Here is a 55,100-nt window from a genome sequence, read left to right on the forward strand (position 1 = left end):
CGGACTGGATCAGCGACCTGATCCCGCACCTCGCCTACGGCGTCGTCACCCACGCGACGGCGGTCGCCGCCGACCGCTGACGCGCCGCGGACCTGCGGCATCCCCGCGAGTGCTGTCCGCACGGACAACTGCTGCCGCTGGAACACCGACAGATGTCCGCACGGACAGCAGACGCGAGTGTGCGCGGCGGTGTCGCCGCGCACGTCAGGCGCGGCTGACGCGGCCCCGGGCGATCAGCACGGCGGCGCCGAGCATGGCCGCGCCCCACACGAAGCCGAGCAGGTTCAGCCGGAACTCCATCGCGAAGAACGGCGGCGCGATCGCCAGCACCGCAGCGACCACGAGGAGCGGCACCGACGGCGCGGGCCCCACGCGAGCGGGGCCACGCTCGAACCGGGCGAGCCCGAACGACGCGAGCAGCAGCGCACCCAGCACGAGCGCGTCGCCCGGGATCCGTGCCCACCACCAGCCCGCGGTCCCCGTGGCCGGGATGGACCCGGGCGCGACGAGCACGAGCGCGGCGACGAGGATCACGAACAGCAGGTGCCACAGGTAGATCGTCATCAGGCGGGTGCCGAGGAAGAGGACGACGGCCTGCGCCGGCCGCGTGGCCATGAGGCGGTCGAGGGCGGGCTGCAGCAGCAGGAAGAGCGCGGTCTGCCCGACACCGATGAGCACGAGCGGCACCGTCGGCGGGTTGAGGTTCGTGAGCATGTCGGGCGAGTAGCGGCCGGTGAGCCCGAGCAGGCCGACGGCCGCGAACGCGACGACCGCGATCACCGGGAGCAACCGCCTCGGGATGCGGTGCAGCGAGCCGTCGGCGAAGAAGAAGCCGAGCTGCTGCACGAGCGCCCAGACGAAGACGAGGTTGAGCAGCCCGATCGCGGTCACACCGGACGCGTACCGGGCGAGGTCGACGACGACGCTCGCGGCCAGCAGCGCGCCGACCGTGCGCAGCGGCGCGCGGTCGTGCGCGAGCGCCAGCCCGGGTACGAGCGCCTGGGTGATGAGGTACGCGGCGAGGAACCAGAGGGGCATCCCGAGCCCGCCGGCCAGCAGGTCGCCGAGCGCGAACGGGAAGCCGAGTGCGACGGCCGCCCAGAGCAGGCCGCCGACGATCAGGTACCAGCCGAGCGCGGGCGAGGCGAGCCGCAGCAGGCGGGCGCGGTAGAAGTCGGCCGCGGATCCGCCGCGCCGCTGCACGGACCGCCAGCTCTTCAGGCTCGCGAAGCCGCCGAGCACGAAGAAGACGGGCATGATCTGCCCGAACCAGCTCGCGACCGGGAACCAGGGCTGCGCCTGCACCGGGTTGCCCTGGGAGACGTGCCCGGCCGCGTCGGTCCCGAGCCCGACCATGAGCGAGTGCAGCACCACGACGGTGAGCACGCAGCACACCCGGACGAGGTCGACGGAGAGCTCCCGGCCCGCGGGAACGGTCCGCGGGATCCGGGTGGCGGGGGTGATCGAGGTCACGGCTGCTCCTTCTTGGGCCGTCAGCATGGTGGAGCACGGCGGGATCCGCGCCCGATCGGTTGTGGCGATCCACAACCGCAGGCGCGGCCGGCCTGGGGAGGAGTCCCTTCCCCGACGAATCGCGCCCCCACTTCCCCCGCCCCCCGCACGGGCAGGCGGATGCGGTAGGTCAGGAGGCCTGCGCTGCCCCGGGCCGGAAGGAGCCGAGGCCGAGCCGCAGGGCGCGCGCGGCCTCGTTCGGCACGTAGCCGAGCTCGGCCACGGCGCGGCTCACCCGCCGCGCGGTGTCCGCCGAGACGGTCTCCGGTCGGTTCAGGAACCGCGAGACCGTCTGGTACGAGACCCCCGCGGCGTCGGCGACGTCCCGCAGGGTGGGCGTGCGGCCGTCCGGCCGGTCGAGACCGCCCACCGTCAGCCCTTGAGCCCGGACGCGGCGACGCTCTCGACGATCTGCCGCTGCGCGAGGCTGAAGAGGATGAGCACCGGCACCGAGGCGATGACCGCGCCGGCCATGACGATGGCGTAGTGCGTCGAGTAGGCGCCCTGGAGCACCGCGAGCCCGGGCTGCAGCGTCTGGTTCTCCGGGCTGAGCAGCACGTAGACCGGCCAGAGGAAGTCGTTCCAGTTGGCCAGGAAGCTCAGCACCGCGAGCGTCGCGATCGCCGGCCGCGACAGCGGCAGCACGATCTGCCAGAAGATGCGGATGTCACCTGCGCCGTCGAGCCGCGCGGCCTCCTCGATCTCGCCCGGCAGGTTGATGAAGAACTGCCGGAGGAAGAAGATGCCGAACGCGCCGGCGGCGCCGGGGATCGTGATCGCCCAGATCGTGTCGAGCCAGCCGAAGTTCTGCACGATGAGGTAGTTCGGGATCAGGAAGATCACCGGCGGCACGAAGAGGGTCAGCACGATCGCGCCGAAGACGACCTTCTTGCCCGGGAAGTCGAGCCGGGCGAGCGCGTAGGCGCCCATCGAGGCGGTGACCAGGATGAGCACGGTCTGCAGCACGCCGGCGGCCAGGCTGTTGAGGAACCACCGGAGGATCGGCTGGTTGCTGGTGAACAGCGTCTGGTACGCGTCGAACGTGAACGGGTGCGGGATCGGGGATGCGGGGTTGGTGATCGCGTCCGAGTCGGTCTTGAACGACGTGAGGAAGATCCAGAGCAGCGGCAGCACGATCATCAGCGCCCCGATGATCAGGACCGCGTAGAGCACGAACTGGGTCCAGAAGCGGCGCCGGTTGCGGGGCCGCTTGCGGTCGGTCTGCTCGACTGCGGCCGCACGAGCCGGCGAGAGAGCGGTGGTCGTCGTCGTCATGTCGTCCTCAGTCGTTGGCCGAGCGGGCCTGGAGGCGGAAGTTGATGATGCTGATGACGGCGAGCACGAGGAAGAGGATGTAGCTCATCGCGGAAGCGGCGCCCATCTGGTTCTGCGACAGGCCCTCGTTCGCGATGTACATGATCGCCGTGCGCGTCGTCGTGCCGGGAGCACCCTTGGTCAGCAGGTACGACTGCCCGAACATGTTCGCCGAGCTGAGGATCGTGGTGGTGGTCACGAAGGCCATCACCGGCCGCAGCCCGGGCAGGGTGACGCTCCAGAACTTGCGCGTCGCGCCGGCGCCATCGATGGCGGCGGCCTCGTAGAGCTCGGCGTTGATGCCCTTGAGGCCGGCGAGCAGGATCACCATGTTGAAGCCCGCGACCCACCACACGGTGATGCCGGCCAGCGAGATCCACGCCCATGGGACGTCGACGGTCCACGGGATGTTCTGGGTGATGCCGACGAGGTCGAGCAGGTTGTTGACCACGCCGTTCTGCGGGTCGAGCAGGTAGCGCCAGGCCACGCCGATGACCGCGACGCCGAGCACGTAGGGCGCGAAGAAGATGCCGCGGAACAGGCCGCCGGCGCGGATCCGCTGGTTGAGCAGCACGGCGATGAACAGCGGCACGATGACGAGGAACGGCACGCTGAGGATCGTGAAGATCGCCGTCGCGCCCATGCTCTGCCAGAAGTCGCCGAAGGTGACGGAGCCGGGCGTGAAGAGGTCGGTGTAGTTCTGCAGGCCGATGAACCGGTGGAACGTCAGCAGCGGGTTCCACGAGTGGAGGCTGATCCAGACGCCCCAGACGGCGGGCGTCACCACGAAGACGAGGAAGAGGATCAGGAACGGCGCGAGGAAGAGGTAGGCCGTCAGGGTGCGACGGCGGCGCCCCGCCCGCCCGGACCTGGTGGAGGTCCGGGCGGACGGGACTGCTACGGCAGTGTCAGCCACCGTACTGCTGCTTGTTCTGCGCCAGGAGCTGGTCGGCCTTCGCCGCCTGCTGGTCCAGCGCATCCTTCGGCGACTGCTTGCCGAGGATCGCGTTGTTCACGGCGACCGTGATGGTGGCCTCCGCGTTCGGGATGCCGGGAGCCGTCGTCTCGAAGTGCGCGTAGTCGAGCTCGCTCAGGAACGGCTTCAGGTTCGGGTACTGCGCCGCGAGGCTGCTGCTGTTGCGGGTCTTGTTCGCCGCGGGCAGCTCACCGCCGCCGGCCCACACCGTCGAGTGGTTCTCCATCCACTCCACGAAGGCGGCCGCGGCCTGCGTCTTGTTCTTGTCCTGACCCTTGTTGTTGACGAAGGCCCAGTCGGTCGAGCTCGACCAGACGCCCTTCTGCGTGCCGATCTGGGGGACCGGAGCCGCGGTCCACTGGTCCTTCAGCAGGGCGGTGTTGCTGGTCTGCCAGATGCCGTTCCAGTTGAAGGCGGTCTTGCCGGCGATGAGGGCGTTGATGTTGCCGTCCTGCGCGACCTTGGCGGGGCTGTAGCCCTTCTTCACCAGGTCGACCATCCAGGTCAGCGCCTGGACGCCGGCCGGGGAGTTGAACGTGGCCTTCGAGACGTCCTTGTTGAACAGGTCGCCGCCGTACTGCCAGAGCAGCGACTCGAACTCGAACGTGCCGGTGAAGACGTAGCCGTCCACCCACTCGCCCTGGATGCCCTTGTCCTTCAGCTTCTGCAGGTCGTTCAGGTAGGTGGTCTTGTCGGCCGGGATGTCGGTGGGGCTGATGCCCGCCTTCTGCAGCACGGACTTGTTCACGTACAGGCCGAGGGGCGTGACGCTCCAGGGGATGCCGTACTGCGCGCCCTGGTAGACGCCGTGCTCGAAGAGGCCGGGCGGGAAGTCGCTCGCCTTGTAGCCGAGCTCCTTCACGATCGCGTCGCTCTTCACGAGCAGGCCCTGCGCGGCGTAGGTGGCGATGTCGTCACCGTGGGCGACCGTGAGGTCCGGGCCCTTGCCCGCCTTGATGGCGAGCGGCATCTTCGCGCTGATGTCCGCCCACTGCATCTCGACCGGCTTGATCACGATGTTCTTGTGGCTGCTGTTGAACTCCGAGACGAGCTTGGTGAGGATCGTCTGCTGGTCACCGCCGGTCCAGCCGTTCCAGAAGGTGACGGTGACCTTCGGGCCCTTGTACGTGCCCGACTGCACGGAGCTCCCGCTGCCGCCGCCGCTGCCGCCGCCGCTGCACGCGGCGAGGGTCATGCCCATCCCGAGCGCCACCGTTGCGGCGATCGCACGTCGGGCGAATCCCTTCTTCATCTGCTCCCCTTCGAGTGATTGCAGTGCGCCTCGCCGCACCCGAGCCATGGCCGACCCTGACGTCGGACGAGGACTGGCGCGAAGTTACAGCGCTGGTAAATCCCCGTCAACTTTCCGGGCGAGACTCGGAGAGCGTGTACGGTCCACGCTCAGGAAGCCGCTCGGTCGGAGGGCGTGGATCCGAGGGGGCCTGATGGCGAGGGTGCGACTCGAGGACGTGGCGAAGCACGCGGGCGTCTCGATGAAGACGGTCTCGAACGTCGTGCACGACTTCCCGCACGTGAGCGCGAAGATGCGCGAGCGGGTGCAGACGTCGATCGACCTGCTCGGCTACCGACCGAACGCGATGGGCCGCGGGCTCGCCACCGGCCGCACCGGGCTGATCGCGCTCGCGCTCGCGGACGTCACCATCCCGTACTTCGCCGAGCTGGCGCGGATGATCTCGACCCACTCCACGAAGCGCGGGTACCGGCTGCTGCTCGAGCAGACCGACAGCTCGATCGAGGAGGAGCGCGCGATCGTCTCAGCGAGCGAGGCGGGCCTCGTCGACGGCGTCATCTTCCAGCCGGCGGCGATGTCGTCCCTCGAGATCGCGAAGCACCGCTCCGACGTGCCGATCGTGCTGCTGGGCGAAGGACCCGCGCCGCTGGGCCTCGATCACGTGATGATCGACAACGTGGAGGCGGCGACGACCGTCACGCGGCACCTGGCCTCGCTCGGGCGACGGCGGATCGGCTTCCTCGGGCACGAGCAGGGCCGGCCGACCGAGACCTCGAAGATCCGGATCATGGGCTACCAGCGCGGCCTCGAGCTCGAGGACCTCCCGGTCGACCCTTCGCTGCTCGTGGCGAGCGCCGCGATCTCGGCCCAGGCCGCTGCGGTCGCGCTCGGCGCCGCGCTCGACGGCGGCCTGCGGATCGACGGGCTCGTCTGCCGGGACGACCTCGCCGCCATCGGCGCCCTCCGCGCTCTCGCGGAGCGCGGCATCGACGTGCCGGGCGAGGTGGCGGTCACCGGCTGGGACGACATCGCGATGGCGTCCTTCACCCATCCGACGCTCACGACCATCGCCGCGGACACGACCGCGCTGGCCGACACGGCGCTCGATCTGCTCGAGGAGCGGATCAGCGGCTTCGAGGGTCTCGGCCGGCACCTGATCGTTCCGCATCACCTGGTGATCCGGGAGAGCGCCCCGGAGAGCGCATGATCCGTCCAGGTTTACAGCGCTGAAAGTGGTGCACAATATGCGCCATGCCAGACGCCGCCGTCAACGCCGCTGAACTCCACCCTCGACCGCAACTCGTGCGGTCGGCCTGGAAGTCGCTGGACGGTTCCTGGGCATTCCGCCACGACGACGGGGACGAGGGCGCGACCGCCGGCTGGACGGCCGGGTTCGCCGCCGATCGCACGATCACGGTGCCGTTCCCGCCGGAGTCGCCGGCATCCGGGATCGGGGACACCGGGTACCACCCCGTCGTCTGGTACTCCCGGAAGCTGACCGCTGCCGACCTGACGGATGCCGGCCGCAGCGCCGACGCGCCCCGCGTGCTCCTGCACCTCGGTGCGGTGGACTACCGCGCGAGCGTGTGGCTCGACGGCGCGCTGCTCGGCACGCACGAGGGCGGCCACACCCCGTTCTCGTTCGACATCACCGAGCACGTGGCCGAGGGCGACGCCTGGACCCTCGTGGTGCGCGCCGAGGACGACCCGCTCGACGTCGGCCAGCCGCGCGGCAAGCAGGACTGGCTGCCCGATCCGCACGTCATCTGGTACCACCGCACCACCGGCATCTGGCAGCCGGTGTGGCTCGAGGCCGTTCCGGCCCTCGCGGTGCGCACCCTCCACTGGACCACCGATCTGCCCACCGCGACGGTGCGGCTCGAGGTCGCCCTCGACCACGTGCCCGCCGACGGCACCACCTGCCGGGTCGTCGTCACGCACGACGGACGTCACCTCGCGGAGTCGACGACCGCGGTCGCCCGCGATCGCTTCACCGTCGTGCTGGCGGTGCCCGAGCAGGCGAACGGGCAGGGCTACGAGCGCCTGCTCTGGTCGCCGGAGCACCCCGTGCTGCTCGACGCGCAGGTCACGGTCGCCGGCCCTGCCGGCACCGACGTGATCGACTCCTACCTCGGCCTCCGCAGCGCGGCGGTCGACCGCGGCGCCTTCCTGCTGAACGACCGGCCGGTCTACCTGCGCAGCGTGCTCGAGCAGGGCTACTGGCCGGAGTCGCACCTCGCGGCCCCGTCGGCGCAGGCGCTGCGCGACGAGGTGCAGCTGATCCGCGACCTCGGCTTCAACTCGGTGCGCATCCACCAGAAGTTCGAGGACCCACGGTTCCTCTACTGGACCGACCGGCTCGGCGTCCTCGTCTGGTCGGAGGCGCCAGGCGCCTACGAGTCCTCCCCCACGGCGATCACCCGCACGGTGCGCGAGTGGCTCGAGGTGCTCGACCGCGACCGGTCGCATCCGTCGATCGTCACGTGGGTGCCGCTGAACGAGAGCTGGGGCGTGCAGCACATCGCCGCGACGCCGGCGCTCCGGTCGTACGCGCGGGGACTCGCGGAGCTGACGCGGGCCATCGACCCCACCCGCCCCGTCATCTCGAACGACGGGTGGGAGCACGTGGACTCCGACCTGCTCACCGTCCACGACTACGAGTGGCGTCCCGACGTCGTGCGCGAGCGCTACGGCAGCGCCGGGGCGTTCCAGCGCGAGCTCGACGGCATCGGTCCCGCCGGGCGACGCATCCTGCTCGACGGATCCGCGGACGGGCTGCCGATCGTGCTCAGCGAGTTCGGGGGCATCCGCTTCTCCCCCGGAGGCGCAGGTACTGAGGACTGGGGCTACTCCACCGCGGCCGACGCGGACGACCTCCGCGAGCGGCTCAGCGGCCTGCTCGAGGCCGTGCACGCCAGCCCCCTGCTCGCCGGGTTCTGCTACACCCAGCTCACGGACACGCTGCAGGAGGCGAACGGCCTGCTCACCGCGGACCGCGAGCCCAAGCTGCCGATGGAGCAGCTGCGCGCGATCATCACCGGCGGCGACGGCGCGTGAGCCGTCGGATCCGGCGGTCGGCCCTGCCGATCATGCTGGCGCTCGTGGCGCTCCCCCTTGCAGGCTGCAGCGCCGCCGGTGGCGCCGGCTCGACGCCGATGCCCACCGGGCGGACGTTCTCGAATCCCATCACCTCCCAGGGCCAGGACCCGTGGGTGATCAAGGACGGCGACCGCTACCTGCTGGCCGAGAGCCGTGACGGCGGCATCTGGCTCACCGTCTCGCCGAAGAACGACCTCACGGGGATCGACAGCGGCACGGCCCATCGCATCTGGACCCAACCCGTCGACGGCCCGGACAGCCAGGACGTCTGGGCGCCCGAGCTGCACCACATCGACGGGCACTGGTACGTCTACTTCGCGGCGACGACCGCCGACAAGGACAACGCGAACCACCGGATGTTCGTGCTCGAGTCGGCCACCGACGATCCGCTGAGCACGTACACCGACAAGGGCAGGATCGCGGACGCCGCAGGCCGCTGGGCGATCGACGGCACCCGCTTCAGCTGGAAGGGCCAGGACTACTTCGTGTGGTCCGGCTGGCCCGGCGGCACCGACGGGCAGCAGAACCTCTACATCGCGCGCATGACGTCGCCGACGAGGCTCGCCGGCACCGGCGTGCTGCTCTCCGAGCCGACGCTGCCGTGGGAGCGAACGGGCAACCCGATCGAGGAGGGCCCGGAGGCGCTCGAGCACGACGGAAGGCTGTTCCTCGTGTTCTCGGCGAGCGGCAGCTGGACGGACGGCTACTGCCTCGGGATGCTGCACCTCACGGGCGCGGACCCGCTCGATCCGAAGGCCTGGACGAAGTCGCCGAAGCCGGTCTTCGCCGGGAACGCGGACGTGGTCAGCCCGGGGCACGCGTCGTTCACGACGTCACCCGACGGGACGCAGGACTGGATCGTCTACCACTCGGCCCGCGAGGCGGGTGCCGGCTGGGATCGCGTGGTCGACACGCAGCGGTTCACCTGGAACGCCGACGGCAGCCCGCGCTTCGGACAGCCGGTGGCGCCGGGAGCGCCGCAGGCCCTGCCGAGCGGCCAGCCGGCCGACTGAGGGCCCCTGCGCGGGCTCGATCAGCGGGCGAGCGTCCACATCGACGGCTTGCACTGCTCGCAGCGCCACTGCATCCGGCCGAGGAACCCCGGCTGACGGATCATCGTGGACCGGCAGCGGCGGCAGAAGCGTGCACTGTAGGAGAGGGACTCGGAATCGGGCATGTACGCGGACATGTCGCCTGCTCACCCGAGGCGGATCGCACCTCGAATCGGCGTTCCGCAAGACTCGATGGGCGCCGCGTGCTGCGGTTCATCCTCAGGGTGCGTTGTGACACCGGAACTGACAGCAGTCTACAGGACGTCTCGGAAAACAAGGGAAAGTCTCTGACCCCCTTGCGCGCGAAGCCCGAGCACGCTACAGCCGAACCGCTCGGCGGTCGGCCGTCCACGCCTCGAGACGGCGCGCGAGGACGGCCAGCAGCCCCAGCACACCATCCGTCCGTCGCCCACGGTTCACCCCTCGCTCGAGGACGGCGTCACCGGGGCGCCCGAGACGGCCGCACCGTCCCACCGGGCACGGCGGGCGGCAAGCGACGCGCCCGAGCAGGGACGGCCGCGGGACGGATGACGAAGAGGGGTGCTAGCGATAGGTGGAGCGGGGGCCGGTGCCGGCGCGGTAGGCGCTGACGACGGCGCCGTCGGCATCGATCTGGGTGAAGCGGCTGAGCTCGTACTCCTCGCCGAGCACGCTGAGCGATGCGGGCAGCGGCCCGCGGATCGCACCACGAGCAACCACCCCGCCGGCGCCTCGCAGGAGCACGAGCCGCACCTCGTCGCCGGGCCGCCCGGAGTCGGCGAGGAACCCGACTAGGGACCCCTGTGCCGAGCGCGCATGCCCCGGATCCGCATGCCCCGGATCGACGCTCGGGCGAGTGGGCCGCCCAAGCACGGTGGGACGCTCGGAGCGATCCGCCCCCCGAGCAGCGCGTTCCGGTTCGTGGCGTCGCTGGACACCGTCAGAGGAACGGACCGGATGCGCATCCGGACGGATCGAGGTCATGATGCCTGCTCACTCGAGGTGGTCGCCTCGAAGCCGGTGTCCCTGGTGCGCCACCCGCCGCGAGCCGCGGTTCGTCCGCAGCGCCGTGCTGTCCTCGGACGTCTTCGACGCTACGCCCGGATGGCTCGGAAGACGAGGGATAGCGGTGGTGGGCGAAACGAAGTAGGGCCTCGAGCCCAGGGCTCTCCGCGTGAGTTGCCGCTTTCAGCCCTCGAAGAGCCGCTCCAAGGGCCAGAAGTGGCAACTCACGAAGGTGCGCCGACCCTCGGCGCGCGGACCCGCCCCTCAGTGCGCGAACCGGTGACCGCTCGCCGTGCATTCGACTCGGTGCACCAGGTGCAGTGGTATCCGATCACCCGCATGGGATCAACGACGGGGCCGGCCAGCAGCCGCTACCGCGCGGCCGTCTCGTCCGGATCCATTCCGGCACCGCAACCCGGTCCGCATGAGCCGGTACTCACCATCCGCCGAGGACGACGTGGGTGGCACCCGGTACATCACCCTTGGCGGCGTGGATCCGGTTGCCCGGTGGCCGGCCGCCCGACGTCGGATCCTCGCTCAGCACCCCGTTGGTCTGATCGAAGACGTGAATCGGCTCGTCTCGTTCCGTCCCCGAATCCTCCGCCGACTTCTTCGTCATAGCGGGACGGTACGCCGATCCGCCCGGCACGGCGCGGCCTGCTCCGCGATCGATACGTGTCGGCCTACCCGGTCGCAGCGAAGGATCGTCGACGCCTGGGGCACACAGAAGGCAGCCAGTTCGGGGGCTGGCAAGAAGGGCCGAGGCCCTCGTACGTTCGAGATGTGACCACGGTTCCGATTTCGACGACCGTGTCGTCGGAGTTCCCGCTCGTGGCCAGGTTCGCGCCGATCATCTTCTGGTGCGTCGGGGCGACGGGATTGGTCGGCACCGTCAACCTCATGCGGATCGGCGTGGGACTGGACGCGCACGCGTACTGGGTCGCCGGCCGCGCACTCTCCTACGACCGCCCGCCGGGTGTGGTGGATGCGTTCCTCTACTCGCCGCTGTTCGCCGACGCGATCCGCCCTCTTGCTCTGCTGCCGTGGCCCCTCTTCCTGGCGCTCTGGGCGGTGCTCCAGGCGCTGGCGCTGTACTGGCTGCTGCGGCCGCTCTCGTTCCGGTGGGCGTTCCCCGCGGTCTGCGTGAGCCTGCCCGAGATCGTGAACGGCAACATCCATGTGCTGCTCGCCGCAGCGCTCGTCCTCGGGATGCGCGGGTCGCGAGCGGCGTGGTTGCTGCCGGTGCTGACGAAGGTCTCGACGGGCGTCGGCCTGCTCTGGTACCTGGCGCGGGGGGAGTGGCGTCGTCTCGCGGAGGTCGGCGCGCTGCTGATCCTTGTCGTCGGCTGCGCCTATCTGGTGCAGCCCCACGACTGGAACGCCTGGGTCGAGATGCTCATCCGGAACCGATCAGCCGGTCAGGACGGCCCCGCGTTGCTCGTGATCCGGCTGGTGGCGGCAGTCACGCTCACCGTGCTCGCCGCCCGGGCGGACGCACCGTGGATGCTGGCGTTCGCCCTGGTCCTCGCGAACCCGGTCTCCTGGGCGACGGGCCTCACGATGCTGGCTGCGATCCCGCGGCTGCGCACGGCCACCGTTCCGCTTCAGGCCCACCGCATGTTCGTCGTGCCGGAGCCGACCGGCGTGGCAGCGCGAGCCGTGTGACACCCGGCGCGACGGGCACGTCTCCTTCGCGGACGCCGGACCTCACCATCGGTGCGGTGCGGCGGCGCCCTCGCCTTCCTTCGACCCATTCCCTTCGGGATCTCCCGCGGCGACCGAGCGCATTCGTTCCGTGCGATCGAGCTCCGCCAACGGGCTAGACCACCGGTCTAGACTGGTGGTCTAATCCTCGCAGGAGGTATCCGATGCGGATCTTGATCGTGGGGGCCGGGATCGCCGGCCCGACCCTCGCCTACTGGCTGGCGCGCGCCGGGCACCAGCCGACGCTCGTCGAGCGAGCGCCGGAGCTGCGGAGCGGCGGCTACCTGGTCGACTTCTGGGGCGCGGGCTTCGACGTGGCCGACCGGATGGGGATCGTCCCCGAGCTGCAGCGACGCGGGTACGTGATCCCCGAAGCGCGGGCGGTCGACCGGACCGGACGGCGGCTGGCTTCGATCCGGTCGAGCTCGATCATGGGTGCGGCCGGACACTATGTCAGCGTCGCTCGCGCCGACCTGGCCGCGACCATCTACGCGGCGATCGGCGGCGCGGCCGAGTTGATCCTCGATGACACCGTCATCGGGATCGACGATCACGGCGAGGGTGTTCACGTGGCGTTCGAGCGCGGTCCGTCACGCGACTTCGACCTCGTCGTCGGCGCGGATGGTCTGCACTCTCGGGTGCGGCAGCTCGTGTTCGGGTCGGACGAGCAGTTCGAACGTTCTCAGCACATCGTCGTCGCGGTCTTCGACCTCCCCGGCTACCAGCCGCGCGACGAGCTCGTCGCCGTGATGTACGCCGAGGTCGGCTTTCAAGTGGTGCGGGTCTCGCTGCGTGACGACGTCACGATGGTGGTGATCACCGCGCGTCACGACGGCGCTCTGCCGCTCCACGACCGGGCCGCCCAGCAGGGGCTGCTCCGGGCGCGCTTGGCGGGCGCCGGGTGGGAGACGGCGGCGATGCTCGAGGCGATGCCCCGGTCGGTGACCTTCTACTTCGACGCCGCGAGCCAGATCCGCATGCCCGCGTGGACACGCGGTCGCGTGGCGCTCGTCGGGGATGCCGCAGCGTGTCCCTCCCTGCTGGCCGGCCAGGGATCCGCCCTCGCGATGGTCGAGTCCTACGTCCTCGCCGCCGAGCTGATGGCCGCGGACGGCGATCACGCGACGGCGTTCGCCCGGTACCAGAGCAGGCTCGGACCGTTCGTGAAGTCGAAGCAGGATGGCGCCAGGCGGCTCGGAGTCGCCTTCGCGCCCCGGAATAGGCTCGACGTCGTGACGCGCAACACGGCGATGCGGCTGATGGGGCTGCCGAAGGTGGCGGACCTGGTGATGGGGCGGAGCTTCCACGACGCCATCGACCTCCCCGCGTTCAGCCCCGCCTGAGACGCCCGACGCAGCGCATGGTCCGGTCGGGATTCGCGAAGGTTCCTGTCGCTCAGCGACGCGCGATCGTCTCCGCCGCCACGGAGGAGTTCGCGGCGCACGGCTTCCACAACGCGTCCCTGAACCGGATCCTCGAAGCCACCGGCACGTCCAAGGGCTCGATGTATCACTACTTCGACGGCAAATCGGACCTGTTCGCGTACGTGGTCCGAGTCGAGCTCGAGCAGCTCATGCGCGGCGTGGAACCGCTCGACCTCACGACGACCGTCACTGCTGACGCCTTCTGGTCAGCCCTGGCCACCTACTACCTCGACCTCATGTCGGCACTTCGTGCGGCACCCCAGCTGGCGGCCATGATCCGCGCATGGATCGCGGCATCGGGAACCTCCGAGATGCAGCACGTCCAGAAGGAGCTGGAGACGATGATCGGCCCGTGGATGCAGCAGGTGCTCGCCACCGGCCAAGGGATCGGGGCAGTCCGCGACGACCTCCCTCCAGGCCTGCTCATCGCCGTCGCCGGCGCGATGGGCCAAGCGATCGACACCTGGCTCATGACGCAGGCACCCGAAGCCGGGGACCTCCCCCGGTTGACGAGCGCGTCCATCGGCATGATCCGTCGGGCGCTTGAAGCGCGGCCCTGACCGTCGATCCGACTGGCGTCGATATCAGCGCAGGCCACGCTGCCGGAACGCACAGGCGCCCTCCCCGGCTGCGGGGAGGGCGTCTGGATCGGGCTGAAGCCCGGAATCATGCGGCGTGGCGGGTGAGGGATTCGAACCCCCGAAGTCGAAGACGGCTGATTTACCGGATGCCCGGAGGCGATTTGGGGGGTCCCGATCGGTTATTGAGCAGCCAAGTTCCGCATGTTTCCGGGGTTTTCGAGTCATCCGGGTGACCCGATGATCCGGCAGCCCTGCAAGATTGTGCACACCGGCTACACACCACAACGCGCTGCAGCGCGCGCTCGAGGGATATCCCGGCCGGGTGGATCTCGGTCCGCAGCCGCCGCTCCGCCTCCCGCTGCTGCCGGACAGCCAACGCCGCCCACCGCTGCTCGAGCCGCTGCAGCCGGACGGTGAACCGGGCAGCGCGAGCACGCGACCGTTCCGCGTCACGACGCCGCCGCACCTGCTCGGCAGCAGTCGCGACCCCGTCCAGGTCATCGTCGAACAGGTCCGAACAGATGTCGAGCGTCATGGCAGCCGAGGCGTGTCCGAGCATGTGCTGCACGGCCTTGAGGTTCGCTTGCGCCGCCACGGCGAGCGAGGCAGCGGTGTGACGGAGGTCGTGAACAGTCATCGGCGCCAGGCCGGGGGGCTGCTCACCAGGAGCGACTGCGGACCTCCGGTCGCGGATTCGGGCGACACCGCCCCACGTCGAATCGAGCCGCCAGCAAAGGAACCGAGCCGCCCGGCCGAACATTTCACGGTGCGAGCACAAAGCTCCGGATTGATCAGCCCGGAGGGAACGAGCGCCACGCGATCACTGCTTCACCACCGTCTGATTGGTGTACCAGCGTCAGGCTCGATCCCGCGGCGCGCGGTAGGGAGAGCGAGCTGCCGACAGGAATCGATGCGACCAGCCGGTGCGAAGCCGGCTCGAGTACGGCAACGGACTCGTCCGAGGCCACGAATGCGTATCGATTGGTGACGTATTCTGCGTCGATCGCGTCTGAACCTCGCGCTTGAGTAGCGGAGGCCGTGGCGGCGGTTGCGTCCGCGGTAGGGCGAAGATGAGCGACTTGCCAAGCACTGTCACTGTCGGCGTGGTATGGCAAGTAGGTGATGACTCCGTCGTGGATGGCTGCGGGAAGCCGACCGTTGTAGGCGCCGTTGTCGCTCGGATTCGGCCCTACCGCCTGTACCCTCCATTCCTGGTTCGGGCCGGAGTGCTGCGGCGCAGACAGGAGAAGCGTGCCATCGTCCGAGCTCACCTGCGCAAACGACGTGGTGTGCATGAGTTGAAGTGGCGCCCGGCTACCCGGGGTCCAGGAGTCAAGGTCGAAGCCCGGCCGCCCTGCTGAGCTCTGCAACCAGACGATGCGATTACCGGCGAGGTGAGGAATCGGGCTCCCTTCTTGACTGCCGGGTTTCCTGGACGAGGCAAGAAGGTGTTCAGAGTCGTTTCCGATGCGCGCGGCGTAGAGCCGCCACGAGAAGCAGTCATCGGCGGCTCCCCCAGCGCACTTCGAGGCATCGAGTTGCTGCCGCTCCTCATGGACAAGCCACCCTCGTGCGGCGATCGCGTTACCCGAATACCAATCGGCGTTCACCTGCGGGTAGAAGACCGCCCTCCCCGTCCGCCGGTCGATCGCTACGGACTCATTGCCGCCCGCACCGATACCCGGGGATCGTCGTACCGTGACCGCGAGCAAGCCGGCGTCGCCCGCGGCGCCGTAGCCGCTGACGTACCACCCGGCGGGGACGAAGAACCCGCCCTGGAAGCCAGCCCCCTGAAGCTCCCGCGGGAGGTCCTTGCTCCCGGCCGACCTGAGCGTCAGCGTTGTGAGCCCGCGGGCCGGTCCGCCGTGCTCGCTCCCCGAGGCGCATCCGACGAGCAGCAGCACCACCGCCGTCACCAGTGCGGCGAAGAGGCCAACCCGCGTTCGACCTATGGGAGACCTCAGAGGACGATCCCGCCCTGAGTACCTAAGTCCTTGGTGCCCTGGTAGATATGCGACACGTTCGTCGAGTGCTTGCCGTACATGGCGGACTGATCGATGGGGTCGGCATACTGGATGCTGGAGTTGTCGCTGCCGTAGCCATAGAGGGCGATGGCATGGTTCCCCGTGTACCCATACTCCTGCCACAGCGGCAGGTCGCCAGCTTGCATAGCGGGAATGATGGGCGATCTGTAGGACTTCACATTCGCGCGCAGGAGACCGAAGAGGTCCTTCGCGCTCTGCGTCCCCTTGTACCACGTATACACGTTCTTGGATTGATAGGCGTTCAGTACAGGCGGGATCAGGCTCACATACGTACCCCTTGTGTCACTCGTCCCCTCAGCTTTGGCCAGAGACGTTTGCGAGGGCGGAGCCGAGAGAAACGCGGACAACGTCGCTCGACTGCTCGCAGGCACGCACCACTCGCTCTTCTGCTGCATCTGCAAGGTGATCGACAGCGACGTGTAACTGACCGTGGCCGGCATGACCGAACTAGCGGTTGCCGCATCCTCCGCCGCTATCGCTTTCTCCTCAGTGGCAACCGACTGCGCTTTTGCACCCGAGAGCTGGCCGCCGCTGGTGTCGTCCAATAACACGCCGCTGAGGTCGGTCGCTCCCGAAGCGGATGCGTTCGCTCCAGTCGGACTACCGGCCGCCTGAGCGGCGAGCGGAACTGAAACCAGCCCAGCTGTGAGGCTGACTGCGAGGAACGTTCTGCGCAGTCGAAGAACCATCATGCTCCCTTGCCTGATGTGCGGACCCAAGGCGGTCATTGCTCGGGTTCTCAGCGGACGGTAGCGGGTACAGAGGGGGGATGGAAGAGAACGTGGAGTGCCCACCCCTGGTTTCAGAGCGCTCCTCTTGCTTCCTCGTCGATGCCCGGCTCTTGCCAACGGGCTCAGGCGAAGGGCGCGCCCCCTGCTGTCACCTTTCGCAGGGCCCGTCGACCTCACCCGCGACGCGCACATCCGCCGCGGCCGTCGCCTCCACAGCACCCTCGACGCGGCCGACGATCCCGGCACGTCCTCCGTCGGCCACATGCACCCTGCCCTGGGCCTCCCCCGTCAGGATCAGGGTCGCGCCGACGATCAGCCCCGATGCAAGCAGATGTGCGCCGGACTCGACGGTCACCGCCCCCTCATGCGTTCCCCGGAGGGTCGCGTCGCGACGCGACTCGGAGCGACGCACCGGCTATGGCCGACCTTCCTGGCAACCGGGCATCGCAGCCCAACTGCTTCAACCGGTGCGCGGGACCAGGCTCTCGACGCTGGCGTCCTCCGCCGGCACGGGCGGCCAGGCTGCGCCAGTTGCCGCACGATGCTGAACCACTCGAGCATCTGCTCATCCCAGCTCATCACCCAGACACTGGAATCGTCCCCACGCACCATCCGCATCAGCCGCACATCTTCCTGCCGCCAACGCTTCGATTCCCTGCTGGTACTCCCCGCATCCCCTGCATACGAGCTCGCCGTGTTCACCGGACTGCGGCGGGGCGAGCTCGCCGGGCTTCGATGGACCGACGTGGACCTTCCGAGGCGACTGCTCCGCGTCCGGGAGCAGCGCGTGCAGTTCGGCTCGTCGGTCATCGAAGGACCCGTGAAGACGGACGCCGGGCAGGATCGCGTCGTCGCCCTCGGGGGCGAAGCCTTTGCCGCGCTGATCGCGTGGCGCGCTCGGCAGGACGACGAGCGCCGGCTCTGGGAGAAGCAGTACAAGGACAGCGGGTACGTGTTCACGATGGAGGACGGCCGCGCACTGAAGCCCAACGACATCTCGCGGATGTTCGAGATCCTCGTACAGCGGGCTGGGGTGCCGAAGATGAGCGTGCACGGACTCCGCCATCAGCACGCGTCCCTGATGCTCGCGGGAGGCGTTGACCTGGCCATCGTGAGCAAGCGGTTGGGCCACTCGACACTCGCCATCACCAGCGACCTCTACTCGCACCTGCTCGGCGCCGCCAACCTCAACGCGGCCGAGGCCGGCGAAGCTGTCCTGCCGCCGCGCTCGCGAACTGTACACACCGCGTACACACCAACGCCCTCCCCGTCTCCGAGGAGGGCGTCTGGATCGGGCTGAAGCCCGGGATCATGCGGCGTGGCGGGTGAGGGATTCGAACCCCCGAAGTCGAAGACGGCTGATTTACAGTCAGATCCCTTTGGCCGCTTGGGTAACCCGCCTGGCTGCTCCGGCCAGCCTGTTGCAGGCTGGCCGGAGGCGCGGATCAAGAGTACCGGGGCGGACGGGCCCCGCGAAATCACGATGAAGTCTCGGTGTCGCGCCGGCGGCGAGCGCCCTACGGACCGGCGAGCACGCCGCAGGCTGCTCGCCGGTCGCTGCGGTGCTCGGGACGATCGGCGGAGGCCGACCTACACTGCTGCGCATGGCCGATTCCTCCTTCGACGTGGTCAGCAAGGTCGACACCATGGAGGCCGAGAACGCCCTCAACCAGGCGCGCAAAGAGGTCGACCAGCGGTACGACTTCAAGGGCGTCGGCGCGCAGATCGACTTCAAGGGCGAGACGATCACGCTGAAGGCCTCGAGCGAGGAGCGCGTCCGCGCGGTGCTCGACGTGGTGCAGTCGAAGCTGATCAAGCGCGGCATCTCGCTGAAGAGCCTCGACGCCGGCGAGCCGTTCGCGAGCGGCAAGGAGTACCGCATCGAGGCGAAGCTGAAGAACGGGATCGACAGCGAGCACGCGAAGAAGATCAGCAAGCTCATCCGCGACGAGGCGCCGAAGACGGTGAAGAGCCAGATCCAGGGCGACGAGCTGCGGGTGCAGTCGAAGAGCCGCGACGACCTCCAGGCCACAATCGCGCTGCTCAAGAACGCCGACCTGGACCTCGACCTGCAGTTCATCAACTTCCGCTGACGCATCCGGGTTCGCGTCGAGCACCGCGGTCGCCAGCCCCGTTCTAGGGCGAGAGGCGGCCAGGTGCCGATCCGTAGACTCCGGCCATGCCCGCCAGCCTCTCCCTGGCGATCACGATCGGCCTGTTCGTCCTGGATCTCACGATCCGCGTGCTGGCGGTCGTCTTCGTGCCGAAGAACCGGCGTCCCGCGACCGCGATGGCGTGGCTGCTCACGATCTTCTTCGTGCCGTACCTGGGCGTGCTCGTGTTCCTGCTGTTCGGCAGCACGAAGCTGCCGAAGCGGCGCCGCGAGAAGCAGCTGACGATCAACCGCTACATCATGAACGCGACCGAGGGCATCGACCAGGCGACCCCGGACCACCTGTGGCCGGCCTGGTTCGCCTCGCTCGCGGAGCTGAACCGCAGCCTCGGCGCCATGCCGCTGCTCGGCGGGAACACGGCCCGGCTGTTCGGCGAGTACGACCGCTCGATCGCCGAGATGACCGCGGCCGTCGACACCGCGGAGCACTTCGTGCACCTCGAGTTCTACATCCTGTCCGAGGACGCGACGACGGCCCCGTTCTTCGCGGCGCTCGATCGCGCCGTGCAGCGCGGCGTCACCGTGCGGGTGCTGATGGACCACATCGCCTCGCTTCGGGTGCGCGGCTATCGGGCCACGAAGCGGCGGCTCACACGGATGGGCGCCCAGTGGCACCTGATGCTGCCGGTGCAGCCGTTCCGCGGCCGCTACCAGCGGCCCGACCTCCGCAACCACCGCAAGGTGCTCGTCGTCGACGGCCGCATCGGCTTCATGGGCTCGCAGAACATGATCGACCGCAGCTACGACCGGTGGACGAACCGGCGCCGGGGCCTCAAGTGGAAGGACCTGATGGTCCGCCTCGAGGGACCGACCGTCGCCGCCCTGAACGCCATCTTCCTGAGCGACTGGTACGCGGAGACGGATGAGCTGCTCGCTCGCGAGGGCCGCCAGTCGGTCGAGGCCGTGGGCGAGGAGCACCTCGACTGCCAGCTCGTGCCGAGCGGTCCCGGCTTCGAGGGCGAGAACAACCTCCGGCTGTTCAACGCACTCATCTACGCCGCCCAGCACCGCATCGTGCTGACCAGCCCGTACTTCGTCCCGGACGACTCGATGCTCTACGCCGTCACCACCGCGGCCCAGCGCGGCGTGGAGATCGAGCTGTTCGTCTCCGAGATCGGCGACCAGGCGATGGTCTTCCACGCGCAGCGCTCCTACTACGAGGAGCTGCTGAAGGCCGGCGTCGTCGTCTGGCTCTACGCGAAGCCGACGATCCTGCACGCGAAGCACTTCACGATCGACGACGACGTGGCGGTGGTCGGTTCGAGCAACCTCGACATGCGCTCGTTCTCGCTGAACCTCGAGGTGTCGATGATGGTCCGGGGCAGGCAGTTCGTGAACGACCTGCGCCAGATCCAGGAGGGGTACCGCAGGGCGAGTCGCCGCCTCACGCTCGAGGAGTGGCAGCAGCGCCCGGTCCGCTCGGCCGTGCTCGACAACGTCGCGCGGCTCACCGCCGGCCTCCAGTAACGGATGCGGCAGGCTGGGAGCCCGCCTGCCGAAGGAGTGCCGATGGTCGCCGTCGCCCGTGCGCCCGAGCCCCGGTTCGTCGTCGCCCCCGACGGCGTGCGGCTCGCGACCTACGACAGCGGCGACCCCGAGGGGCGCACGGTGCTCGCGGTGCACGGCTTCGCGTCGTCCGCATCCGCGAACTGGTACGCGACCGGCTGGGTGCGCGAGCTCGAGCGCGCGGGGCGCCGGGTGCTCTCCTTCGACCAGCGCGGCCACGGCTCGAGCGGCAAGCCGCACGAGCCCGACGCCTACTCGATGGCGATCCTCGTCGCGGACGCGCAGGCCGTGCTCGACACCTACCTCGCCGACGACGTCGCCTTCGTCGGCTACTCCCTGGGCGCCCGCGTCGGCTGGCACACGGCCCTCGAGGCGCCGCACCTCGTCGAGCGGGCGGTGCTCGGCGGCATCCCCGACGGCGACCCGCTCACCCGCTTCCGCGTCGATGCGGCCCGCGCCTTCGTCGCCGACGGCACCCCCATCGGCGACCGGCTCACCGAGGCGTACCTCACGATGGCGGCCGGCGTCCCGGGCAACGACCTGTCGGCGCTGATCTCGCTCGTCGAGGGGATGCGCGGAGGCGTGCAGCCCGACCCGGCGAACCCGCCGCGGGTGCCCGTGCTCTTCGCGACCGGCACCGAGGATCGCATCCTCGTGGCGTCGAAGCGGCTCGCGGAGGCGACGCCGGGCAGCGCGTTCTTCCCGATCCCCGGCCGGGACCACTTCAACGCGCCGACCTCCCGCGAGTTCCGGGAGCGGGCGATCGCCTTCCTCGAGGAGGGGGAATGACCGGCGAGCGGCTGGTGCGCGAGGCGGCGCGGGTGCTGCTCGTCGACGAGGCGGACCGCGTGCTGCTCATCGAGGGCTTCGACCCCGCCGCCACCGAGCTCGGCACCTGGTGGATCACCCCCGGCGGCGGGCGCGACGCGGGCGAGGACCCCGAGCAGGCCGCGATCCGGGAGGTGTGGGAGGAGACGGGCCTCGTGCTCGAGGGCGTCACCGGCCCGCTGTGGCATCGGACGACGGTCTTCCCCTTCGACGGCGACGTCGTCGAGCAGACCGAGGACTTCTTCTGCGCCCGCACGCCGAACTTCGAGCCGGCGGGAGCGGCGCTGACGGACCTCGAGCACCGGTCGACGGTCCGGATGCGCTGGTGGACGCTCCCCGAGATCGAGGCGACCGACGCGCGCGTCTTCCCGGAGACGCTGGCGGACCTGCTCCGCCACGCGCTCCGTCGGCTGCCCGCGGGCTGAGGCGATCTGAGCACGGGCTGTGCATCCGCTCCGCGGCGGCGCGGTCGCTTGTACGGTCCGACCATGGCATCACGCAGCATCCGCGTCGCGTTCCACACCGACACGCTGAACGACGAGCTCGAGGTCCACGACATCGATGTCGCGGAGGGCATTCAGGACGCGCCCCGGATCCTCGAGAACCCCCACGTCGACTTCCCGGGCCGCTGGGTCCTCACCGGCGGCGACGCGACCACCGGCTGGATCTACGACCGCGACCGCGAGGTGGCGGACACGAACGACACCGTCGCGATCTGAGCGCCTGTCGCGTCCGAGGCGCTCAGTCCCGCTCCTGAGTTGCCACTTCTCGCCCGTCTGAAACGGTTCAGAGGGGCGGAAAGTGGCAACTCACAAGGAACACGCGCTCCCGGCGGGCGATATCGGCCCATCCGGGCGGGCACGCGCGGCCGGATCGGGCGAAAGCGCCCGGATCGCGGGTCGTCAGCGAGCAGAGCGCGTCAGCGGGCGGATGCGCCCAGTGACGCGGCGAGCATCTCGTCGCGCGCCACGACCTTGACGCGAGCGCGGCCCTCCGGCACGCCGAGGGACTGCTCGTGCGCGTCCAGCAGGTGCCAGCCCTCGATCGTCGTGTAGCGGACCCCACGCGACTCGAGCAGCTCGACGACGGACGCCTCGTCGGGGTGCTCCGGCGACCACCACATGCTGCCGTCGCGGAGCACGTGGTCGACGGTCTCCATCGCGTCCGACTTGGTGTGCCCGATCAGGCCGACCGGGCCGCGCTTGATCCAGCCGGTGGCGTAGACGCCCGGCACGAGCGCGCCGTCGTCGCCGAGCACCTGGCCCTCGTGGTTCGGGATGACGCCGTGCCGCTCGTCGAACGGCAGGCCGGCCAGCGGCGAGCCGAAGTAGCCGACCGCGCGGTAGACCGCCTGCACCTCCTGCGTGCGGAACTCGCCGGTGCCGCGCGCGCCGCCCATCCCGTCGGGCTCGGTGCGCTCCCACCGGATGCCGGTCACGTGGTCGGTGCCGAGGATCTCGACCGGCCGCGCCCACCAGTGGAAGTGCAGCCGCCGGCTCGCGGTGCCGGGCTCGCGCTTGCGCCAGCCCTGCAGGATGCGGTCCATGACGAGCACCTGCTTGTTCGTCGCGATCGCGCGCTTCGCGGCCTCGTCGTAGTCGAAGTCCTCGTCGTGCAGGACCATGTCGACGTCGGGCACCTCACCGAGCTCGCGGAGCTCGAGCGGCGTGAACTTCACGTTCGCCGGCCCGCGCCGGCCGAGCACGTGCACATCCGTCACCGGGGATGCGGCGAGCCCCGCGACGACGTTCGGCGGCACCTCGGTGGGCATCAGGTCCGCGACGTGCTTCGCGAGCATCCGCGCGACGTCGAGCGCCACGTTGCCGTTGCCGATCACCGCGACCTCGCGGGCGTCGAGCGGCCACTCGCGCGGCACGTCGGGGTGCCCGTCGTACCAGCTGACGAAGTCCGCGGCCCCGTAGGAGCCGGGCAGGTCGATGCCGGGGATGGCGAGGTCGGCGTCGCGGATGGCGCCGGTCGAGAAGATCACCGCGTGGTAGTGCTTGCGGAGGTCGTCGAGCGTGATGTCCGTGCCGAAGTCGACGTTGCCGAACAGCCGCACCGCGCCACCGTCGAGCACCTCGCGCAGCGCGCCGATGATGCCCTTGATGCGCGGATGGTCGGGCGCGACGCCGTAGCGGACCAGGCCGTACGGCGCAGGCAGCCGCTCGAAGAGGTCGATCGACACGTCGAAGCCCCGGTCGGCCTTCTTGGCGATGTCGGCGGCGTAGATGCCGGCCGGTCCCGCTCCGACGATGGCGAGGCGCAGCGTGGTCACAGGAGTCCTTTCGAAACGGCGGCGGGAGCGGATGGGGTGCGGCCGCGGCCCTCAGCTGGAGCGGTCGACGAGCAGGTCGGCGAAGCGCACGAGCGCCCGCTTGACCGCCCCCTCGGGCAGGGCGTCGAGCGCACCGACGGCGTCGGCCGCCCAGCGGTGCGCCTCGGCGGTGGTCTCGGCCGTCACGTCGTGCGTTCGCAGGTCGGCGATCGCCGACTCGAGCACGCGGTCGTCGGCGCCGTCGACGCCCTGGTCGATGCGCAGCAGGAGCGCCTCGTCAGCGGGCTCGGTGAGGGCGCGGCGGCGCAGGTAGAGCAGCGGCAGGGTCGGGACGCCCGCGCGCAGGTCGGTCCCCGCGATCTTGCCGGTGTGCGCCTCCTGCGGCGCGAGGTCGATCACGTCGTCGACGAGCTGGAAGGCCACCCCGATCCGCTCGCCGAACTGCGCGAGCGGCTGCCGGTACTCCTCGGGCGCGTGCGAGAACATCGCACCCCACTCGGCCGCGGCGGCGATCAGGGACCCGGTCTTGTCGCGGAGCACCTGCAGGTAGTGCTCGACGGGGTCCTCGCCGCGCTGGGGGCCGATGGTCTCGTGCAGCTGGCCGAGCACGAGCCGCTCGAACGTCTCCGTCTGCGACACCGCGGACGATCCGTCGATCGAGGCGATGAGCTTGCTCGCCCGGGCGAAGAGCAGGTCACCCGTGAGGATGGCCACCGAGTTGCCCCACACGGTCTGCGCGCTCGGCACCCCGCGCCGCTGCTCCGCCTCGTCCATGACGTCGTCGTGGTACAGGGAGGCGAGATGGGTGATCTCCACCGCCTCCGCGGCGAGCAGCACCTCGGTCGTGATCCCCTCGCCGAGCTGCGCGGTGAGCAGCGTGAGCAGCGGGCGCACCCGCTTGCCGCCGGCCGCGAGCAGGTAGCGCGAGGTGACGTCGGCGAACGAGTCGTCGAAGCTGACGCGCTGCAGCAGCCCCTGCTCGACCTCCTCGAGGCCGTCCTCGATGCGCGCGGCGAGAGCGCGCTCCCCGGCGGACACGAAGAGGCGCTCGGTGAGCCCGATCTGGGCGGAGAGGGACTTGCTCCGGCGGGCGACCGGGGTGCGGGAGCTCACTCGCTCGCCCAGACTCCGGCCGCGGGCTTCACCCCGCGATGCAGGGCCACGATGCCGCCGGTGAGGTTGCGGTAGCGCACCTGCTTGAAGCCGGCCTCGCGCATCCAGGCCGCGAGCGTGGTCTGGTCGGCCCAGGCCTTGATCGAGTCCCCGAGGTAGTCGTAGGCGGGCGCGTTCGAGCTCGCGATCTTGGAGATCGTCGGCATCGCGTGCTCGAGGTAGGCGAAGTACGCGGCCCGCAGCGGCGCGAGCGGCGGCTTCGAGAACTCGCAGATCACGATGCGGGCGCCCGGCTTCGCGACCCGGTAGAGCTCCGCGAGCGCGCGATGCGGATCCGCGACGTTGCGCAGGCCGAAGGAGATCGTGACGGCGTCGAACTCGTCGTCGCCGAAGGGCAGCGCGAGGGCGTCCGCGAACACGAACTCGACGCGCGACTCGTCCTGGTGACGCGCGCGCCCGACCGCGAGCATGCCCTTGGAGAAGTCGGCGGCGACCACCCGGGCACCGGAGCGCGCGAGAGCCTCGCTGGAGGTGCCCGTGCCGGCCGCGAGGTCGAGGATGCGCTCACCCGGCCGCGGCGCGACGGCGCGCACCGTGGCGATCCGCCACAGCGCGGCGTTGCCGCCCGACAGCACGGCGTTCGTTCTGTCGTACCGGCGGGACACCCGGTCGAACATCGCCGCCACGTCGGCTGGCTTCTTGGTGAGGTCGGCCGAGGACACCCTGCGAGTCTACTTCGAGGGGGCGCGCGTACTCTGTGCAGGTGAAGGATCGGGCCGCGGGCGGATTCTCCGTCGCGACCAGGGCGATCGCCGATCTCGGCCGCGCCGACGACGAAGCCGGCGCCGAGCTCGGCGCCCCCGTCGCCGTCTGGGCGAGGGGCGACGACCGCCTGCTCGCGTTCGGTCTCGCCTCCCGGATCACGACCTCCGGCCCCCGGCGGATCGGTGCGGCCGCGGATGCCTGGCGGTCGCTGGTGCAGGCGAGCGTCGTCGACGATCCGATCGCGCTCCCCGGCACGGGGCTGATCGCCCTCGGCGCCTTCGCGTTCGCCGACGCGTCCGAGGTGCCGAGCGGCCTGCTCGTCCCCCGCCGCATCGTGGGCCGGCGCGACGGGGTCGCGTTCCGCACCGACGTCGAGGGCGGCGACGCGGATCCCGTGCCGCTCATGCTGCCGCCGTCGGCCCCCGGCGACCGGTTCCCGACCGGGGCGTACGAGGCGGCGGTGTCCGCGGCAGTTGCGCGCATCCGGGCGGGCGGCCTCGAGAAGGTGGTGCTCGCCCGCGACCTCGCGCTCGAGGTGGGCGACGGCTTCGACGTCGCGGCCGCGCTCCGGGTGCTGCGGGAGCGCTACCGCGACGCCTGGACGTTCTCCGTCGACGGCTTCTTCGGCGCGAGCCCCGAGACGCTCGCCACCGTGCACGGCAGCCGTGTGACCGCGCGCGTGCTCGCCGGCACCGCGCAGCGGAACGACGATCCGGTCGCCGACGCCGCGGCGCGCGCCGACCTCCTCGGGTCGCCGAAGAACCGGTTCGAGCACGCGCTCGCCGTGGACAGCCTGCTGCTCACGCTCGGCGGCGAGGTCACCGAGCTGACCCTCGGCCGCCCGTTCGCGCTCGGCCTGCCGAACGTCTGGCATCTCGCGACGGATGCGACGGCCCGCCTCGCGCCGGGCGGCACCGCGCTCGACCTCGTCGCCGCACTGCATCCGACGGCCGCGGTCGCCGGGGCGCCGCGGGAGTCGGCTCTCGCGGTGATCGACGAGCTGGAGCCCTTCGACCGGGGCCGCTACGCCGGGCCTGTCGGCTGGATCGGCGCGACCGGCGACGGCGAATGGGCCATCGGCCTGCGCTCCGCCCAGGTGGAGGCACCGACGCGGGTCCGGGCGTATGCCGGAGCGGGCATCGTCGCCGGATCGGACGCGAAGAGCGAGCTCGCCGAGACCGGCTGGAAGTTCTCCCCCGTGCTCGAGGCGCTCGGGCTGCCGCCGCTCACCGGGGCAGGGGCACCTCGAGCAGGCTCGGACCCGGTGGCGGTGCCGTGAGCGCCTTCTCCAGGTCGCCGCGGGTCGTCACGCGCTCGTAGGCCCAGCCGTAGGCGGCGGCGAGCGCGCCGAGGTCGACCGGGCGCGGCGTGAGCAGCACGCGGTCGAACGCGGCGGGATCCGCGGTGCCCGCGACCTCGAGGGAGTCGAAGAGGGTGCCCCCGCCGTCGTTGCCGACGATCACCTGCACCCGCGGCGCCGGCTCGTCGGGGGTGCGCAGCAGCGCGCCGGCGTCGTGCAGGAGGGCCAGGTCGCCGAGCAGCACCCGCACGACGCCGGCTCGCGCGGCGGGGTCGATGCCGGCGGCGATGCCGAGGGCCGTGCTCACCGTGCCGTCGATGCCCGCGAGGCCCCGGTTGGCGACCACGCGGATCCGCTTGCCCGGCACGGCGCCGTCCGCCACGCGGATGAGGCGGCTCGCGCCGAGCACGAGGCGGTCGTGCGGCCAGGTGGCACGCCAGACGGCGTCGACGAGCGACCGGCGGGTGATCGGGGCGCGGACCGCCGCGAGCTCCCCCTGCGCGTGCGCGCGGCGCTCCTTCGGGCCCGGCGCGCTCGGGTCGCCGGCGTAGGGCAGGTCGTCCGTCTGCTCGGTCAGCGCACGTGACGCCGCCACCCAGCGGCCGGTCCAGGACCGGTCGGGGTGCGTGCCCCCGGCGGCGACGGCAGCGGTCCGGGTCGCGCGGCCGCCGGTCGGGTCGAACCAGTCGCCCCCGGGCGGCCCGACGAGCACGACGTCGAGGTCGTCGCGGACGAGCAGGCGCGGGACCTGGCGGCTGAGGGTCGGGTGCCCGAACACGACGGCCCGCTCGATCCGCGCGCCGAGGTCCGGGTCGTCGAGCAGCTCCCGGTAGGCGACGACGAGGTTCGGCCCGAACCGTGCGCCGCTCGACACCTCGGCGAGCAGCGGGGCGCCGAGCGCGTGGGCGAACGCCTCGGCCCGCTCCCCCGCCCTGTCGCCGGCGATCACGACGGTGCGCGGCGCCGGGTCGAGCACGAGCGGCTCCTCGGGCCGTGTCTCCGAGAGCGGGGCGGCCGGGCCTGGCGTCGCGGATCCGCCGCCGGAGAGCGGCTCCCGGTAGGCGAGGTTCAGGTGCACCGGTCCACGGCCGTCGACCGCGGCCCGCCATGCCGCGTGCGCGATCCCGACGGCCGCCGTCACGTCGTCGTCCGTGGCGGGCGCGGGCACGTCCCACTCGGCCCGCACGGCCGCGGCGTACATCCCGGGTTGCACGGTCGTCTGGTTGGAGCCGGTGCCGCGCAGCTCGGCGGGGCGGTCGGCCGTGAGCAGCAGCAGGGGCACGCCGGCGTGGTGCGCCTCGAGCACGGCCGGATGCAGCTCGGCGACCGCCGTGCCCGAGGTGACCACCACGGCGGCGGGGCGGCCCGTCTCGATGCCGAGCCCGACCGCGGTGAAGGCGCCGACCCGCTCGTCGATGCGCACGTGCAGGCGAACGGCGCCGGAGGCCTCGAGCGCGGCGGCGGCCAGCGCGAGCGCCTGCGAGCGGGAGCCGGGGGACACGACGACGTCGGTGAGGCCGGACCCGACGAGGGCGCCCAGCAGCGCAGCGGCGGCGCGGGCCGCCGGACTCGGATCAGTCACGCGGCGCGACGCCGTCCTCGCCCGACTCGCGCTCGAGGCGGCGCAGGTCCTCCTCCATCCGCCGGATCCGCTCCTCCGACGTCATCGCCGAGTAGCCGGAGGGACCCACGGCCGGTTTCGCGGGGGCCGCGGCGCGCTGCGGCACGCCGCGGTCGCGGTCACGGCCGACGCCGAGCCAGAGCACGCTGCCGAGCAGCGGGATGAGCACGATCAGGAGCAGCCAGACGAGCTTCGGCACGCCCTTCACCTGCGCATCGGGCGTGAGGATGCAGGTGACGATCGAGTAGATCTCGAGCACCAGGACGACGAGCGCGACGACGAGCTCGATCCTGGCCACGAGGGTCAGCGTAGGCCGGGAACAGGGTTCCGGCCACGGGTTCAGCGGCTGCGGCCGTCCCCGTCGTCGTCCGCGTCGGAGTCGAGGTTCGCGAGCTCCTGCTCGAGCAGAGCCAGCTCGTCCACGGTGGGCGCGTGGCCGGAGGACGGCGAGTTCCGCCGACCGCCGCCGAGGAACGTCGGGTCGTCGTCCGGCGGCAGGAAGCGCCGCCGGGTCGGACCGCGCCCGATCAGGAACCAGAGCAGACCGCCGATCAGCGGCAGCACGACCACCACGAGGAGCCACAGCGCCTTGGGGAGGCCACGGACGCGGGAGCGCTCCGTCAGGGCGCAGTCGACGAACGCGTAGATCGTGAAGACGACGACCGCGATCACGACTCCCACGACCAGCCGCGCCATCCCGTCACTGTAGAACAGCGGCGGGTCGCGGCTGCGCCTGCGAACGCCCCATCCCATAGGGATTCCCTGAGTCCCGGGCCGCGCTGCCGGTAGGGGCGGTGCCTATCCTGGACGCGTGAGCGAACGGGAGGGCCGGCGGCGGGGCGCGCCCGCGTGGATCGTGTTCACGGTGCTGCGGATCCTCGCGTTCGCGGTGCCGCTCGTCGTGGCCGTCTGGCTCGGCGCGAGCCTCGTGCTCGCCGCCGTGATCGCCGCGATCGTCGGCTTCTGCATCTCGGTGATCTTCCTGTCCGGGCAGCGCCGCGCGTTCTCCGGCGAGCTGGCCGCGCTGCGGTCACGGCCCGACCCCGTCCGGGGCCCGGACACCGGCGAGGACGAGCTCGCCGAGGACGCCGCGATCGACGGGGCGGCGGATCAGAGCGGCAGCGCGAGCGCCGCGGCGAGACCCAAGCCGTAGACCAGCGCCGAGATCCCGGTGAGGCTCAGCGCGAGCACCAGCTCCCTGGACGTCTTCGCGGTCGCGGTGATCAGCACGGCGGGCCCGGCGAGCAGCACCGTGAGGAACACGAGCGACGCCGCGGGGTAGAAGAGCGTCAGGTAGCCGACCACCAGGTACGGCACCAGCATCAGGATCCCGAAGAGGATGCGGCTGCCGCGCGCGCCGATCCGCACGCTGAGGGTGCGCTTGCCGGCGGCGGCGTCCTGGTCGATGTCGCGGAGGTTGTTGACGACGAGGACCGCGCAGGCGATGCAGCCGATCGCGACGGAGCAGAACCAGGACTCGGCGGTCACGAAGCCGATGAGCACGAACGTGGTGCCGGCCGTCGCGGCGACCCCGAAGAAGAGGAACACGGCGATCTCGCCGAAGCCCGCGTAGCCGTAGGGCCGCTTGCCGCCCGTGTAGAACCAGGCGGCGAGGATCGCCGCGGCGCCCACGGCGAGCAGCCACCACACCTGGGTGACGACGACGATGACGATGCCGGCCGCCGCCGCGAGCCCGAAGCACGTGAGCGCGACCGTGAGCACCGCGCGCGGCGCCACCCGGCCGGATGCGGTCAGTCGCGGCGGCCCCACCCGGTAGCGGTCGGTGCCGCGGACGCCGTCGGAGTAGTCGTTTGCGAAGTTCACACCGATCTGCAGCAGCAGCGACACCGCGAGGCAGAGCAGGGCGAGCCACAGGTGCTTGCTGCCGCCGCCGGCGACGGCGGCGCCGGTGCCGAGCGCGATGGGCGCGATCGCCAGGGGCAGGGTGCGGGGCCGGGCGGCGGAGATCCAGCTCGCCTGGGGCAGGTGCTGCGCCGCAGCCGCTCTGGCCGCCGCCTTCGCGGGGCTGCGCCGCACCGGGGGTCGCCTCGCCGTCGCATTCCTCGCCACGGCGTCACATCCTAGGGACTCGTCCGAAGACGCCTGCGTCGCCCCGCCCGCAGCACGGTCCCCGCTCGCGTCGCGATTCGAGCCGCATCCGGCGCCGAGATGCGGCTGGAATCGCGACGCGAACGGGCCGGCTACTCCGCCGCGAGGGCCGTCAGGCGCACCCGGTCGGGCTTGCCGTTGCTGAGCAGCGGCAGCGGATCCACCACGACGATCCGCCGCGGCGCCGCCGCCCGGCCGAGCCGCTCCCCGACGACGGCCCGCAGCGTGGGAAGGTCGGTGCCGCCGGCGGTCGTGACGACCACGGGCACCTCCCCCCACTCGGGGTCGGGCGCGCGGACGACCACCGCATCCGTCATGCCGGGCAGCGTCTGCACGACCGCCTCGACGACCGCGAGCGACACCTTCTCGCCGCCGGAGACGATCACGTCGTCGAGCCGTCCCGTCACGGTGAGCCGCTGCCCGTCCCACTCCCCCGCGTCACCGGTGCGGTACCAGCGATGACCGGGCTCGGACACGAACATCCGCGCCGTGCGCTCCGGGTCACCGAGGTACCCGTCGGCGAGCACCGGCCCGGCGAGCTGCACCTCGCCGTCCACGACGCGCACCTCCACCCCGGCGAGCGGGACGCCGTCGTACACGCAGCCGCCCGACGTCTCCGACGCCCCGTACGTCCGCACGATCCGGATGCCGGCCTCCGCGGCTCGCTCCGCCTCGGCATCCGCGAGCCGGCCGCCGCCGATCAGCAGCGCGTCGAGGCTGCGGACCGCGCCCGCCACCTCACGGTCGGCCATCGCCTCGAGCACGCGATGCAGCTGGGTCGGCACGAGCGCGCTGTACCGACGCCGGTCGGCGGGCAGCGCGCGGATCGCCGATGCGAACGCGTCCGCCCGGAAGGGCCCCGACGGCACGGCGATCGGCTCGCTGCCGGCGGCGAGCGCACGCACGATCACCTGCACGCCCGCGATGTAGTGCCCGGGCAGCGCGAGCACCCACTCGCCCGGGCCGCCGAGCGCGCTCTCGGTAGCGGCGGCCGAGGTGAGCAGCGCGGCGGTCGGCAGCACCACGCGCTTCGGGGCGCCGCTGCTGCCGGACGTCGCGACGACCACGGCGGTCGCCACCGGCACCTCGTCGGGCAGGTCGTCCGGATGGGGGGTGCCCGGGGCGAGCGGGAGGATGGCGGGCCCGGATCCGTCGAGCGCGGCTCGGAGCGCCACGGTGAGGTCGGCGGGGTCCCCGGCGGAGACGGCGAGCAGCGGGCGCATCAGAACGCGTACGGGAAGCCGCCGAAGTCCGGCGGCCGCTTCTCGAGGAAGGCGTCGCGCCCCTCGGCGGCCTCGTCGCTCGCGTACGCGAGCCGGGTCGCCTCGCCCGCGAACAGCTGCTGACCGACCATCCCGTCGTCGACGGCGTTGAACGCGTACTTGAGCATCCGGATGGCGGTCGGCGACTTGCCGAGGATCGTCCGCGCCCACGCGATGCCGGTGGCTTCGAGCTCCGCGTGCGGCACGGCCGCGTTGATCGCGCCTGCCGCGAGCGCCCGCTCGGCGTCGTACTCCTGCGCGAGGAAGAACACTTCGCGGGCGAACTTCTGGCCGACCTGCCGGGCGAAGTAGGCGCTCCCGTACCCGCCGTCGAAGGACCCGACGTCCGCATCCGTCTGCTTGAACCGCCCGTGCTCCGCCGAGGCGATCGTGAGGTCGCAGACGATGTGCAGCGAGTGGCCGCCGCCTGCCGCCCAGCCGGGCACGAGCGCGATCACGACCTTCGGCATGAAGCGGATGAGCCGCTGCACCTCGAGGATGTGCAGCCGGCCGATGCCCTGCCCGCCGTCCTCGTACTGGTACCCGTCGCGGCCGCGGATGCGCTGGTCGCCGCCGGAGCAGAACGCCCAGCCGCAGTCCTTCGGGCTGGGGCCGTTGCCGGTGAGCAGCACGACGCCGACCTTCGTGTCCGTGCGGGCGTCCTCGAGGGCGCGGGCGAGCTCGTCGACCGTGTGCGGGCGGAACGCGTTGCGCACCTCGGGCCGATCGAACGCGATGCGGGCGATGCGGCCGTCGAGGCTGCGGTGATCGGTGATGTCCGTGTAGCCGCGGCCGGTGTCGCGCCAGACGGCGGGGTCGAAGAGCTCGGACACGGCCATGTCTGCAGCGTAGAGGCGCGAGGATGGGCGGATGCTCCCGGCCGTCGACGACCTGCTCGCCGGGCTCCGCGTCGTCGCCCTGCCGATGGTCACACGGTTCCGCGGCATCATCGTGCGCGAGGCCGCCCTCGTCGAGGGCCCCGCCGGCTGGACCGAGTTCGCGCCCTTCCCGGAGTACGGCGACGCGGAGGCATCGGCGTGGCTCGCGGCGGCGATCGACTTCGGCTGGTCCGCGGTGCCGACGCCGCTCCGGGACCGGATCCCGGTGAACGCGACCGTGCCGGCAGTCGAGGCCGACGGCGTCGCCGTGGTGCTCGCCCGGTTCCCCGGCTGCCGCACGGCCAAGGTGAAGGTCGCGGAGCGGGGCGGCCTGCTCGCCGCTGACGTGGCCCGCGTGCGGGCGGTCCGCCGGGTGCTGGGGCCGGAGGGCCGCATCCGCATCGACGCGAACGCCGCCTGGAACGTGGACGAGGCGGAGCATGCGCTGCGCGCCCTGTCGCCGTTCGACCTCGAGTACGCGGAGCAGCCGTGCTTGCGGCTCGACGAGCTCGCGGAGCTGCGGGAGCGCATCCAGGACCTGGCGATCCCGATCGCGGCGGACGAGTCGGTGCGGAAGGCCGAGGATCCGCTCGCGGTCGCCCGGGCCGGGGCGGCCGACGTGCTGGTGGTGAAGGCGGCGCCGCTCGGCGGGGTACGGAGGGCGGCGGCGCTCGTCGCGGAGGCGGGCCTTCCCGCGGTGGCGTCGAGCGCGATCGACACGTCGATCGGCCTGGCGATGGGCGCGCACCTCGCGGCGGCGCTGCCCGAGCTGCCCTATGACTGCGGGCTCGGCACCGCGGCCCTGCTCGCCGCGGACGTGACCGACGAGCCGCTCACGCCGGTCGACGGCGCGATCGACGTGCGGCGGGTGACGCCGTCACCGGCGCTGCTGGCGCGCTGGGCCGCGGACCGCGAGCGTGCCGCGTGGTGGGCGGACCGCATCCGCCGCTGCCACGCGCTCCTCCCCGCCTGAGGGTCCCCTCCCCCTCCGACGGTTGCCACTTTCTGCGACCTTGAGCGCTTCAAGGTCGCAGAAAGTGGCAACTCCCGAGGAGTGGTGGCCCCCTTAGGAGGAGAGGCCGCTGTAGGCGTGCAGGCCGTGGAAGAAGACGTTCACCACGCCGAAGTTGAACAGCACGGCGGCGTAGCCGATGAGGTTGAGCCAGCCGGAGCCGTTGCCTCGCCAGCCGCGCGTCGCCCGGGCGTGGAGGTAGCCGGCGTAGATCACCCAGATGATGAACGTCCACACCTCCTTGGTGTCCCAGCCCCAGTAGCGGCCCCAGGCGTGGTCCGCCCAGATCGCGCCTGCGATGAGGGTGAAGGTCCAGAGGATGAAGCCGACGATCGAGATGCGGTAGGCGAGGTTCTCGAGCCGGTTCGAGTTCGGGAACGTCGACAGCAGCCGCACGCGGTCCGCCCGGCCCCCTCCGGCGAGCACGCGCTCGCGCCGCGCCTGCACGAGCTGCACGGCCGACAGCGATCCGGCGATCGTGAAGAACGCGGTGCCGAGGATCGCCACGAACACGTGGATGACGAGCCAGTACGACTGCAGGGCCGGCGGCAGCGGCGAGACGGCGACGCGGAAGCCGATCGTCGCGATGCCGAGCAGCACGAGCACGAGGCCGGTGATGACCGAGCCGAGGAAGCGCAGGTCGACCCGCGTCAGCACGAGCAGGTAGATCCCGACGATGATCAGGGTGCCCGTCATCGAGAACTCGTACATGTTCGCCCACGGCACGCGGGCGGCCGCGATGCCGCGGAGCACGTCCGCGCCGAGGTGCAGCACCCAGCCGATCGTGAGCACCGCGAGGCCTACGCGAGCGGCGGTGCGACGCATCGGACGCACCGGCGCACCGGTGCTCGGCGGCGCGGCGACGAGGGTCGCGACACCGCTCCCACCGGACGCGGATGCGGACGGCGTCGCCGCGGACCGCAGCGCGGCCTCGTCGGCCATCGCCGACGCCTCGCTCGAGCGCCGGGCGAGGTCGAACGCGAAGGCGATGAAGGCGACCGCGTAGAGGCCCATCGCGGACAGCAGCAGGAGGACCGACAGCTGGTCGAGCGGAGTGGTCACGCCAGCAGCCTAAGCCGCGTCCGCCGAGCGCCTGCGCCGAGCATCAGACCCCGACCGGCGTGCGCGCGAGCGGCCCCGGATCCGCTTCGAGGGCACCGCGGTGCTCCTCCGCGAACTCGGTCACGGCCCGCTCGAGCGCCGGGTCGTCGCCGCGGGCGAGGCCCGCGTACTCGAGGCGCAGCTCGTCGTCCTCGTCGGTGACCTTCAGCCACATCCGGCGCCGCGGCACGAGCAGCGACGTGATCAGCCCGGCGACCGTGAACACCACGAAGCCGCCCACCCAGCCCTGCGACGGGTCGTGATGGATGTCGAGGGCCGCGAAGCGCGTGATCCCGTCGAGGTGCACGGTGCCCAGGCCGTTCGGCAGCGTCGCCGTCGGCGTCGCGGGCGTGAGCTCGATCCCCTTGACCTTGGTGGTCGGCCCGGCGACCTGCGTCATGTGCGTGGTGTCGAGCGTGTAGACGTTCTGCGCGCCGCTGCCGAGATCGCCCGTCCACACGTTGAAGGTGACGACCGGGTTCTCGAGGTCGGGGTAGATGGAGGTGAGCGCCCCCGTCGTCAGCTTCTGCGCCGTCGGGTAGAGGAACCCGATCAGCCCGATCTGCTTCGGGGTCGCGCTGCCCACCTTGACGACCCCGAGCGACGTCATGGTGTTCGACTGCGGCCGGAAGGGCACGGTCCCGCCGTAGATGAGCTTGCCCTTCGTGTCGCGGACGCTGATCCTCGCCGCGTACCCGTTGCCGAGCAGGTAGACCTGGCTCCCGCCGATCGTCAGGGGGTCGTTCACCTTGATGATCCGGTGCTGCGGCTGCTGACCTCGCACCTGCGTGGTGACCTTGGCGGTGTAGTCGATGGGCTCGCCGAGCGCCGCGAGGTTGTGCTGCTCGTACTTCACGCTGAGCGAGTCGAGCGTGATCGCGTAGGGCTGCAGCGACGAATCGCCGAAGAAGCGGCCGGTCGAGATGGAGTCGTAGGCCTGCTGCTCGTTGACGAAGGTCTGGCCCACCGGGAGCACACGCTGCCCCGTGTAGGTGAACCCGCCGCCGACGAAGACCGACACGAGGACGCCGACGAGGCCCGCGTGGAACACGAGGTTGCCGGTCTCCCGCAGGTAGCCGCGCTCGGCGGAGATGCTGGAGCCGTACCGCTGCACGCGGTAGCGGTGCCGGCGCAGCAGCCGCTCCCCGACGAGCAGCGCGTGCTCCGCGTCGCCCCTCATCTCCGCCGTCCGGTAGGCGGGCAGGCGGCCGAGGCGGGACGGCGTGCGCGGCGGCGCGGCCCGCATCGCCTTCACGTGGTGGGTGAGGCGCGGGACCACGCAGCCGACGAGCGAGAGGAACAGCAGCAGGTAGATCGCCGAGAACCACGCGGAGGTGTAGACGTCGAAGAGCTGCAGCGAGTTCGCGACGTCGACGAGACCGGGGTTGCTCTGCTTCCAGGCGACCACGCCGTTCGGATCCGCGGAGTTCTGCGGGATCAGCGAGCCCGGGACCGCGGCGATGGCGAGCGCGAGCAGCAGCAGCAGCGCCGTGCGCATGCTCGTGAGCTGCCGCCATGCCCAGCGCAGCCACTCGAGGGGACCGAGCCGGGGGCTCTCGGGGCCGGACGGATCCTCGAACCCGCGGTCGAACGCGTCAGAGGGCCTGCTCATACCCACCCCACCAGGCCTGCAGCCCGCTCAGCGCGCCGAGCCAGAGGCCCGACACCATCAGCACGCCGATCACGATGAGCAGGCCACCACCGGCCAGGTTCACCACGCGGATATGCCGCTTCAGGAATGCCACGCTGCGCGTCGCCCAGCCGAGCCCGACGGCGATGGCGACGAACGGGAGCCCGAGGCCGATCGAGTAGACGAAGGCGAGCAGCGCGCCGAGGCCCGCGGATCCGCCCTGCAGCGCGAGCGAGTAGATCGCCGTCAGGGTCGGGCCGAGGCAGGGCGTCCAGCCGATCGCGAAGACGGCGCCGAGCAGCGGCGCCCCGAGCAGGCCGGTCCGCGGCTGCCAGGAGGGCTTGACGGTGCGCTGCAGGGGGCCGAGGCCGCCGATGAAGACGATGCCGAGCAGCAGCACGACGACGCCCGAGATGCGGGTGAGCACGTCCCGCCACTGCACGAGGAAGAAGCCCGCGGAGCCGATCACCGTGCCGGCGAGCACGAAGACGATCGAGAAGCCGAGCACGAACAGCGCCGCGCCGAGGGCGAGGCGGCCGCTCGGGCGGTTCGTCCCGGTGGGGCGGTCCATGCCGCCGACGTAGCCGAGGTAGCCGGGCACGAGCGGGAGCACGCAGGGCGACGCGAAGGAGAGGGCGCCCGCGGCGAGCGCGACCGGCACCCCGAGCAGCAGCGCACCCTGGCCCACGAGGGCGCTCATGCGTCGCGGCCGCTCTTCGCCGAGTCGATCAGCGTGGCGAGGATCGACGGGTCCGCCTGGCCGAGCATCCGCGCCGTCACCCGGCCCTGCTTGTCGAGCACGAGCGTGGTGGGCGTGGCGTTCGGCTGGATGCTGCCGGCGAAGGCGAGCTCGACGGCGCCGTGGTTCGCCTGGTCGAGGATGCTCGGATAGGGCACGCCGTACTTCTGCTCGAACGGCTTCGCCTCGCCGGCCTCGTCCCGGACGTCGACGCCGACGAACTGGACGCCCTTGCCCTTGTACTTCGCCGCGAGCGACGTGAGTGTGGGCGACTCCGACTGGCAGGGGCCGCAGCCCGCGTACCAGAAGTTCACGACGAGCACCTGCCCCCGGTAGTCCTTCGAGTCGAAGGTGCTGCCGTCGACGGTGGGACCGGAGAACGCGATCGGGTCGGTCGTCGGATGCTGCCACTCCTCGACGCCCGTGCCACCGACCGTCGTGCCGCCGTCGCCCGGCGAGCTGAACCCCTGCTGGGTGCAGCCCGTGAGCAGCAGCGCGACCGCGAGCGCCGCGGCCGCCGGAAGCGACCGCCTCACGAGGCGCCCTGGTCCACGGCGGCCACGCCGGCGGCCGGGTCGGTGTAGGCGATCTCTGCCAGGCGCCCGTCGCGGCGCGCGACGCTGGTCACGCTGGAGAGCGCGCAGCGACGGTGCCGCGGATCGTGCGGCAGCGGCTCGCCGGCCATGCTGCGATGCACCATCCAGATCGGCAGCTGATGGGTGACGATCACGACGTCGCCGTCGTCGGTGCTCGCGAACACGTCGAAGATCGCCCGGCGCATCCGCTCGACGATCTCCGTGTACGGCTCCCCCCAGGAGGGCCGCAGCGGGTTGACGAAGAGCCGCCAGTCGCGCGGATCGCGGAAGAGGGCGGTCCCGGCGGAGACGCGGCCCTCGAGCGCGTTGCCGGACTCGATCACGCGCTCGTCGGATTCGACGGGCAGCCCGAAGATCTCGGCGATCGGCTGCGCGGACTGCTGGGTGCGCAGCAGCGGCGACGCGACGATGCGGGTGATCGGCAGATCCGCGAGCGATTCGGCCGTGCGCGCGGCCATCCGCTCGCCGCGATCGGACAGGCGGAACTCCGGGAGCCGTCCGTAGATGACGCCCGCCGGGTTGTGCACCTCGCCGTGACGGACGAGGTGGAGCGCTCGAGCGACCACCCGCACAGTGTACGAACGGCATATAAGAGGGCTGCACCGACCGTCGGATCGCGCCGTTCCGGAGTTCCTGCGCGACACGCCGTCCCCGGCGCTCCGGTCGCGGGGTGTCGCACGATTTTCTCCGGAACGGCGCGATGGAAGGGTGCGCCCGGATGCTGTTGAGCCTCGCTCGGTAGGCTTCCGGCCCGTGACCTCCCGCATCCGCATCGCCGATCTCGCGGCCCTCGACGACGGTCCCGTGTCCGTCGGTGGCTGGATCGAGACCGTCCGCGACCAGAAGAAGGTGCAGTTCCTCGTGCTGCGCGACGAGAGCGGCGCCGTGCAGCTCGTCCGGCCGCGACCCGCGGAGGACGACGAGATCGCGAGCGCGATCTCCGGGATGACGGTCGGCAGCTTCGTGCGCGTGGCCGGCGAGCTGAAGCACGACGAGCGCGTGAAGCTCGGCGGCATCGAGGTGCGCATCGAGACCCTCGACGTCGTCGCGGCGGCCGAGCCCGAGATGCCGATCGCCCCCGACTCGAGCGTCGACAAGCGCCTCGACTGGCGCTTCCTCGACCTGCGGCAGCCCGCGCAGCAGCTCGTCTTCCGCGTGCAGACCACCTTCGAGCACGCGCTGCGCACCTGGTGGGTGGAGCACGACTTCCTCGAGGTGCACACGCCGAAGCTGATGGCGTCGCCGTCGGAGTCGCGCGCGGAGCTGTTCCAGCTGAAGTACTTCGACACCGTCGCCTACCTCGCGCAGAGCCCGCAGCACTTCAAGCAGATGGCGCAGGCGGCCGGCTTCGGCGGCGTCTTCGAGATCGCCGACGCGTTCCGCGCGGACCCGTCCTTCACCGCGCGGCACGCCACCGAGTTCACGAGCGTGGACATGGAGGTCAGCTGGATCGACAGCCACGAGGACGTGATGGCGATCCACGAGGAGCTCATCGTCGCCGGCTTCGAGGCCGTCGAGGCGAAGCACGGCGAGGAGATCGAGCGCCTCCTCGGCATCGAGGTGACGGTGCCGACCCGCCCGTTCCCGCGCATCCCGCTGGCCGAGGCGAAGCGGATCGTCGCCGAGCGGGGCTACACCGTGCCCCGCGCCGACGAGGACATGGACCCCGAGGGCGAGCGGCGGATCGCGGCGTACGTGCGCGAGGAGCTCGGGCACGACTTCGTGTTCCTCACCGACTACGCCACCAGCATCCGACCCTTCTACCACATGCGTTCCGCGGAGGACCCGTCGCTCACGAGGAGCTACGACCTCATCTACCGGGGCACCGAGATCGCCACGGGCGCGCAGCGGGAGCACCGCGTCGACGTGCTCACCGCGCAGGCGGAGGACAAGGGGCTCGACCCGAAGGAGCTGACGACCTACCTCGACTTCTTCCGGTACGGCATCCCGCCGCACGGCGGGTTCGGGATGGGCCTGGCCCGCGTGCTGATGCTGCTGCTCGAGCGGCAGAGCATCCGCGAGACGACGTTCCTGTTCCGCGGTCCGAACCGCCTGCTGCCTTGAGCACGCCGCGGGACCACGGGGACGCGTCCGGCGTCCCCGGCTCCTCCCGCGTCGTCGAGGCATGGGCGGACGGCTTCGGCCGGTTCAGCATCCGCTGCCTCCAGATCCTGCTCGTCGCCGCGCTCGGCGGGGTCGCGATCTCCGTCGGCCGCCAGCTCTCGCTCGTGGTGATCCCGGTGGTCATCGCGGTCATCCTCGCGTCGGCCTTCAGCCCGATGGTGCGATGGCTGGAGAAGCGGCACGTGCCGGCCGCGCTCGCGGCGCTGATCACGCTGCTGCTCGCGATCGTGCTGCTCGGCGGGGTGCTGGCCGGGGTGACGCTCGCCGTCATCAATCAGTGGGGCAGGCTCGTGAGCTCCGCCTCCGACGGGGTCGGCAGCCTGCAGAAGCTGGTCTCGAGCAGCGGGTTCCCGATCGATCAGAAGCAGGTCACGGATGCACGGCAGTCGGTGGCGTCGTTCCTCACGAGCGGGACGTTCGCATCCGGTGCCCTCGCGGGGCTGTCGACGGCGACCTCGATCCTCACCGGCCTCGTCCTGGTGGTCTTCGTGCTGTTCTTCCTGCTGAAGGACGGCCGCACCATCTGGCGCTTCCTCGTGCAGCCGCTGCACGGCGACCGGCGCGAGCGGGCGCAGCGCATCGGCGACGAGTCCGTCGGGGTGCTCGGCGCCTACGTGCGGGGCACGGCGCTCGTCGCCCTCATCGACGCGGTCTTCATCGGCGCGGGCCTGTTCATCCTGCAGATCCCACTCGCCCTGCCGCTGACCGTCTTCGTGTTCGTGACCGCGTTCATCCCCGTGGTGGGCGCCACCGTCTCCGGGATCCTCGCGGCCCTCGTCGCGCTGGTCACCGGCGGCCCGGTCCAGGCCCTGATCGTCATCGCGATCGTGATCGCCGTGAACCAGATCGAGGGCAACGTGCTGCAGCCGCTGATCATGGGCAAGGCGCTCTCGCTGCATCCGCTCGCGATCCTGCTCGCGATCACGGCCGGCTCCGTGCTCGCGGGGATCATCGGCGCCGTGCTGGCGGTGCCCACGGCGAGCGTGATCTGGACCGCCGTGAAGGCCTGGCGGGAGTGACCTCGCGGGTGTTCCCCCGTAGGGGATGAGATCACCCCGCACCGCTGGACCGTGGCCACGGGGTGGATCAGGCTGCCCGCGTGAGCGAAACGACCGCCGCACCCCCTGAGCTGCCGGTCACGGACCGCGTGCTCCCCGACCCCGCGCCGGCCGTCACGGCCGTTCCGTCCGGGCGCCAGCACGGCCTCCACCTCGGGGTGCCGGCGGACCCCGACCTCCCGCCGCTCGAGCGGCCGCGGACGGCGCGGCGACTCGCCGCGACCTGGACCGACGGGTTCGGGACCCTCGCCATGCGCTGCCTCCAGGCGCTGATCGTGGCCGCGGCGGCAGCGGCCCTGATCGTCCTGGCGGCACGGCTCAACACGGTCGTGATCCCGCTCGTGATCTCGCTGATCCTCGCCTCGGCGCTCAGCCCGCTCACGCGGTGGCTCGAGGTGCACGGCTGGCCACGGGCCCTGGCGGCGCTCTCGACCCTCGTCCTCGGCCTCGTCCTGCTGGCCGGCGTCACCGCCGGCATCGTCATCGCCGTCATCGCGCAATGGGCCTCACTCGTCGCCGCAGCGAGCACCGGGGTCGACCGCCTCGTGCGCTCGCTGGCCTCGAGCGGCCTGCCGATCGATCAGGCCCAGTTCGAGAACGCGCGGCGGAACGCCGTGGCCTTCTTCACGAACGGATCGTTCGCGTCCACCGCACTCGCCGGGCTGAGCACGGTGACGTCGCTCGTGACCGGGCTCGTGCTCATGCTCTTCGTGCTGTTCTTCTTCCTGAAGGACGGCGCACTCATCTGGCGCTTCCTCCTGCAGCCGTTCCACGGCGAGGCGCGAGCGCGGGGCGACCGCATCGGCGACCGTGCGGTCACGGTCCTCGGCGGCTACGTCCGGGGGACGACGCTGGTGGCCCTGTTCGACGCGGTCTTCATCGGCCTCGGCCTGGTCATCCTCCGCGTGCCGCTCGCGATCCCGCTCGCCGTGCTCATGTTCGCCACCGCCTACATCCCCGTCATCGGGTCGATCCTGGCCGGCGCCGTCGCTGCGCTCGTGTCGTTCGTCACCGGCGGCCCGGTCCAGGCGGTCATCGTCATCGCGATCGTGATCGCCGTGAACCAGTTCGAGGGCAACGTGCTGCAGCCGGTCGTGATGGGGCGCACGGTCTCGCTCCATCCGCTCATGATCCTGCTCGTGCTGACGGCCGGGACGGTGCTGGCCGGCATCGTCGGCGCGCTGCTCGCCGTGCCGATCACGAGCGTGGTGTGGGCCGCGATCAAGGGATGGCGGGCGCCGGAGCCCGCGCTGACCGCCCCGCCCCTCGAACCGACGGGCTAAGCCAGCAGGTCGCTCCGCAGCCGGTCGGCATCGATCCGCCACCGGTCGTGCATCCGCTCGTCGACGAGCACGACGGGGATGTCGTCGGCGTACTGCGCCGCGAGCGCCGGCTCCTCGAGGATGTTGCGCTCGATCAGCTGCACGCCGACCCCGTCACGGTCGAGCTCGCCGAGCACCCGGTCGACGACCGCGCGGGCCTCGTCGCAGAGGTGGCATCCCGGCTTGGCGATCAGCGTGAGGGTCGTCGCGGGCACGCAGGCAGCGTAGCCGGGGCGGCTCGGAGGATCGCGGCCATACACTTCCCCGGATGTCCGAGGAGCCGCCCGCCCCGCCCGCGCTGCCCGTGGCGGCCTTCTTCGACATCGACAAGACGCTCGTCAACGGGGCGAGCCTGCTGTTCCTCGCGCGGGCCGCCCGCACGCTCGGCATCGTCTCGCTGCGCGACCTCGTCCGCTTCGGGTGGGAGGCCGTGAAGTTCCGGCACCGCGGCGAGCACCTCGGCGTGCTCGACGAGGTGCGCGACCGCGGCATGCGCCTGCTCGGGGGCGTCTCCGCCGAGCGGCTGCACCGGCTCGCGGCGTCGGTGGTGCAGCGGATGCGGCTGCGGATGTGGCCGGAGAGCCAGGAGCTGCTTCGCGCCCACCTCGCGGCCGGGCACGAGGTGTGGCTGATCTCCGCGACGCCCGACTTCCTGGCGCAGGAGCTCGCCGCGAGCCTCGGGGCGACCGGTGGCATCGGCACCGGGCTCGAGATCGAGGACGGCGTCTTCACCGGCCGCTTCTCCGGCCCGACCATGCACGGGCCCGAGAAGGCCGCCGCCGCCCGGAAGCTGCTCGCCGAGCGCGGCTACGACCCCGCCGACTGCTACGCGTACAGCGACTCGATCAACGACCTGCCCCTGCTGACGGCCATGGGCACCGCGGTCGCGATCAACCCCGACCGGGAGCTCGCCGCCCGGGCCGCCCAGGCGGGCTGGCGCACGCTGCGGCTCGACGTGCGCAGCATCCGGGCCGAGCGCCGCCGAGTGCGCGCGGCAGGCCGGCGCCAGGAGGCGTAGCCGAGCCGGTTCCGGCGAACCCGCTGCGTTCCCACGCTGAGTTGCCACTTCTGGCCCTCGGACTGGCCGCTCGAGGGCGAAAAGTGGCAACCCACGAAGCGGTGCGGGGACGCGAGCGCGGGCCGCACCCTGAGGTGGAGGCCCGCGCGCGAGGTCGTGAAGCCGCCCGAACGGGCGAGCCCCGACCTGAGGTCAGCGACGCGATGCGCCGCGTGACGTCACTTCTTGTTGCGACGCTGGTGACGCGTCTTGCGCAGCAGCTTGCGGTGCTTCTTCTTGGCCATTCGCTTGCGGCGCTTCTTGATGACCGAACCCATACGAACTCCTTCACGTTCCGGTGGCGTCCGCGCCACCGGTACGGACCGCGGAATCGCCCCGACAGTCTAGCCCGCGGCGCGACCGGGCGGATCCGAGGATCCCGTCAGGCGGACCGGGAGATGGTCGGCTCGACCACGTGGTTGCTCATGGCCATCTGCACGGCGGACTCCGGCACGCGGAACGAGCGCCCGAATCGGATGGCCGGCAGGTCCCCCGAGTGCACGAGCCGGTAGACCGTCATGCGCGAGACGCGCATCATGTCGGCGACCTCCGCGACGGTGAGGAATCGCGCATCACTGAGTCCGGACACGGCGACCCCTTCCACCCCGACCCCCGTTGCTGACGCGGGAAGCCCCCTTGATACCGCGGCCTCGAGTGGTATCACCGTTCACTGTAGGGGCAGATGTGACAACGAGTCCAGCCTCCGGGACACGCCGGAGGGCCGCGTTCACCGGCGCGTCACCTGAGTTCGAGGGCCGTCCCTCGCGAAGCGAGGGACTACCGGGTGCGGCGGAACCGGCCGGCGACCCCGGCGGTCGCAGCCCCGAGCCGGACCGCGGTCGCCCGCAGCCGCGGGGAGAGCGGATGCGTCGGCGTCGCCGCGGCCACCGCCATCGTCTCGGCCGCGACCGGCTCGGCTGCGGCGACGACGGGCTTGACGAAGGCGCCGAGCCATTCGGCGATCGGCTCCAGCTGCGCCGGCTCGAGCCGGTAGTAGCGGTGCTGCCCCTGCTCCCGCACCGAGACGATCGAGAACTCCCGCAGCGTCTTCAGGTGCTTGGAGACGGTCGGCTGGCTCAGCGAGAGGCGGCTGACGAGCTCCCCCACGCTGGCCTCGCCGGTACCGTCAGCGGCCTCCGTCTGCTCGAGGAGCGCACGAAGCAGCTCGCGTCGTGTCGGGTCCGCGATGACGTCGAACAGGTCCGCCATTGGGCCACCGTATCGGCGCCCGGGTCCGAGCGCCACGGACGGTGCCCCTCGAACAGGGGACGGACCTCAGCCCGCCGCGATCTCCTGCGCTCGGGCGATCGCAGCGGCGAGCGCCTCGTCGAAGATCCCCCCGAGGTCGCGCTGCTCGAAGACCGCGACGGCGCGCTCGGTCGTGCCCTTGGGGCTCGTCACCCTGCGCCGCAGCTCGGCGGGGTCCTCGCCGCTGTCGGCGAGCAGCCGCAGGGCGCCGTCGGCGGTGCCGACGACGAGCGCTCTCGCCTCGTCCGCGTCGAAGCCGAGCCGCATCGCCGCGTCGATGAAGCGCTCCAGGAAGAGGTACACGTAGGCGGGCCCGGAGCCGGAGACGGATGACAGTGCGTCGATGCGGTCCTCGGCCACCTGCACGACGGTGCCGACGGTGCGGAACACCGCGGCGACCGTCTCCACGTCCTCGGGGCGCCCTTCCGGGGGCGCCGCGACCCCGGTGACGCCGGCACCGACGGCGGACGGCGTGTTCGGCATCGCCCGGAACACGACCACCGAGTCCGGCAGCGCGGCGACCATCGAGGCGATCCGCACGCCGACGGCGACGCTCACGACCAGGGTGCCGGGCTCGAGCGCATCCGCGATCTCGGCGAGCAGAGCGGGCACGCCGGCGGGCTTCACCGCGACGACGACGACCCGGGCGCCCGCCACCGCCGTGCGGTTCGCACCGACGTCCTGCTCCGCGATCAGCACCGCGAGCCCCTCGGCCGGCTGGGGTGCGCGGGTGGGCGTGCGGGTGGTCACGCGGAGGTCCGGCACACCGGCCGCCAGCAGGCCGCTCAGGATCGCGCCGCCCATCGATCCGCCCCCCAGGATCGCGACGGGCGAGGGCAGGGCGACAGCGGCGGCATCGGTCACCCGCGGAATCGTAGGGCCAGGGACCGCGCCAGAGCCGACCTCGTACACTGGCGGGGCGGGGAGGTCCCTCATGTCGAACATCGACGTCGATCCGGCGGCCGCGATCGGGCAGGCCGTCGGCCGGGTCCGGAACGTGCGCAACGTGTCCACCGTCCGCATCGGGCGCGAGGAACGCACCGGACGCGTGCTCGTCGTGATCCGGGTGGGCCTGCCACCGCTGCTCGAGCTCCCGGACGTGGTGAACGTCATCGCCCACGTGCAGCTCGCCGCGGCACGGATCGCGCCGAAGGGCGCGGCGGTGTTCGTCGAGCCCGACGTCGCCCACGACGAGGCGACCCCGACGGAGACGATCGTCATCCGCGGGATGGAGTGATCAGCGCCGCTCGGCGAAGAACCCGGTGAGCAGCGCCGCGCACTCGTCCGCTGCGACGCCCGCGACCACCTCGACCTCGTGGGGCACCCGGCGGTCGCGGATGACGTCCAGCACGGATCCGACGGCGCCGGCCTTGTCGTCCCAGGCGCCGAACACCAGCCGCGGGATCCGCGCCGCCAGCACGGCGCCGGCGCACATCACGCAGGGCTCGAGCGTCACCACGAGGGTGCAGTCGTCGAGCCGCCACGCACCGCGGGTCTCCGCCGCAGCGCGAAGGGCGACGACCTCGGCGTGGGCGAGCGGATCGCCCGTCGCCTCGCGCTCGTTCCGACCGGTCCCCAGAACCACGCCGTCGCGGTCGACGACCACGGCCCCGACGGGCACGTCGCCGGTCGCGACCGCCCGCCGCGCCTCCGCGAGGGCGAGCGCCATCAGCGCCGTGTCCTCCCGCCGCATGCCCATCCCCTCCGTCACTCGGTCGCTTCAGTAGCCTGACAGCATGCGCGTGCATGTGGCCGACCATCCGTTGATCACGCACAAGCTCACCGTGCTCCGCGACCGCACCACCCCGTCGCCGACGTTCCGGGCCCTCGCCGAGGAGCTCGTCACGCTCCTCGCCTACGAGGCCACCCGCCAGGTGCGGGTCGAGGAGGTGCGGATCGAGACGCCCGTCGCCCCGACCACGGGCCTCGCGATCAGCAGCCCGCGTCCGCTCATCGTGCCGATCCTGCGGGCGGGCCTCGGGATGCTCGAGGGGATGGTGAAGCTCATCCCGAGCGCGGAGGTGGGCTTCCTCGGCATGGTGCGCAACGAGGAGACCCTCGAGCCGACCATCTACGCGGAACGGCTGCCGAGTGACCTCGAGAACCGGCAGTGCTTCGTGCTCGACCCGATGCTCGCCACCGGTGGCAGCCTGCTCGCCGCCATCGACTACCTCTTCGACCGCGGCGCCGTCGACGTGACGGCCGTCTGCCTGCTCGGGGCGCCGGAGGGGCTCGCGATGATCGAGAAGGCCACGAAGGGCCGCGACCTCACCATCGTGCTCGGTGCGCTGGACGACCACCTCAACGAGCTCGGCTACATCGTCCCCGGCCTCGGCGACGCGGGCGACCGGCTCTACGGCACCGTCCCGAGCTGACCAGCGCTGCCCTCACCCCAGCCTCCGCGCTGCCCAATCGGCGGAGAAATCGTGCGTCGCGGGCACGTTTCTGCGGATGCAGGGACTTTCGACGCCCGAACTCCGTCGTTCGCGCAGCGGATTTGTGCGTGTCACCTTCGCGGACGCGCCGCCCCTCTGCTTGACATCGCTCCCAGTCATCGGTCAGGATGCCGGGCATGTCCATCGTTGCCGCCCGCATGACCGCCCCCGAGGCACGTCAGGCTCCGCAGGCGATGATGTGCGGCCTCTCCGGCCGTCGAATGTGTCGCTGAACCGTTCCCTTGCCGCCCGGTATCTGAATCCGGGCCCCGTCGCCCATCGCGACGCTCCGCCCCTCGTGGGCATCGGTTCCGCTCGCGCGCATCCCGCGCTGCACATCTCGAAGGACTTCTCCCGTGTCGATCGCTCCTGCTCTTCCTGCCGCCCCCACCGCCCATGAGCGACCCGGTCTCCGGTTGGTGCCGGACCTCCCCGCCGAGACGCCTGCGCCAGAGACCCGCACCGCCGAGGCCCGCGGGTTCGCCCTCTTCGTCGGCGTCGACGAGGCCACCGCCCGCGCCGCCGGCATCGACCTCTCGACCCTGGTCGAGCAGCTGCGGCGGGTGACCGCCGAGCTCGTGCCCGCCGCCGAGACCTACGCCGCCGTGGCCTTCGCCCCGGCCGGTGCCGGTGGCCGTGACCTCGACATCGTGCGCCGCGCCCTCACCGAGCGGGCCGCGAGGCCGCGCTCGGAACCGGCCGCCGGCCGACGCCGCACCGGCATCGTGCTCGACCTCTCCCGCAAGCGCCTCACGATCGACGGCGACACCGCTCCGCTCACCTATCGGGAGTTCGAGCTGCTGCAGCATCTCGTGCTCCGCGAGGGCCGCACGGTGGCCCGCGCCGAGATCATCGGCACCCTGTGGGGCGAGGGCGACAGCGACATCCCCAACGAGCGGACCATCGACGTCCACATCCGTCGCCTCCGCGCGAAGCTGGGCGACTACGGCGGGATCGTGCGCACCATCCGCGGCAGCGGCTACCGGTTCGACCGCCACGCGGACGTCGTGATCCGCTACGGGACCGGTCCCTCGCCCGACCGGTTCTGACCCCCGATCTCACAGCGAAATAGTGGCGTTCGACACGCCGTGAGGGCTAGCGCGCCGTTATCGAACCGTTATACCTTCGCAGGGCATCGAACGTTTGCTGTGGCGGTCGGTGCGTGTGATTGCAGGACACTCTTGGTGCAAGGGAAGAGGGCCGGTCGCCGCCTCTGCGACCGGCCCTTACCTGTGCCGCCGAGAGTCCGCGAGCCGTGACGTCGCCCCTCCCCGTCGGGTCGAGGAGCGTCGCCCGGATGCCTCGACCGGCCTCGTGGAGCGGTGTCCGCCGACGCGCTGACGAGGTGGGCACGCATGCAGGCGTGGAACGACGATGCCCCGATGGCGGGTGGGCGTCATCGGGGCATCGTCAGCAGTGGGTGCACGAGGTGCGATTCGCCGTGGGTGCGGCTCCCCCTGTCTCCCGGCGGGCTCCGGATGCCGATCTCGTCACTGGTGGTCCATGACGCGAACTCGGGTGGCATCCGGGGGGTCCGTCGAGTGCGCCGTGGGCGCGGCGCCTGAGGGGAGCATACGAAGACACGCCAGGACGGGATCGGATTGTCCCCCGAAACGGGGTCGTTCGTGACCTGATTGTCCCCCGGCGACCCACCATGATCCCCGGCTTTCGGGGGCATGCGCCGGCCGCCGTCCGAGGCGGGCCGCCCTCCTTCCCTGGGAGCCCGGCGAAGCCGCCGAGGCACACCCCTAGATTGCTCGGATGGCCTCCCCCGCCGACGCCACGGTCGTCTGGTTCCGCGACGATCTGCGGGTCTCCGACCACCCGGCGCTGCACGCGGCGCGTGCTGCCGGGGGGCCGCTGGTGCTCCTGTACGTGTTCGACGACTCCGGCCGCGCCGCTCGCCGGCTCGGCGCCGCGAGCCGCTGGTGGCTGCACCACAGCCTCACCGCCCTCGCGGCCTCGCTCGAGAAGCGGGGGGCGGTCCTCACGATCCGTCGCGGCGATCCGGTCGAGGTCGTGCCGGCGGTCCTCCGCGACGCGAAGGCCGGCCACCTCGCGTTCAACCGCCGGTACGCCGTCGGCGAGCGCGCCCAGGACGAGGCCGTCGCGGCGGCGGTCCGGCAGCAGGGCGCGGAGGTGCACGACTACACGGGCTCGCTGCTGCACGAGCCCGGCGACGTGCTCACCGGCGAGGGCGAGCGCTTCGGCGTCTTCACCCCCTTCTTCCGCGCCCTCACCCGGCAGGGCGAGCCGCGCTCCCCGTATCCAGCACCGGCCGAGCTGTCCGGCCTCTCCCATCCGGTGGCCACCCAGACGATCGAGTCGCTCGGCCTGCTGCCGACCGACTTCGACTGGACGGCCGGCCTCGCCGAGACCTGGGTCCCCGGGGAGAAGGGCGCGCACCAGCGGCTCGACGACTTCCTGCACCACCGGCTCGAGCGCTACGCCGACGAGCGCGACCTCCCCGCCGCCGAGGCGTCGTCGCGCCTCTCCCCCTCCCTGAAGTTCGGGGAGGTGAGCCCGTACCAGCTCTGGCACCGGGTGCGGGAGGCGGATGCGTCGCCCGCGGTGAAGGAGAAGTTCCTCACCGAGCTCGGCTGGCGCGAGTTCGACTACGACCTCCTCGCCGGGCGCGAGCACCTCGATACGGAGAACGTGCACCGCACCTTCGACCGGTTCCCGTGGGCGGATCCGGATCCGCGCCTCATCCGCGCGTGGCAGCGCGGCCGCACCGGATACCCGCTCGTCGACGCCGGCATGCGGCAGCTCTGGCACACGGGCTGGATGCACAACCGGGTGCGGATGGTCACCGCGTCGTTCCTCATCAAGAACCTGCGGATCGACTGGCGCATCGGGGAGCGGTGGTTCTGGGACACGCTCGTCGATGCGGATCCTGCGAACAACGCCGCGCAGTGGCAGTGGGTGGCCGGCTCCGGCGCCGACGCGGCCCCCTTCTTCCGGGTCTTCAACCCGGTGACGCAGGCGACGAAGTTCGATCCCGACGGTGAGTACATCCGTCGGTGGGTGCCCGAGCTGCGCGGGCGGCAGGGCAAGGCGCTGCACGAGCCGTGGACGTCCGACCACACGCTGCTGGACGAAGGAGGACGGGCCTATCCGTCGCCGATCGTCGATCTCAAGGCGTCCCGGCAGGCGGCGCTGGACGCGTTCGATCGGATGCGGCACTGACCTGATCCGGTGCGCCTTCCGGGCATCGGTCGCCTCGGCTCGTACGCTGCCGAGATTCCGGCCGCCCTGACTCGATCAGGTGGCCATCTCCGTTGGGGGCTCACGAGATGTCCGACCATGACCGCGCCGTGCCGAGGCACGCCGTGCACCACGGGCGCTCCGTCTGGGGCGCCGCGCTGAAGGTGCTCGCGATCACGACCGCGGTGGTCGTCGCGAGCTCCGCGTCGGTCGCGGCGATCGGGATCTGGTCGCTCGGCCGCACCGTCGCCGCCAACGCCGTCGACATCAGCAACGGCGGCTCCGTGCCGACGATCGCGGCGATGAACGGCAGCTTCAACGTGCTGCTCGTCGGCGCCGACAACGCCCCTGGCCAGAAGTCGTTCGGCGGTGCCCGCGACGCGACGCTGAACGACGTCAACATCCTCGTGCACATCGCCGCGGACCACCGCAGCGGCGTCATCATGAGCCTGCCCCGCGACCTCGTGATCGCCCACCCCGAGTGCGAGGACCCGACCACCCACGAGACCTTCTCGGCCATGGCGGCCCAGCCGCTGAACACCGCGTTCGCGCGCGGCGGCCTCGGCTGCGTCGTCTCGACGGTGGAGAGCCTCACGGGCATCAAGGTGCCCTACGCCGCGCTGTTCTCGTTCGAGGGCACGGTGAAGATGGCCGACGCCGTGGGTGGCGTGCCGATCTGCGTCACGAAGCCGATCAACGACACCGATGCGGGTCTGAAGCTGCCGGCCGGCCGCTCCGTCATCTCCGGCCGCACGGCGCTCGCCTACCTCCGGAGCCGTCACGGCGTCGGGGACGGCAGCGACCTGTCCCGCATCGGCTCGCAGCAGGCCTACATGTCGTCACTGCTGCGCACGATGATGAGCCGCGACACGTTCACGAACCCCGTCAAGCTCTACGGGCTGGCGCAGGCCGCTGCGCAGAACGTGCGGCTCTCCCAGTCGCTCGCCAGCGAGGACACCATCGTCACGATGGCCCTCGCGCTGAAGAACATGAACCTGCAGCACCTCGTGTTCGTGCAGTACCCGACCGGCGCAGACCCGCAGAACCCGAACAAGGTCGTGCCGAACACGGAGCTCGCGGACGTGCTGATGCGCCGCATCCGCGCGGACGTGCCGGTCGAGCTCGACAAGTCGTCGCTGGGGCTCAGCACCGAGCTGGCACCGACGGCGAAGGCGCATGCGGCGACCGCGAGCACGACGAAGGCGTCCTCGTCCCCGACGCCGACGCCCACGAAGACCTCGACGGCCGTCATCGACGGACTCCGAGGCCAGACGGCGGCGCAGCAGACCTGCTCCATCGCGCGCAGCCAGCCCTGACGCGGCGGCCGCTGAGAGGATCCCGACGGTCCGGGCCCACCCCGAGCCGCCCGGCGTACCGTCACGCCATGAGCAACACGGGCCCCGGCGACGACGTGATCGCCGGCACTTTCGATCAGACGAACGGTCTCGCCCAGGGACTCGAGGGCGAGTCGGACGGCACCGCCGAGGGTGACGTCGACTCCGGCGCGCTGCGCAACGGCCGGATGGGCGTCGCGCCCGTCGACGAGCAGGACGACGCGGACGCCGAGACCCTCCAGGAGGAGGAGACCACGGGCACCCGGCAGGGCGCGGCGGACACCGACGAGGGCCGGGTCCCCTGACACCAGGTCAGCAGCCGGATGCGGTCTCGTCGTCCGCGGCCGCATCCGTCACGAATGAGCCGAGGCTCCTTGGCGTCCGCGGATGCGCTCAGTCCTCGTGGAGCGGCTCCAGGACGAACACCGGGATCTCCCGGTCGGTCCGCTTCGTGTAGGCGTCGTAGTCCGGCCAGACGGACACCGCGTGCTGCCACCACTCGGCACGCTCGTCGCCCTCGACGATGCGCGCGGTGTAGTCCCGCTTGAGGGCCCCGTCCTGCAGCTCCACGTGCGGGTGCTGCACGAGGTTGTTGTACCAGGACGGGTGCTGCGGCGCCCCGCCCTTCGACGCCACGACGGCGTAGCGCCCCTCGTGCTCCACGCGCATGAGGGGGGTCTTGCGCAGCTTGCCGCTCTTCGCCCCGACCGACGTGAGCACGATGATCGGCACGCCGCGGAGGGTCGCCTGCTCCGTGCCGCCGCTCGCCTCGTAGGCCTCGGCCTGCTCCCTCGCGTGCCGGTCCGTGCTCGGCTCGTACTCCCCGCTCAGCGGCATCCGTTCCTCCTCGTGCTCATGGTGCCTTCCGAGGCTACGACGCGTCGAAGCACCGCCCTCCCAGCCACCCGGGAGAGCACTTCAGCAGGCCGCGGGCGCCTCGTTGCGCGGGCTTTCAGGTGGCGTGGACCCCGGTTCGGTACGAATCCCGTATGGCATCGACGCGCACGTTCCCGGACTGGCTCAAGGAGCAGGAGTACCGATCGGATGAGGTCGGCGAGTTCGCGAAGCAGGTGAGCCGGCAGGGCGACCTGCCCGCGTCCGGCGGCAAGGCGATCTACGACGGCTACTTCGAGACGGAGCCGGCGCAGCAGCAGATCTACGAGCGCGCGTGGAGCGAGTTCGAGGCGAGCCCGGAGCCGTCCCTCCCGTGAGCGAGCCGCTGCGGTTCGGCATGTTCGTGCCCCAGGGCTGGCGGCACGATCTCATCGGCATCGACCCGGCCGAGCACTGGTCGACCATGCACGGCATCGCCGCGTTCGCGGACGAGGGGCCGTGGGAGTCGATCTGGGTCTACGACCACTTCCACACAGTGCCCGTCCCGTCGGATGAGGCCACGCACGAGGCCTGGACGCTCATGGCCGCTTTCGCCGCTTCGACGAAGCGGGTGCGGCTCGGCCAGATGTGCACCTGCATGAGCTACCGCAACCCGGCCTACCTCGCGAAGGTCGCGGCGACGGTCGACATCATCTCCGGCGGCCGCGTCGAGATGGGCATCGGGGCCGGCTGGTACGAGCACGAGTGGCGCGCCTACGGCTACGGCTTCCCGCGCGTCGGCGAGCGCCTCGCCCGCCTCCGCGAGGGCGTCGAGATCATGCACCAGGCCTGGACCACCGGCACCGCGACGCTGCAGGGCGAGCACTACCAGGTGGACGGCGCGATCGTCCGCCCGCTGCCGCTGCAGGAAGGCGGCATCCCGTTCTGGATCGCGGGCGGCGGCGAGCAGAAGACGTTGAGGATCGCCGCGGAGTACGCCTCGTACACGAACTGGTCCGGCGCCCCGGAGGAGTTCGCGGCGAAGAGCCGGGTGCTCGAGGAGCGCTGCCGGGAGGCCGGCACCGACTTCGGCCGCATCGTGCGCAGCGCCAACTACAACTGCATCGTCGCGCCGACCGAGCAGGAGGTCGAGGAGCGGATCCGTGCCCTCGAGGCGAAGGTCACCCCGTACCTCGGTGCCGAGAAGGCGGCGTCCTTCGTCGCCGAGTACCGGACCGAGAACGCGCTCGCCGTGGGCACGCCCGAGCAGATCGTCGAGCGGCTCTCGCGGATGAAGGACGCGGGCCTCGGCTACGCGATCATCTACTTTCCCGAGATCGCATCCGACCGCTCGGGCGCCGAGCTCTTCACGCGCGAGGTCCTGCCGGCGCTCCAGTGAGCGGCGAGCGGGACCTCGCCGCGCTGCTGCGGGGTGCGCGGCCTCTGCTCGCGCATCCCGCGGTCGTGCTCGCCTCGGTGGCCGACCCCGTTGGGCTGCCCGCGCTCGCCACGGTGGTGGAGGACGAGGGCGTCACCGTCGTGCTCCGTCAGCAGGACGCGGAGGAGCGCGGCATCCCGTTCGACTGGGTCGGCGCGTGGATCACGCTGCGCGTCCACTCCGCGCTCGACGCGGTCGGGCTGACAGGAGCGGTCAGCGCCGCGCTCGCGGAGGCCGGGATCAGCTGCAACATGCTGGCCGGACTGCACCACGACCATCTGCTCGTGCCCGCCGATCGGGCGGCGGATGCGCTCGCGCTGCTCGCGTCGCTCCGCCCGGCCCCCTGATTGCATCGACGGTTTATATAACACGGTGATAGACTTGGGGAATGGCCGAACCCGCCCCCGCCCCGATCACCGAGGAGCAGCTCGCCCTCGGCCGGGCATTCGAGCAGATCGTCACCTGGCTGCGCCGGACCCGGAAGGCGTCGGACGTCTCCGCCACGGCGCTGAGCCTGATGGACCGCCTCGACTCCACCGGCCCGCAGCGGATCACCGACCTCGCCGCCCGTGAAGGCATCACGCAGCCGGCGATGACCGCGCTGGTCAACCGGCTCGAGGGGCACGGCTGGGCCGAGCGCGCTGCCGACCCGGCCGACGGCCGCGCCATCCGCGTGCTGCTCACCGAGTCCGGCCACGAGCGGCTGCTGAAGCACCGCGCGGATCGCACGCGCCGAATCGCCGAGCGACTCGCGGTGCTCGACCCCGAGGACCAGCGCGCGCTGCTCGCCGCGCTCCCCGCACTCACCCACCTGACGGCCGACATCGAGGCCGCCCCATCCGCCCCGACTGGAGATCCTGTCCATGCATGACGCCCCCACCACCTCGCCGTTCCGCCAGCCGCGGGCCGTCTGGGCGGTCGCCTTCGCCTGCGTCGTCTCGTTCATGGGGATCGGCCTCGTCGACCCGATCCTGAAGAGCCTCGCCGGCCAGCTGCACGCCACCCCCACCCAGGTGGAGCTGCTGTTCACCAGCTACCTCGTGATCACCGCCGTCGCGATGCTCGTCACCGGATGGGTGTCGAGCCGCCTGGGCGCCAAGCGCACCCTCATCGCGGGCCTCGTGATCATCGTCGTGTTCGCCGCGCTCGCCGGGTCGAGCGGCTCGATCGGCGGCATCGTCGGCTTCCGCGCCGGCTGGGGCCTCGGCAACGCACTCTTCATCGCCACGTCGCTCTCCGTCATCGTGGCCAGCGCCTCCGGCAGCTTCGCCGGCGCGATCATCCTCTACGAGACCGCGCTCGGCGTCGGCATCGCGCTCGGCCCGGTGATCGGCGGCCTGCTCGGCAACATCAGCTGGCGCGGCCCGTTCTACGGCGTGAGCGTGCTGATGGCGATCGCGCTCGTCGCGACCCTCACCCTCCTGCCGAAGACCCCCGCCCCCGCCCGCAAGCAGCGGCTCGGTGAGCCGCTCGCGGCCC

61 protein-coding genes, 1 tRNA gene and 1 pseudogene (1 of these 63 running past the window's edge) are annotated in these 55,100 nt (G+C 71.5%); 30 read left to right on the forward strand and 33 right to left on the reverse strand.

The features are described from left to right. Window positions 1–204 precede the first annotated feature (204 nt). From VIG76_RS07335 to VIG76_RS07355, 5 genes are all read right to left on the reverse strand, one after another. Window positions 205–1,473, reverse strand: coding sequence for an acyltransferase family protein (locus VIG76_RS07335; RefSeq protein ID WP_331952640.1), 1,269 nt, complete (start codon window positions 1,471–1,473; stop codon window positions 205–207). Between the two features lie 169 nt (window positions 1,474–1,642). Beyond that, window positions 1,643–1,882, reverse strand: coding sequence for a LacI family DNA-binding transcriptional regulator (locus tag VIG76_RS07340; protein ID WP_331952642.1), 240 nt, complete (start codon window positions 1,880–1,882; stop codon window positions 1,643–1,645). A gap of 2 nt (window positions 1,883–1,884) precedes the next feature. Continuing rightward, complete coding sequence (locus VIG76_RS07345) at window positions 1,885–2,787, reverse strand: carbohydrate ABC transporter permease (RefSeq protein WP_331952644.1); 903 nt, start codon at window positions 2,785–2,787, stop codon at window positions 1,885–1,887. Between the two features lie 7 nt (window positions 2,788–2,794). After that, a complete protein-coding gene (locus VIG76_RS07350) occupies window positions 2,795–3,742 on the reverse strand; it encodes a carbohydrate ABC transporter permease (protein ID WP_331952646.1) in 948 nt (315 codons plus the stop codon). Beyond that, window positions 3,735–5,054 carry an ABC transporter substrate-binding protein gene (locus tag VIG76_RS07355; RefSeq protein WP_331952648.1) on the reverse strand — a complete coding sequence of 440 codons (1,320 nt, stop codon included), beginning with the start codon at window positions 5,052–5,054 and terminating at the stop codon, window positions 3,735–3,737. The genes VIG76_RS07350 and VIG76_RS07355 overlap by 8 nt, the downstream gene beginning before the upstream one ends. Window positions 5,055–5,247: 193 nt before the next feature. Here VIG76_RS07355 and VIG76_RS07360 point away from each other — a divergent pair, with 193 nt between their 5' ends. The 3 genes from VIG76_RS07360 to VIG76_RS07370 are packed head-to-tail and all read left to right on the forward strand — an operon-like array spanning window position 5,248 to window position 9,166. Next, a complete protein-coding gene (locus VIG76_RS07360; protein WP_331952650.1) occupies window positions 5,248–6,261 on the forward strand; it encodes a LacI family DNA-binding transcriptional regulator in 1,014 nt (337 codons plus the stop codon). A 44-nt stretch (window positions 6,262–6,305) separates the two neighbouring features. Then, complete coding sequence (locus tag VIG76_RS07365) at window positions 6,306–8,111, forward strand: glycoside hydrolase family 2 protein (protein ID WP_331952652.1); 1,806 nt, start codon at window positions 6,306–6,308, stop codon at window positions 8,109–8,111. Continuing rightward, complete coding sequence (locus VIG76_RS07370; RefSeq protein ID WP_331952654.1) at window positions 8,108–9,166, forward strand: glycoside hydrolase family 43 protein; 1,059 nt, start codon at window positions 8,108–8,110, stop codon at window positions 9,164–9,166. The genes VIG76_RS07365 and VIG76_RS07370 overlap by 4 nt, the downstream gene beginning before the upstream one ends. A 582-nt stretch (window positions 9,167–9,748) precedes the next feature. On the opposite strand, the gene VIG76_RS07375 is transcribed toward VIG76_RS07370, so the two are convergent. Next, on the reverse strand, window positions 9,749–9,904 hold the full coding sequence (locus VIG76_RS07375; RefSeq protein ID WP_331952656.1) for a hypothetical protein: 156 nt from the start codon (window positions 9,902–9,904) through the stop codon (window positions 9,749–9,751). Between the two features lie 721 nt (window positions 9,905–10,625). Continuing rightward, complete coding sequence (locus VIG76_RS07380; RefSeq protein WP_331952658.1) at window positions 10,626–10,808, reverse strand: hypothetical protein; 183 nt, start codon at window positions 10,806–10,808, stop codon at window positions 10,626–10,628. A 164-nt stretch (window positions 10,809–10,972) separates the two neighbouring features. Here VIG76_RS07380 and VIG76_RS07385 point away from each other — a divergent pair, with 164 nt between their 5' ends. The 3 genes from VIG76_RS07385 (at window position 10,973) to VIG76_RS07395 (ending at window position 13,877) form a co-directional block, all read left to right on the forward strand. Then, on the forward strand, window positions 10,973–11,854 hold the full coding sequence (locus VIG76_RS07385) for a glycosyltransferase family 87 protein (protein WP_331952660.1): 882 nt from the start codon (window positions 10,973–10,975) through the stop codon (window positions 11,852–11,854). 203 nt (window positions 11,855–12,057) lie between these two features. After that, on the forward strand, window positions 12,058–13,236 hold the full coding sequence (locus tag VIG76_RS07390) for an FAD-binding domain (RefSeq protein ID WP_331952662.1): 1,179 nt from the start codon (window positions 12,058–12,060) through the stop codon (window positions 13,234–13,236). Window positions 13,237–13,253: 17 nt separating this feature from the next. Next, the gene (locus VIG76_RS07395; protein WP_331952664.1) at window positions 13,254–13,877 is read left to right on the forward strand and encodes a TetR/AcrR family transcriptional regulator; all 624 of its coding nucleotides are present in this window, start codon (window positions 13,254–13,256) and stop codon (window positions 13,875–13,877) included. A gap of 487 nt (window positions 13,878–14,364) precedes the next feature. On the opposite strand, the pseudogene VIG76_RS15240 reads toward VIG76_RS07395, so the two are convergent. The 4 genes and pseudogenes from VIG76_RS15240 to VIG76_RS07415 all read right to left on the reverse strand — a co-directional run. Next, window positions 14,365–14,532: pseudogene (locus tag VIG76_RS15240) on the reverse strand (tyrosine-type recombinase/integrase); the annotation flags it as partial. A 157-nt stretch (window positions 14,533–14,689) separates the two neighbouring features. Continuing rightward, entirely contained in the window at window positions 14,690–15,805 is a 1,116-nt protein-coding gene (locus tag VIG76_RS07405; RefSeq protein WP_331952666.1) for a hypothetical protein, read from the reverse strand. Between the two features lie 53 nt (window positions 15,806–15,858). Further along, a complete protein-coding gene (locus VIG76_RS07410; protein WP_331952668.1) occupies window positions 15,859–16,671 on the reverse strand; it encodes a C39 family peptidase in 813 nt (270 codons plus the stop codon). Window positions 16,672–16,822: 151 nt separating this feature from the next. Then, window positions 16,823–17,029, reverse strand: a complete 207-nt coding sequence (locus VIG76_RS07415; protein WP_331952670.1) for a hypothetical protein — start codon at window positions 17,027–17,029, stop codon at window positions 16,823–16,825. 186 nt (window positions 17,030–17,215) lie between these two features. On the opposite strand from VIG76_RS07415, the gene VIG76_RS07420 reads away from it, so the two are divergent. Continuing rightward, window positions 17,216–17,974, forward strand: coding sequence for a tyrosine-type recombinase/integrase (locus VIG76_RS07420; protein ID WP_331952672.1), 759 nt, complete (start codon window positions 17,216–17,218; stop codon window positions 17,972–17,974). Between the two features lie 19 nt (window positions 17,975–17,993). Here VIG76_RS07420 and VIG76_RS07425 read toward each other — a convergent pair. Further along, window positions 17,994–18,075, reverse strand: a tRNA-Tyr gene (locus tag VIG76_RS07425). Between the two features lie 203 nt (window positions 18,076–18,278). Here VIG76_RS07425 and VIG76_RS07430 point away from each other — a divergent pair. The 5 genes from VIG76_RS07430 (at window position 18,279) to VIG76_RS07450 (ending at window position 21,900) form a co-directional block, all read left to right on the forward strand. Further along, window positions 18,279–18,767: a YajQ family cyclic di-GMP-binding protein gene (locus VIG76_RS07430; RefSeq protein ID WP_331952674.1), complete on the forward strand. Its 489-nt coding sequence runs from the start codon at window positions 18,279–18,281 to the stop codon at window positions 18,765–18,767. 86 nt (window positions 18,768–18,853) lie between these two features. Then, entirely contained in the window at window positions 18,854–20,314 is a 1,461-nt protein-coding gene (gene cls / locus VIG76_RS07435; protein ID WP_331952676.1) for a cardiolipin synthase, read from the forward strand. Between the two features lie 42 nt (window positions 20,315–20,356). Continuing rightward, window positions 20,357–21,142 (forward strand): alpha/beta fold hydrolase, encoded by a 786-nt coding sequence (locus VIG76_RS07440; protein WP_331952678.1) that lies wholly within the window; start codon window positions 20,357–20,359, stop codon window positions 21,140–21,142. After that, the gene (locus VIG76_RS07445; protein ID WP_331952680.1) at window positions 21,139–21,606 is read left to right on the forward strand and encodes an NUDIX hydrolase; all 468 of its coding nucleotides are present in this window, start codon (window positions 21,139–21,141) and stop codon (window positions 21,604–21,606) included. The genes VIG76_RS07440 and VIG76_RS07445 overlap by 4 nt, the downstream gene beginning before the upstream one ends. 63 nt (window positions 21,607–21,669) lie before the next feature. Then, window positions 21,670–21,900 (forward strand): hypothetical protein, encoded by a 231-nt coding sequence (locus tag VIG76_RS07450; RefSeq protein WP_331952682.1) that lies wholly within the window; start codon window positions 21,670–21,672, stop codon window positions 21,898–21,900. Window positions 21,901–22,100: 200 nt separating this feature from the next. Here the strand turns inward: VIG76_RS07450 and VIG76_RS07455 are convergent, their stop codons facing one another. The 3 genes from VIG76_RS07455 to VIG76_RS07465 are packed head-to-tail and all read right to left on the reverse strand — an operon-like array spanning window position 22,101 to window position 25,294. Next, entirely contained in the window at window positions 22,101–23,459 is a 1,359-nt protein-coding gene (locus VIG76_RS07455) for an FAD-dependent oxidoreductase (RefSeq protein WP_331952684.1), read from the reverse strand. Window positions 23,460–23,510: 51 nt separating this feature from the next. Further along, window positions 23,511–24,572, reverse strand: coding sequence for a polyprenyl synthetase family protein (locus tag VIG76_RS07460; protein WP_331952686.1), 1,062 nt, complete (start codon window positions 24,570–24,572; stop codon window positions 23,511–23,513). Beyond that, a complete protein-coding gene (locus VIG76_RS07465) occupies window positions 24,569–25,294 on the reverse strand; it encodes a demethylmenaquinone methyltransferase (RefSeq protein WP_331952688.1) in 726 nt (241 codons plus the stop codon). Before VIG76_RS07465 ends, VIG76_RS07460 begins: the two co-directional genes overlap by 4 nt. A gap of 41 nt (window positions 25,295–25,335) precedes the next feature. On the opposite strand from VIG76_RS07465, the gene VIG76_RS07470 reads away from it, so the two are divergent. Continuing rightward, window positions 25,336–26,616: an isochorismate synthase gene (locus VIG76_RS07470; RefSeq protein ID WP_331952690.1), complete on the forward strand. Its 1,281-nt coding sequence runs from the start codon at window positions 25,336–25,338 to the stop codon at window positions 26,614–26,616. Here VIG76_RS07470 and menD read toward each other — a convergent pair. From menD to VIG76_RS07485, 3 genes are read right to left on the reverse strand one after another with little or no spacing between them, the layout of a single operon-like run. Beyond that, a complete protein-coding gene (gene menD / locus VIG76_RS07475) occupies window positions 26,564–28,219 on the reverse strand; it encodes a 2-succinyl-5-enolpyruvyl-6-hydroxy-3-cyclohexene-1-carboxylic-acid synthase (RefSeq protein ID WP_331952692.1) in 1,656 nt (551 codons plus the stop codon). The two genes, VIG76_RS07470 and menD, sit on opposite strands and share 53 nt — an antisense overlap. Then, window positions 28,212–28,556 (reverse strand): PLDc N-terminal domain-containing protein, encoded by a 345-nt coding sequence (locus tag VIG76_RS07480; RefSeq protein ID WP_331952694.1) that lies wholly within the window; start codon window positions 28,554–28,556, stop codon window positions 28,212–28,214. Before VIG76_RS07480 ends, menD begins: the two co-directional genes overlap by 8 nt. 41 nt (window positions 28,557–28,597) lie before the next feature. Continuing rightward, window positions 28,598–28,954, reverse strand: a complete 357-nt coding sequence (locus tag VIG76_RS07485) for a PLDc N-terminal domain-containing protein (protein WP_331952696.1) — start codon at window positions 28,952–28,954, stop codon at window positions 28,598–28,600. Between the two features lie 115 nt (window positions 28,955–29,069). Between VIG76_RS07485 and VIG76_RS07490 the strand changes: the two genes are divergently transcribed. Beyond that, on the forward strand, window positions 29,070–29,411 hold the full coding sequence (locus tag VIG76_RS07490) for a DUF4229 domain-containing protein (protein ID WP_331952698.1): 342 nt from the start codon (window positions 29,070–29,072) through the stop codon (window positions 29,409–29,411). On the opposite strand, the gene VIG76_RS07495 is transcribed toward VIG76_RS07490, so the two are convergent. The 3 genes from VIG76_RS07495 to VIG76_RS07505 form a co-directional block, all read right to left on the reverse strand. Further along, window positions 29,369–30,328: a 1,4-dihydroxy-2-naphthoate polyprenyltransferase gene (locus VIG76_RS07495; protein WP_331952700.1), complete on the reverse strand. Its 960-nt coding sequence runs from the start codon at window positions 30,326–30,328 to the stop codon at window positions 29,369–29,371. The genes VIG76_RS07490 and VIG76_RS07495 overlap by 43 nt on opposite strands. Before the next feature lie 131 nt (window positions 30,329–30,459). Beyond that, window positions 30,460–31,590 carry an AMP-binding protein gene (locus VIG76_RS07500; protein ID WP_331952702.1) on the reverse strand — a complete coding sequence of 377 codons (1,131 nt, stop codon included), beginning with the start codon at window positions 31,588–31,590 and terminating at the stop codon, window positions 30,460–30,462. Beyond that, window positions 31,590–32,468 (reverse strand): 1,4-dihydroxy-2-naphthoyl-CoA synthase, encoded by an 879-nt coding sequence (locus VIG76_RS07505; protein ID WP_331952704.1) that lies wholly within the window; start codon window positions 32,466–32,468, stop codon window positions 31,590–31,592. The genes VIG76_RS07500 and VIG76_RS07505 overlap by 1 nt, the downstream gene beginning before the upstream one ends. Before the next feature lie 31 nt (window positions 32,469–32,499). Between VIG76_RS07505 and VIG76_RS07510 the strand changes: the two genes are divergently transcribed. After that, entirely contained in the window at window positions 32,500–33,480 is a 981-nt protein-coding gene (locus tag VIG76_RS07510; RefSeq protein ID WP_331952706.1) for an o-succinylbenzoate synthase, read from the forward strand. Between the two features lie 93 nt (window positions 33,481–33,573). On the opposite strand, the gene ccsB is transcribed toward VIG76_RS07510, so the two are convergent. The 5 genes from ccsB to VIG76_RS07535 form a co-directional block, all read right to left on the reverse strand. Continuing rightward, window positions 33,574–34,533: a c-type cytochrome biogenesis protein CcsB gene (gene ccsB, locus VIG76_RS07515; RefSeq protein WP_331952762.1), complete on the reverse strand. Its 960-nt coding sequence runs from the start codon at window positions 34,531–34,533 to the stop codon at window positions 33,574–33,576. Window positions 34,534–34,624: 91 nt separating this feature from the next. After that, window positions 34,625–36,232, reverse strand: a complete 1,608-nt coding sequence (gene resB / locus VIG76_RS07520; protein WP_331952708.1) for a cytochrome c biogenesis protein ResB — start codon at window positions 36,230–36,232, stop codon at window positions 34,625–34,627. Beyond that, complete coding sequence (locus tag VIG76_RS07525; RefSeq protein WP_331952710.1) at window positions 36,216–36,950, reverse strand: cytochrome c biogenesis CcdA family protein; 735 nt, start codon at window positions 36,948–36,950, stop codon at window positions 36,216–36,218. Before VIG76_RS07525 ends, resB begins: the two co-directional genes overlap by 17 nt. After that, complete coding sequence (locus VIG76_RS07530) at window positions 36,947–37,525, reverse strand: TlpA family protein disulfide reductase (protein ID WP_331952712.1); 579 nt, start codon at window positions 37,523–37,525, stop codon at window positions 36,947–36,949. Before VIG76_RS07530 ends, VIG76_RS07525 begins: the two co-directional genes overlap by 4 nt. Next, window positions 37,522–38,151 carry a histidine phosphatase family protein gene (locus VIG76_RS07535; RefSeq protein ID WP_331952714.1) on the reverse strand — a complete coding sequence of 210 codons (630 nt, stop codon included), beginning with the start codon at window positions 38,149–38,151 and terminating at the stop codon, window positions 37,522–37,524. Before VIG76_RS07535 ends, VIG76_RS07530 begins: the two co-directional genes overlap by 4 nt. 187 nt (window positions 38,152–38,338) lie before the next feature. On the opposite strand from VIG76_RS07535, the gene aspS reads away from it, so the two are divergent. The 3 genes from aspS to VIG76_RS07550 all read left to right on the forward strand — a co-directional run bounded on the left by aspS (window position 38,339) and on the right by VIG76_RS07550 (window position 42,050). Beyond that, window positions 38,339–39,649, forward strand: a complete 1,311-nt coding sequence (gene aspS / locus VIG76_RS07540; protein ID WP_331952716.1) for an aspartate--tRNA(Asn) ligase — start codon at window positions 38,339–38,341, stop codon at window positions 39,647–39,649. After that, window positions 39,646–40,728: an AI-2E family transporter gene (locus VIG76_RS07545; RefSeq protein ID WP_331952718.1), complete on the forward strand. Its 1,083-nt coding sequence runs from the start codon at window positions 39,646–39,648 to the stop codon at window positions 40,726–40,728. The genes aspS and VIG76_RS07545 overlap by 4 nt, the downstream gene beginning before the upstream one ends. An 80-nt stretch (window positions 40,729–40,808) precedes the next feature. Next, window positions 40,809–42,050 (forward strand): AI-2E family transporter, encoded by a 1,242-nt coding sequence (locus VIG76_RS07550; RefSeq protein WP_331952720.1) that lies wholly within the window; start codon window positions 40,809–40,811, stop codon window positions 42,048–42,050. On the opposite strand, the gene VIG76_RS07555 is transcribed toward VIG76_RS07550, so the two are convergent. Then, window positions 42,047–42,304 (reverse strand): glutaredoxin family protein, encoded by a 258-nt coding sequence (locus VIG76_RS07555; protein WP_331952722.1) that lies wholly within the window; start codon window positions 42,302–42,304, stop codon window positions 42,047–42,049. The genes VIG76_RS07550 and VIG76_RS07555 overlap by 4 nt on opposite strands. Before the next feature lie 53 nt (window positions 42,305–42,357). Here VIG76_RS07555 and VIG76_RS07560 point away from each other — a divergent pair, with 53 nt between their 5' ends. After that, the gene (locus VIG76_RS07560) at window positions 42,358–43,107 is read left to right on the forward strand and encodes an HAD family hydrolase (RefSeq protein WP_331952724.1); all 750 of its coding nucleotides are present in this window, start codon (window positions 42,358–42,360) and stop codon (window positions 43,105–43,107) included. Window positions 43,108–43,325: 218 nt separating this feature from the next. Here VIG76_RS07560 and VIG76_RS07565 read toward each other — a convergent pair whose 3' ends face one another. The 4 genes from VIG76_RS07565 to proC form a co-directional block, all read right to left on the reverse strand. Next, window positions 43,326–43,424, reverse strand: a complete 99-nt coding sequence (locus VIG76_RS07565; protein ID WP_003792170.1) for a 30S ribosomal protein bS22 — start codon at window positions 43,422–43,424, stop codon at window positions 43,326–43,328. Between the two features lie 104 nt (window positions 43,425–43,528). After that, entirely contained in the window at window positions 43,529–43,735 is a 207-nt protein-coding gene (locus VIG76_RS07570; RefSeq protein ID WP_297343920.1) for a helix-turn-helix domain-containing protein, read from the reverse strand. A gap of 188 nt (window positions 43,736–43,923) precedes the next feature. Next, a complete protein-coding gene (locus VIG76_RS07575; RefSeq protein WP_331952729.1) occupies window positions 43,924–44,355 on the reverse strand; it encodes an ArsR/SmtB family transcription factor in 432 nt (143 codons plus the stop codon). Window positions 44,356–44,421: 66 nt separating this feature from the next. Then, the gene (gene proC, locus VIG76_RS07580; RefSeq protein WP_331952732.1) at window positions 44,422–45,258 is read right to left on the reverse strand and encodes a pyrroline-5-carboxylate reductase; all 837 of its coding nucleotides are present in this window, start codon (window positions 45,256–45,258) and stop codon (window positions 44,422–44,424) included. A 70-nt stretch (window positions 45,259–45,328) separates the two neighbouring features. Between proC and VIG76_RS07585 the strand changes: the two genes are divergently transcribed. Then, entirely contained in the window at window positions 45,329–45,631 is a 303-nt protein-coding gene (locus tag VIG76_RS07585; RefSeq protein WP_331952734.1) for a hypothetical protein, read from the forward strand. Here the strand turns inward: VIG76_RS07585 and tadA are convergent, their stop codons facing one another. After that, on the reverse strand, window positions 45,632–46,087 hold the full coding sequence (gene tadA / locus VIG76_RS07590) for a tRNA adenosine(34) deaminase TadA (protein ID WP_331952736.1): 456 nt from the start codon (window positions 46,085–46,087) through the stop codon (window positions 45,632–45,634). 43 nt (window positions 46,088–46,130) lie between these two features. On the opposite strand from tadA, the gene upp reads away from it, so the two are divergent. The 5 genes from upp (at window position 46,131) to VIG76_RS07615 (ending at window position 51,675) form a co-directional block, all read left to right on the forward strand. Continuing rightward, window positions 46,131–46,769: a uracil phosphoribosyltransferase gene (gene upp, locus VIG76_RS07595; RefSeq protein ID WP_331952738.1), complete on the forward strand. Its 639-nt coding sequence runs from the start codon at window positions 46,131–46,133 to the stop codon at window positions 46,767–46,769. A gap of 383 nt (window positions 46,770–47,152) precedes the next feature. Beyond that, window positions 47,153–47,878: a winged helix-turn-helix domain-containing protein gene (locus VIG76_RS07600; RefSeq protein WP_414640619.1), complete on the forward strand. Its 726-nt coding sequence runs from the start codon at window positions 47,153–47,155 to the stop codon at window positions 47,876–47,878. A gap of 712 nt (window positions 47,879–48,590) precedes the next feature. Continuing rightward, on the forward strand, window positions 48,591–50,018 hold the full coding sequence (locus VIG76_RS07605) for a cryptochrome/photolyase family protein (protein WP_331952742.1): 1,428 nt from the start codon (window positions 48,591–48,593) through the stop codon (window positions 50,016–50,018). Between the two features lie 107 nt (window positions 50,019–50,125). Then, window positions 50,126–51,352, forward strand: coding sequence for an LCP family protein (locus tag VIG76_RS07610; protein ID WP_331952744.1), 1,227 nt, complete (start codon window positions 50,126–50,128; stop codon window positions 51,350–51,352). A gap of 68 nt (window positions 51,353–51,420) precedes the next feature. Continuing rightward, window positions 51,421–51,675 carry a hypothetical protein gene (locus tag VIG76_RS07615; protein ID WP_331952746.1) on the forward strand — a complete coding sequence of 85 codons (255 nt, stop codon included), beginning with the start codon at window positions 51,421–51,423 and terminating at the stop codon, window positions 51,673–51,675. 88 nt (window positions 51,676–51,763) lie between these two features. Here VIG76_RS07615 and VIG76_RS07620 read toward each other — a convergent pair whose 3' ends face one another. Further along, window positions 51,764–52,207 carry a nitroreductase family deazaflavin-dependent oxidoreductase gene (locus VIG76_RS07620; RefSeq protein WP_331952748.1) on the reverse strand — a complete coding sequence of 148 codons (444 nt, stop codon included), beginning with the start codon at window positions 52,205–52,207 and terminating at the stop codon, window positions 51,764–51,766. Between the two features lie 152 nt (window positions 52,208–52,359). Between VIG76_RS07620 and VIG76_RS07625 the strand changes: the two genes are divergently transcribed. The 5 genes in view from VIG76_RS07625 to VIG76_RS07645 are tightly spaced (at most 41 nt apart) and all read left to right on the forward strand, a layout consistent with a single transcriptional unit that may run on beyond the window. Beyond that, entirely contained in the window at window positions 52,360–52,581 is a 222-nt protein-coding gene (locus tag VIG76_RS07625; protein WP_331952750.1) for a hypothetical protein, read from the forward strand. 8 nt (window positions 52,582–52,589) lie between these two features. Further along, window positions 52,590–53,582, forward strand: a complete 993-nt coding sequence (locus VIG76_RS07630) for an LLM class F420-dependent oxidoreductase (protein WP_331952764.1) — start codon at window positions 52,590–52,592, stop codon at window positions 53,580–53,582. Beyond that, window positions 53,579–53,968: an ACT domain-containing protein gene (locus VIG76_RS07635; RefSeq protein WP_331952752.1), complete on the forward strand. Its 390-nt coding sequence runs from the start codon at window positions 53,579–53,581 to the stop codon at window positions 53,966–53,968. Before VIG76_RS07630 ends, VIG76_RS07635 begins: the two co-directional genes overlap by 4 nt. Window positions 53,969–54,009: 41 nt before the next feature. Further along, a complete protein-coding gene (locus VIG76_RS07640) occupies window positions 54,010–54,492 on the forward strand; it encodes a MarR family winged helix-turn-helix transcriptional regulator (protein ID WP_331952754.1) in 483 nt (160 codons plus the stop codon). Continuing rightward, on the forward strand, window positions 54,485–55,100 hold the 5' end (the start) of the coding sequence (locus tag VIG76_RS07645; protein ID WP_331952756.1) for an MFS transporter. It continues 656 nt past the right edge of the window; 616 of the gene's 1,272 nt are visible here — the first part of the coding sequence; it begins with the start codon at window positions 54,485–54,487; the stop codon falls past the right edge of the window. Before VIG76_RS07640 ends, VIG76_RS07645 begins: the two co-directional genes overlap by 8 nt.

Source organism: Amnibacterium sp., from assembly GCF_036559085.1.
Lineage (GTDB): Bacteria > Actinomycetota > Actinomycetes > Actinomycetales > Microbacteriaceae > Amnibacterium.

Bases quoted from the DNA above. Each gene is read 5' to 3' on its own strand.
- VIG76_RS07345 (WP_331952644.1), bottom strand. From the start codon at position 2,787: ATGACGACGACGACCACCGCTCTCTCGCCGGCTCGTGCGGCCGCAGTC.
- VIG76_RS07355 (WP_331952648.1), bottom strand. From the start codon at position 5,054: ATGAAGAAGGGATTCGCCCGACGTGCGATCGCCGCAACGGTGGCGCTC.
- VIG76_RS07360 (WP_331952650.1), top strand. From the start codon at position 5,248: ATGGCGAGGGTGCGACTCGAGGACGTGGCGAAGCACGCGGGCGTCTCG.
- VIG76_RS07365 (WP_331952652.1), top strand. From the start codon at position 6,306: ATGCCAGACGCCGCCGTCAACGCCGCTGAACTCCACCCTCGACCGCAA.
- VIG76_RS07380 (WP_331952658.1), bottom strand. From the start codon at position 10,808: ATGACGAAGAAGTCGGCGGAGGATTCGGGGACGGAACGAGACGAGCCG.
- VIG76_RS07390 (WP_331952662.1), top strand. From the start codon at position 12,058: ATGCGGATCTTGATCGTGGGGGCCGGGATCGCCGGCCCGACCCTCGCC.
- VIG76_RS07395 (WP_331952664.1), top strand. From the start codon at position 13,254: ATGGTCCGGTCGGGATTCGCGAAGGTTCCTGTCGCTCAGCGACGCGCG.
- VIG76_RS07410 (WP_331952668.1), bottom strand. From the start codon at position 16,671: ATGACCGCCTTGGGTCCGCACATCAGGCAAGGGAGCATGATGGTTCTT.
- VIG76_RS07420 (WP_331952672.1), top strand. From the start codon at position 17,216: ATGCTGAACCACTCGAGCATCTGCTCATCCCAGCTCATCACCCAGACA.
- VIG76_RS07430 (WP_331952674.1), top strand. From the start codon at position 18,279: ATGGCCGATTCCTCCTTCGACGTGGTCAGCAAGGTCGACACCATGGAG.
- cls (WP_331952676.1), top strand. From the start codon at position 18,854: ATGCCCGCCAGCCTCTCCCTGGCGATCACGATCGGCCTGTTCGTCCTG.
- VIG76_RS07440 (WP_331952678.1), top strand. From the start codon at position 20,357: ATGGTCGCCGTCGCCCGTGCGCCCGAGCCCCGGTTCGTCGTCGCCCCC.
- VIG76_RS07445 (WP_331952680.1), top strand. From the start codon at position 21,139: ATGACCGGCGAGCGGCTGGTGCGCGAGGCGGCGCGGGTGCTGCTCGTC.
- VIG76_RS07450 (WP_331952682.1), top strand. From the start codon at position 21,670: ATGGCATCACGCAGCATCCGCGTCGCGTTCCACACCGACACGCTGAAC.
- VIG76_RS07485 (WP_331952696.1), bottom strand. From the start codon at position 28,954: ATGGCGCGGCTGGTCGTGGGAGTCGTGATCGCGGTCGTCGTCTTCACG.
- VIG76_RS07500 (WP_331952702.1), bottom strand. From the start codon at position 31,590: ATGCGCCCGCTGCTCGCCGTCTCCGCCGGGGACCCCGCCGACCTCACC.
- VIG76_RS07505 (WP_331952704.1), bottom strand. From the start codon at position 32,468: ATGGCCGTGTCCGAGCTCTTCGACCCCGCCGTCTGGCGCGACACCGGC.
- VIG76_RS07510 (WP_331952706.1), top strand. From the start codon at position 32,500: ATGCTCCCGGCCGTCGACGACCTGCTCGCCGGGCTCCGCGTCGTCGCC.
- ccsB (WP_331952762.1), bottom strand. From the start codon at position 34,533: ATGGGCCTCTACGCGGTCGCCTTCATCGCCTTCGCGTTCGACCTCGCC.
- resB (WP_331952708.1), bottom strand. From the start codon at position 36,232: ATGAGCAGGCCCTCTGACGCGTTCGACCGCGGGTTCGAGGATCCGTCC.
- VIG76_RS07525 (WP_331952710.1), bottom strand. From the start codon at position 36,950: ATGAGCGCCCTCGTGGGCCAGGGTGCGCTGCTGCTCGGGGTGCCGGTC.
- VIG76_RS07560 (WP_331952724.1), top strand. From the start codon at position 42,358: ATGTCCGAGGAGCCGCCCGCCCCGCCCGCGCTGCCCGTGGCGGCCTTC.
- VIG76_RS07565 (WP_003792170.1), bottom strand. From the start codon at position 43,424: ATGGGTTCGGTCATCAAGAAGCGCCGCAAGCGAATGGCCAAGAAGAAG.
- VIG76_RS07575 (WP_331952729.1), bottom strand. From the start codon at position 44,355: ATGGCGGACCTGTTCGACGTCATCGCGGACCCGACACGACGCGAGCTG.
- VIG76_RS07585 (WP_331952734.1), top strand. From the start codon at position 45,329: ATGTCGAACATCGACGTCGATCCGGCGGCCGCGATCGGGCAGGCCGTC.
- tadA (WP_331952736.1), bottom strand. From the start codon at position 46,087: ATGCGGCGGGAGGACACGGCGCTGATGGCGCTCGCCCTCGCGGAGGCG.
- upp (WP_331952738.1), top strand. From the start codon at position 46,131: ATGCGCGTGCATGTGGCCGACCATCCGTTGATCACGCACAAGCTCACC.
- VIG76_RS07605 (WP_331952742.1), top strand. From the start codon at position 48,591: ATGGCCTCCCCCGCCGACGCCACGGTCGTCTGGTTCCGCGACGATCTG.
- VIG76_RS07610 (WP_331952744.1), top strand. From the start codon at position 50,126: ATGTCCGACCATGACCGCGCCGTGCCGAGGCACGCCGTGCACCACGGG.
- VIG76_RS07615 (WP_331952746.1), top strand. From the start codon at position 51,421: ATGAGCAACACGGGCCCCGGCGACGACGTGATCGCCGGCACTTTCGAT.
- VIG76_RS07620 (WP_331952748.1), bottom strand. From the start codon at position 52,207: ATGCCGCTGAGCGGGGAGTACGAGCCGAGCACGGACCGGCACGCGAGG.
- VIG76_RS07625 (WP_331952750.1), top strand. From the start codon at position 52,360: ATGGCATCGACGCGCACGTTCCCGGACTGGCTCAAGGAGCAGGAGTAC.
- VIG76_RS07640 (WP_331952754.1), top strand. From the start codon at position 54,010: ATGGCCGAACCCGCCCCCGCCCCGATCACCGAGGAGCAGCTCGCCCTC.